Here is a 49,379-nt window from a genome sequence, read left to right as displayed (position 1 = left end):
CATTATAGGGAGCCGCGCCGCGATGACAATAGTTTTTTTGAAGAAAATCACGAAAATTTCAAATTATTCAATTAGAAACAGCTTATTCAGTGTATATATACAAGGTTATCCACAATCCAACTGTTTCACTCCCCTTTTAGCGTCATTTATATCGCCGCCAGAGCCTTTGGGAGTGCCATACTGGAGCCGATAACCTCTTCCGAGTGGACCATGGTAGCGCCAATCAGGAAAGCTGGTTACCATGGAGGTGAATACAGTGTTGCACCTTTTTTGCTTTCATTTACAAAAGGTCTTTTAAGATGAATTTATCCAAGTTTCCCGTCTATATGCAGGCCGCAATCCTTGCTCTGGTATTGGCAGTGGTTGGCTACCTGGTTGCCCAGGCCCTGCAATTCTCTTTGAAAGCGGAAGTCATTTTTGCAGCAGGTCTGGCGATTGGCGGTTTTGTGGTACCGCTGCTCCTGAAAAGAACCCCGGCTAATGCAGCCGAAGCGATCGCCAATCAGGAGACTTGCACCTTATATGTAGGCAACCTGCCATATCGCGCCAACGAGATTGCCGTGCGCGAATTGTTTGCCGAACAGGGCCAGGTAATTTCCGTACGCCTGATGAAGGACAAGGCAACCGGCAAGCGCAGAGGATTTGGTTTCGTCGAGATGCCTGCTGCCGATGCTGCCAAAGCGATTGCCGCATTGAATGACAAAGAGTATCAGCAGCGCACCCTCAAGGTACGCGAAGCGAACGACAAACGAGACAAAGAGGAGAAGGAGGGTGGTGAAGTCGAGGCTTGATCCCCCGTCAGAACCCCACCTCTTCCAATGATGACAGCCCCCATGCTTGCAAGGGGGCTGTCAGTTTTTGGGCCTCCCCATCCAGCCTGGTGCAGTAAGCCCTGGCAATCACCTCTTCTATATGTACAGGCTGCAAGGTTGCATGCCCGCCATTGCTCAGCAACCAGGCCACCCGTTTGGCAACTGCACTGCCCGAGTCGATCAGCTGACATTGCGGCATCAACTGCCCAATCTCTTCATTGAGTAGCGGGAAGTGGGTACAACCGAGTACCAGCGTATCCGGCTTCTCTTTCCCCTCCAGCCAGTCAGCCAGCACTTCACGCAGCAGCGCCATATTGACCGGCAGGCCCGCCAGCTTGTGCTCTGCTTCTATTACCAGCTCGGTGGTGCCCTTGAGCAACACCCGCTTGCCGGGGGCAAACTGGGCGATCAGTTCGTGGGTATAATCGCGGCTGACGGTGCCCGGCGTGGCCAGCAGGCCAATACAACCGTTGCGAGTCTGCGCAGCGGCGGGCTTGATGGCAGGCACCACCCCCACCACGGGAATATCAAGTGCCTCACGCAGAGCCGGCAGCGCTATGGTGCTGGCCGTGTTGCAGGCAATCACCACCAGATCGATATGATGACGGGCCACCATGGTGGTCACCAAGCGGGAGCATGCAGCAATCAGGGCGGGCTCGCTCAATTCACCATAGGGGAAGTTGGCATTGTCGAAGCAGTAGAAATAGTTGTGTACCGGCAGAACGCGACGGATCTCGCGGTAGATGGTCAGGCCACCCATACCGGAGTCAAACACGAGAATATTGGCCACTTGACCTCCCCCTTTGGTGCAAGGCGGCGATCATACTCCCGCCTGCCGCCAATAGAAAAGGCCCTGCCAATGGCAGGGCCTCGGTTTTTCAAAGATGAACCGAATAAAGCATCAGAAGCGATAATCGGCAGTCACTTTGAACTCGGTACCCGGTGAGGCATAACCATAGGCAGGGGCGTAATCACGATCGAACAAGTTATCTATACGCCCCCCCAAGGTAAATTGCTGAGTCACCTCGTAACTGGCGGCCAGGTTTAACAATGTATACGCTCCGAGCTCTACCCGTTGGTTTGTCGCCCAGTTATTGTCATAGCGCTTGCCGACATAGAGCAGCTCAGTCGTCAGTGTCGTGGCATCGAATCGGGTATCTGCGATCCAGCTACCCTTATGCTCGGCTCTGCGCAGCAACTGCAAATCCTGATTACCCTTGTCTTTGGCTCTGGTGTAGTCGTAACTCAAACGATGATGCACGGGCCCGGTATCGATACCGATTTCCGTTTCCACCCCTTTGATATCCGCCGTGGTATTTTTGGGATTGCATGTGTAGCTCATGCTGGTCAGGCAATAAATCAGATTATCGATGCGGTTGCGATACAGATTTACAGACCAGTCCCAGGCCGAATAGCGACCTGACAGACCCAGCTCCAGGTTTTTGCTCTCTTCCGGCTTGAGTGTCGGATTCTCAGACCCGGGATAATAGAGCTGGTTGAAGGTGGGCGCTTTGAAGCCAGTACCGTAGCTCAGCCGGACATTATGGTTTTCATCGATATCCAGCCCGCTGGCCGCAGACCAGGTGTTGTGACGGCCATATTGCTGGTTGTCATCGGTACGACCTGACAACTCCCACAGCAGCGCCTGCCAACGGTAGCTCCCCACGGCAAACAGACCGGTATTGTCGCGATCAGGTGCGCTGAAGGTTTTGCCATAGCTGCGGGAGTCTGATTTCATCTCCTCACGCTGCCAATCTGCGCCACCGGTCAGATTCATCCCTTCGATGCCGCTCCAACTGTTAATCCAGGAGAAGCGGGTTAAACCTGTATGAATAGGCTCACCGCTAGCCTCTCCTTTAGCCTCCTGCCAAGTCTTCAGCTTGTTCTCACCGTAACTGGCTTCAAGTCGACTGCTCAGATCCTTACCCTGGAACTTGAGACCACCATCATATTGGAAAGCCTGTACCCGACTCTGGTCCGTGCTGCCATCTGTGTCGGTGAGATTGTCATAGCCCTGAGCATTGAAGTCCGCACTCCAAGCATCATTAAAAGCGTGGTTCAAACCAATTTGGCCATTACGGCTGGCAAAACCATCCCGATCCGGCTGTTTGGTATTTGCTACGACATCAAAACCATCGGTACGCTCGTAGCCGATCAGCATGTTCATATCGGTTTTTTGACCCAATGACTGAACCGTTCTGAGCTCGCCTTGGCCATAACCATTGCTGCCAGCACCGCCCTTCAGGTGTGTCTCGCTGCCATTTTTGGCGGATGTTTTGGTGATGAGGTTGATAACGCCGCCAATGGCATCAGAACCATACACAGCCGCGCGTGGGCCACGGATATACTCGATTCGCTCGATATTGCCGAGCGGGATTTGGCTGAGATCAGGCGTACCCGCCACCATGGCTGCAATCGGACGACCATTCATCAAAACCAGCGAGTGGTTGGAGTTGGTTCCACGGATAAACAGGCTGCTGATGTGACCCCGGCCTCCCAGTGTCGCCATCTGCACACCGGGCAGGGTTTTCAGCAGATCGGGCAAACTCTGAACCTGACGAGATTCGATCTCGGCGCGATCGATCACCACAACGGGCGCCAGCACCGAGCTGACCGGTTGTTCCACGCGGTTGGCCGTAATGACCAGAGTTGGATTGATGGGGATGGTTGTTTGGGCAAATGCCGCCGTCGGCAACAGGGCAGCCGCCAGAAATTTCTTCGACATGAGAGATCCTTAAGTTCGCGTAAGTATCTACTTCGTGGCCGGTTTCTCTCGGCCCGAAATACGAACTCTGGCAGGTCTTCGGGCTCGGGGGCTGATAGCCTACGGCGACGGCTTCCCGCCTGACGGCAGTGCCCTGATGTCGCTTCGTTCCCCCTTACCGCTGCGCGCCAGCTCCGGATTCTCACCGGATTCCCTATTAAGCATGATGCGCCAAAGCGGGAGGATTATAGGCAGAGCAAGGCTGGATGTATAGCCATCCAGATTTCTATTTGTTGCCCACCAGCGCCGCCAGCCGCTGCTGGGCCCCCTCCATCACCGCCTGCACCCCGGGATGAGAGAGATGGCGCCCTGCCGACACCAGATAGTAAGAGAGGGTGACGTCGGTGAGGGTCGCAATCCGCTCCACTCCGTAGAGGCGGCCAATCTCGTCGGCCATCGCCAGCGGCGCCGGGAAGATCCCCATCCCCGCCTTGCCGAACGACTTCATCAGGGTGGAGTCATCAAACTGCCCCACCAGATGGGGATGAATGCCCTGCTGGCGATACCACTCCAGCAGCCGATCGTGGGTGGCAGACTTCTCTCCGGGGATCAGCAGCGGCAACCCCTCCAGTGAGGCGGGAAAGCCGTCCCGCGCCCGCGCCGCCAGCTCCTGGCTGGCAAACAGCGCCAGCGGGCTGCGCCCCAGCTCGTGGTTATAACCGCGCACGCCGCTGTCGGGAGGGAGCGGGCGATCGATCAGCACCATATCCAGCTTGTGGCGGGCCAGCTCGCTGAACAGCTGCTCGGCCCGCTCCTCGTGACACACCAACCGCAGCGGCGTCGCCAGCGCCATGGCGGGAGCCAGCAGCTCGAACGCCAGGGTGCGGGGAACCGAATCGGCGATCCCCACCTGCATGGTCAGCTCCTGACTGGCGTGGCGCAGGGTGTGCTCCAGCTCGGCGCCGAGCGAGAAAATAGCCCCCGCCTGCTCCTGCGCCTGCCGTCCCGCAGCAGTCAGCACCAGACGTCGCCCCACCCGGTTGAACAGTGCCACCCCGAGGGACTGCTCCAGCTCGGCGACCTGACCGCTGATGGTCTGCGGCGTGAGATGCAGCTGTTCGGCGGCCTGCGTCACGCTGCCGCAGCGCGCCACATGCCAGAAGTAGTAGAGCTGTTTGTAGTTGAGCATGCCGTTCCCTATCAGTTTTTTCCGAACAACCATCAGCGAGAATCTGATTTTATCGAAACATTGCGGGCTCTAGCATGCAACCATTATCTGAACTGCCCTGCGAGCCATCATGCTGGACGTCGTTGTTCTCTTCTTTCTGTTTGGTCTGCTGGCCGGTCTGGTGCGCTCCGAGCTCAAGCTGCCGCCCGCCCTCTACGACACTCTCTCCCTCTTTTTGCTGCTGGCCATCGGCCTCAAGGGCGGCGTCGGTCTGGCCCAGCAATCCCTGCAACCTCTGCTGCCACAACTGACGCTGGTGATCCTGCTCGGCGTGGTGCAGACCCTGCTCGGCTTTGCCGTACTGCGCCTCAAGATGAACCGGGTCGATGCCGCCGCCACCGCCGCCCACTACGGCTCGGTCAGCGTCGCCACCTTTGCGGTCGGGGTGAACTGGCTCACCGAACGGGGCATCAGCTTTGAATCCCAGCTCTCCATCTTTCTCGCGGTGATGGAGATCCCGGCAATTCTGGTGGGCATAGTGCTCGCCCGCGGCATCAGTCGCGAGACCCGCTGGCGCATGCTGGCCCACGAGACCTTCCTCGGCAAAGGGGTAACCCTGCTGCTGGGCGGCATGGCCATCGGCTATCTGGCCGGGCCGGACGGGATTGCCCCGCTCAAACCGCTGTTTGTCGACCTGTTCAAAGGGGCGCTGGCGCTGTTCCTGCTGGAGATGGGCCTCATCGTCGCCCGCCAGTGTCAGGATCTGCGCCGCCATGGTCTGTTCCTGCTCGGCTTCGCCCTGTTGATGCCGCTCGCCTCGGCTGGACTGGGATTGGCAGCTGGCCAGCTGATGGGGCTCTCCCTCGGCGGCCTGACCCTGCTGGCCACCCTGGCGGCCAGCGCCTCCTATATTGCCGTGCCGGCCACCATGCGCATCGCCGTGCCCCAGGCCAACCCGGGGTTGTCACTCAGCGCCGTGCTGGGGGTCACCTTTCCGTTCAACATCATGCTGGGGATCCCGCTCTACCACAGCTGGGCCCGCCACTTCACGGAGTAGCCACATGCAGACCGAGACCCGCACCCTGCTGACCGTCATCACGGAAGCCAATCTGGAGCCTACCCTGCTGCGCACCCTCACCCGCGAGGGGCTGCGCGGCTACACCATCACAGATGCCCGTGGCCGGGGGGATCATGGCGAGCGCAACGCCAGCTGGAGCGAGAGCGGCAACATCCGGCTGGAGGCCATCTGCAGCCGGGAGCAGGCGGAGCGGCTGCTGGCCCATCTGCAGAGTCGTTACTACCCCGATTACGCCATGATCGCCTTTCTGCAACCGGTCGAAATCGTGCGACCCGAGAAATTCTGAGCCGGCTTGCCGGCTCTTTTTGTTCACCAAAAGCAAACGTTTAACAGCAAGGATTCAGAGAAAATGAACACCCCTCCCCTGATCGGCCTGGTAATGGGCTCCGACTCCGACTGGCCAGTGCTGCAGGCTGCCGCCCGCATCCTCAAGGAGCACGGCGTGCCCTACGAGGCGCAGGTGGTCTCGGCCCATCGCACCCCGGATCTGCTGTTCGAGTATGCCGCCACTGCCCGCGAGCGCGGCCTGCGCGCCATCATCGCCGGAGCCGGTGGCGCCGCTCACCTGCCGGGTATGGTCGCCGCCAAGACCACATTGCCGGTGCTGGGGGTGCCCATCCCCTCCCGCCATCTCAAGGGAATGGACTCCCTGCTCTCCATCGTGCAGATGCCCAAAGGGGTACCGGTCGCCACCTTCGCCATCGGCGAGGCGGGGGCTGCCAACGCAGCCCTGTTTGTCGTCTCTCTGCTCTCCGTTGCACAAGACGGCGACGCCCCCCGCTACTGGCAGCAGCTCGACGACTTCCGCACCCGCGAGCGAGATCGGGTGCTGGCACTGCAACTGGAGGAGCCGACATGATCCTGCCACCCGCCACCCTCGGCATGCTGGGGGGCGGCCAGCTCGGCCGCTACTTCGTGATGGCCGCCCATCGCCTCGGCTACAAGGTAGTGGTACTGGATCCCGATCCCGCCAGCATCGCCGGTGCCGCCGCAGATCACCATATTGTCGCCCCCTATGACGACCCGACCGCCCTGCACGATCTGGCCAGCCGCTGCGAGGCCATCAGCTGCGAGTTCGAGAACGTGCCGGCCACCGCCCTCGCGCTGCTCGAAAAACAAAAGCCGGTGCGTCCGACCGCCAGCGCGGTGCGGGTCTGTCAGGATCGCCGCGAGGAGAAAGCCTTTCTGCGCGGTGCTGACATCCCGGTCGCCCCCTATCTGGCGCTACTGCCGGAAGAGCCCATCCCCACACAGGCCAGCGAAATCCTCCCCGCCATTCTCAAAACGGCCCGCGAAGGGTACGACGGCAAGGGGCAGTGGCAAGTGAACAATCTGGATGAGCTGGCGACGGCGCTGGCAGCCAGTGCTGTGCCCTGCGTGCTGGAAAAACGGCTGGCGCTGGAGGGGGAGTTTGCCCTGACCCTGGCCCGCAGCCCGAGCGGCGCCATCAGCGCCCTGCCACTGGTGCAGAACTGGCACAGCGGCGGCATTCTCGACCAGACTCGCTCCCCAGCCAATATGCCGGCGCTGGAGCGCGAGGCCAAAGGGATCGCCGAGCACATCATCGCGGCCCTCGATTACGTGGGGGTGCTGACGGTGGAGTTCTTTCTGGTGGAAGGCCGACTGCTGGTCAACGAGCTGGCGCCCCGCCCCCATAACTCGGGTCACCCCAGCCTCGACAACGCCGCATGCAGCCAGTTCGAGTTGCAGGTGCGCGCCCTGTGCGATCTGCCGCTGCCGGAGCAGATTGCCGTGCGCCCCGCCCTGTTAATCAACCTGCTGGGGGATCTCTGGCAAAACGGCACCCCCGACTGGGCTGCGCTGCTGGCGCTGCCCGGCCTGCATCTGCACCTCTATGGCAAGGGCGAACCCCGCCCCGGCCGCAAGATGGGCCATATCACAGTAACCGGTGACGGCTGGCCAATGGTGGAAGAGACCTGCCGTCAGGCCCGCCAGCAGCTGGGGCTAGCGCCACGCTGAGCGACCATCGGAAATGCAAAGACCCGGGCATGGCCCGGGTCTCTGTTGTTGCTTGCTGTGGCAGAGAGGTTTAATCAGGCCCGTTCGGTGGTCAGCGCCACGGGAGCCGGCAGACGGATGGTGAGGGAGAGCACCAGCGCCACCACCAGCAACACCAGGATCAGGTGGAAGGTCGCCATAAAGCCGCCAAACAGGGAGGCTACGATAGAGCCGATGATGCTGCCCAGACCAAAGCCCAGATAGATGACACCGTAGTTCTTGGTCAGGTTGTTGAGACCGAAGAAGTCGCTCACCAGCGAGGGGTAGACGGTGATGGTGCCACCAAAGCTGAAGGCCACACAGGCAACCGCCACGAAGAACAGATTGGCATTGAGCGGCACGAACAGCAGCAGCGCCATGCCCGCCAGGGTAATCAGCTGGGCAATGGTGATAACCCGGATGCGGGACATCTTGTCGGAGAGGATACCCAGCACCAGACGGCCACCCAGGTTGGCCATGGCGATGATGGCGACGGCATTGGCGGCGACCACGGCCGGCAGACCCACCATCTTCTCGCCGATATCCTTGGCCACGCCGATGACGTAGAGGCCGCTCATGCAGGCGGTGAGGAACATCAGCGCCAGCATCCAGTACTGCGGCTTGCGCATCGCCTCGGCCAGGGTGAAGTCACGGCTCTCGCTCTGCTGCACGGAGGCGGCCTGCTTGGGCGCATCCTTCATCAGCATGCCGCCCACCAGCACCATGGACATCGCAATCAAGCCCCACAGCTGGAAGGTGGTCTCAAGGCCGGAGCTGGAGAGCAGCAGCAGGTTGATGTATTTGAAACCGAGACTGCCGAGACCATAGGCACCGATGGAGCAGGCGGAGATCAGCCCCTTGCGCTCCGGGAACCACTTCACGCAGTTGGAGAGGGTCATCAGGTAGCCGGTACCGTCGGCAAAACCGACCAGAATGCCGGCGCAGAGGTAGAGCATCGCCAGATTGCTGGCATGGGCGGTGAGGAAGAAGCCGATGCCGAGCAGCACGCCGGCGCCCAGGGTCACGTTGCGCACCCCGAACCGCTCCTGCAGCTTGCCCGCCATGGAGGAGGCGACTGCCAGCGAGAGGCTGAGCAGGCCGAAAGCGAAAGCGACCTGACTCACCGGCTCGTCCAGCTTGTCGGAGAGCTGGGCGTTGAACAGGCTCCAGGTGTAGACAGAACCCAGTGCGAACTGGGTGATGATGGTACCGATCAGTGTCAGGTACCGGGTGCGATTCATCTCTTTGGTCATGATGCGTCTCGGTCGATGGCCTTAAGGAAATTGAGGCCACTATAGGCAAGACGCAGCTCGCGCCGATCGATTAAGGCATGAAATGCAGATCGGCGGGAATGAATGACAATCAGAGCCGCATCAGCTGACGGAACGCCTTGATGTTGCTGCGACTGACCGGCACCTCGAACGGCAGATCATGGAGCCGGATGAGATAGGTGCTGTTAAACCAGGGGACGATTTCACGGATCTTGTTGATGTTGACGCAGTAGGAGCGGTGGCAACGGAAGAACCCCTCGGCAGGCAGCCGGCTGACAAACTCGCTGATGGTCATGGTCATCACGTAGCGGTCATCGCGGGTGTAGACATAGGTGAGCTTCTCGTCGGCTTCCGCGTAATAGATCTGCTCGCAGGGGGTGACGATGATGCGCTCCCCCTTCACCAGATTGACGGTGCGATTCTGCGCTGCCCCCGGCTCGCTCCCCTGCCCCGCCTGCGACTTGCCTGCCTGCTCCAGCTTTTGCAGCAGGCTGATGAGGCGCGGCTCGTTGTAGGGTTTGAGGATGTAATCGAACGCCTCCAGCTCGAACGCCTCCACCGCAAACTCCTTGTAGGCGGTGACGAAGACGATGTGGGGCGGGTGGCTCGACTTGTGCAGGTTCTTGGCCAGCAGCAGACCGTCGATGGAGGGGATCTGGATATCCAGAAACACCACGTCCACCTCGTGATCCTGCAGGTATTTGAACGCCTCCAGCCCATCCTCAAAGCTCGCCACTATCTCGATCTGGCTGTGCTGATTCACCAGATAGATGAGCTCCTCGCGAGCCAGATACTCGTCTTCCACAATGATCGCTTTCAGCATGACAACACCTCTCGCGGCACACACTTATCCTCAACCATGATGGCTCTCAGCATGGCATCGACTCCTGATCCGGCAGATAGAAACTCACCTCGGTACCCGGCTCCAGCCGCTTGAGGTGCAGGCCGTCGCCATAGAGCAGCTTGACCCGCTGATGCACGTTCATCAGGCCGATGCTGCGGCTCTCCACCCGCCCGGCGGCCACCCCGTCGATCACCTCCTGACTGATGCCGTAACCGGTGTCCCGCACCGCCACCCGGATGCCGCCCGCCAGCTGTTTCACCTCGATGGTGACCCGGCCCGGCGCACTGCGGGGCTGGATTCCGTGCAGGATGGCGTTTTCCACCAGCGGCTGCAACAGCAGGCTCGGCACCTCGATATGCACATCATCCACATCAAACACCACCTCCAGCTTGTCGCCAAAGCGGGCCTGCTCGATGGCCACGTAATCGCGCACCTGCTGCAACTCCTCCTTGATGTCGATGAGGGTGTCACCCTTGTTGAGGTTGTAGCGCAGGTAATCTGCCAGATTGGCGATCAGCTGGCGCGCCTGCTGGGGCCGGATGCGGATCAGCGACGAGATGGCGTTGAGGGCATTGAACAGGAAGTGCGGGTTGATCTTGCTCTGCAGCGCGGTGAACTCTGCCTTGCGGGTCATCTCTTTCAACTGCTCGATGCGCGACACCTCCATCTGGGTGGAGATGAGCTGGGAGAGGCCAACCGCCATCTCCCGCAGCGAACTGGTGATGCTGTGGGTGCGGCGGTAGTAGATCTTGAGGGTGCCGCTCACCGAGCCGTTTTCCCGCAGCGGAATAATGATGACCGAGTGGAAGTCGGCCAGATGGTACTGGCGCAGATCGTTGTTGATGATGATCTGGTCGAGCAGCACCGCCTGCTGGGTCATGCCGCTGATGGCGTGGTGCTCCTCCAGCTCATAGTAATCCTTGCCCACCCCGACATAAGCCAGCACGTCACGGGTGTCGGTAATGGCCACCGCGTCGGCACTGATCTCGCTGCGAATGATGGCGCAGACCTGACTCAGGGAGTGGCGGTCGATGTTCTGGAAGAAGGGCAGCGTCTTGTTGGCGATATCCAGCGCCAGCTTGGCCTGCTTGGCGGCAATCAGCTCCTTTTCGTCATCCAGATCCTGCACCAGCTTGATGATGAGACCGATGCAGAGCGCCCCGGCAATCATCGGGTAAGCGATATGGCTGACGATCTCGACGCCCACCTCGTGCGGCTCGGTCAGCAGCCAGATCAGCAGCATGGTGAGCCCTTCACACAGCATTCCCGCCAGAATACCGTAGAGCCAGAGCCGCGACTTGCGGCAGCGCAGGTGCAGCCAGGTAGCGAGCAGGCCGGCGATGATGCTGGCGATGAGACACGGGATCGAGGTGTGGCCATCCATGTCGATGAGATAGCGGTGCAGACCGGAGATAACCCCGGCCGGAATGCCGACCCAGGGGCCAAACAGAATGCCGCCGGAGATAATGGCGATGATCCGCACGTTGACCAACGCCCCCTCCACCGGAATGCCGGTGTAGGTACTGAACACAGCAAACAGACAGAAGATGGTGGCAACCAGCACCCGCTCCGCCGGTGTGTGATCCTGTTTCTGGAACAGCCGCTGGAACGGCCGGGTGCGGGTCAGGAAGAAGAGGGTCATCAGCATCAGCGCCGCCCGTTCGAACACCGCCAGCAGCATCATCTGATTTTCAAGCATCCAGACCCCCTCTTGTCACTCGTTCAACTCGCAATCATCACCAAAAACCGGGGCCGGATAAACCAGCCCCAGCGACATCAACAATATTGGCCGGCCACCCAGCCGGAGGACCAGGCCCACTGGAAGTTGTAGCCACCTAGCCAGCCAGTCACATCCACCACTTCGCCGATGAAGTAGAGGCCGGGCACCTTGCGCGCCTCCATGGTCTTGGAGGAGAGCTCGTTGGTATCGACGCCACCCAGGGTCACTTCGGCGGTGCGATACCCCTCGGTGCCGTTGGGCAGGATCTGCCAGTCACCCAGCAGGTTGGCGATCGCTTCAAGTTCCCGCTCGTTGTACTGGCGCATCGGCTTGCTGACCAGCTGACCCAACTCCACCAGCTTGTCGACGAAGCGCTTGGGCAGCTCGCGCCCCAGCACGGTTTTCAGCTCCTGCGCCGGATGAGCCTGCGCCCATTCACGCAGGGCAGCCGGAATATCCAGCTCCGGCAGCAGGTTGATGTGGATCTTCTCGCCGGCGTGCCAGTAGGAGGAGATCTGCAGGATGACGGGGCCGGAGAGGCCGCGATGGGTGAACAGCATCGCCTCCTTGAAGCGGGTGCCATCCTCGGCGGTCACCGCCACCGGCAGGCTGATACCCGCCAGATCGGCGAAGGCCTCTTTCTCTGCCTGATGGAGAGTAAAGGGCACCAGACCGGCGCGGGTCGGAATGACCTTGAGGCCAAACTGCTCCGCCAGCTTGAAGCCGTATGGGGTCGCCCCCAGCTTGGGCATGGAGAGGCCGCCGGTGGCGATGACCAGCGAGTGACAGCCGATCTCCCCCTTGCTGGTCGTCAGCACGAAGCACTCGTCCTGCTTGCTGACGGTGAGGATCTCGGTCTGGAACTGCAGGGTCACCCCGGCCCAGTCGCACTCGGTAAGCAGCGCATCGACGATCTCCTTGGCGCTCTCGAGACAGAACAGTTGCCCCAGGGTGCGCTCGTGATAGTTGACCCCGTGGCGATCCACCAGATCGATGAAGTCCTGCTGGGTGTAGCGAGCCAGCGCCGACTTGCTGAAGTGGGGATTCTCCGACAGGTAGGCGTGAGCGCCAGCCTGATGGTTGGTGAAGTTGCAGCGACCACCGCCACTGATGAGGATCTTGCGGCCCGGTTTCTTGGCATTGTCGAGCACCAGCACCGAGCGGCCCCGATAGCCTGCCTGCGCCGCACACATCAATCCGGCCGCACCGGCCCCGATCACCACCACATCGACCTGCTTCATCATCACTCACTTATCAAAATAGAAACGGCACCTGGCCAGAACCGAGATTGCCTCTGGCGGAACACAACCATAGTGGCTGCCCAGCAGAATAAACAACGGCCCTTAAAAGGGCCGTTATTGTACTGGCTGAACACTAAGTGTCCACGACTATCAGGCGTTGCTGTCCATGATGCTGGCCGGGGCGCCCTTGGCCAGTTCGGCCAGCTCCTTGTCGATGAAGTAGAGGCCTTTGCCATCTTCACCCACCAGACCGAGACGGTCGACGATGCTCTTGAACAGCTTCTCCTCTTCATGCTGCTCGGCCACATACCACTGCAGGAAGTTGAAAGTGGAGTAGTCCTGAGTAGTAAAGGCTACGTGGGCCAGACCATTGATGCACTTGGTGATGTGGTACTCGTGCTCCAGGGTGGTACGGAACACGTCGCCCAGTGACTTGAACTCGTGGGGAGGGGCATCGATGGCGCCCAGCTTGGGCATGGCTCCGGTCTCGCTCACATAGGTGAACAGGCGCTCCATATGCTGGCGCTCCTCGACGGCGTGCTGGCGCAGGAAGGTGGCAGCCCCCTCGAAACCCTTGTCTTCACACCAGGCGCTCATCTGCAGATAGAGATTGGAGGAGTAGAACTCCAGGTTAATCTGCTCGTTCAACTTCTCGATCATGGCTTTGGCCAACATCTTGTTTCTCCTCAGTGATTTGGTATCGATTGTCGCCACACTCCGGCCATGAATCAACCCGCCAGAGAGAGGGGGATCCCGTTCCTGCCAACTCAGGGTGTCAGCTCGCCAAGGGAGGCGACATCCACCGGCGCACCATAATCGACGCCCGGCAACTCGAAGCCGTTGAGCTGCATGAAATCCTGCCGCAGCCCGGCAAAATCCCCCAGCCCGTGGAAGTTGTCCGGCGTCACCTTGGGCCAGAGCGCCGAAACGGCGGCCTGAATGGCCGGGTCAAGCTCGTGGTCATCCATCCGGATCAACCTGTTGCCATCGGCCACCACCCCATTGGGCCCGTACATCTTGGCGGCGAACAGTCGCTGCATCTGCTCGATACAACCTTCGTGTACACCGCGCTCCTTCATCACCCCCATCAGCAGGCCGAGATAAACCGGCAGCACAGGAATATAGGCGCTCGCCTTGGTCACCAGCGCCTTGCAGACCGATACCCAAGCGTGACCGCCAATCTCGGCCAGCTGCAGGTTGATGGTCTCGGCGGTAGCGTGCAGATGCTCCTTGGCATAACCGATGGTGCCATCGCGATAGAGGGGATAGGTGGATTCCGGGCCGATATAGGAGTAGGCGACGGTTTGTGCACCAGCGGCCAGACAGTCGGCCTGCTGCAACGCCTGCATCCAGAGCTGCCAATCCTCGCCACCCATCACGGTGACGGTATCGCGGATCTCCTCAGGCGTGGCGGGCGCTAACGACTGCAGCACCAGCGTATCGCGCTCCAGATCCAGCCCCCAGCCGCTGAATGGCTGGCCGGTGGTCTTGAGCACAGAACGCACTTGCGTGCCATCGGGCAGCACCCGAATGCCGCTCGCGAGCGAATAGATCACCAGATCCACCTGCCCCAGCTGCTGGCGGATGGTGTCGATGGCCTGCTGGCGCATGCCGTCGGAGAAGGCATCACCAATCAGGTTGATGGCGATACGCCCCTCCTGCTCCGCCTCCTTGCGAAACCAGATGTTGTTGTACCAACCGGCACTGCCAAGCCCCTTGTCGGAGGGGCCCCGCTCGAACGAGATGCCGATGGTGTCGGCACCGGCACCGAAGGCGAGCGCAATGCGCGACGCCAGCCCGAACCCGGAGGAGGCCCCCAGCACCAGCACCCGCTTGGGCCCGTTGAACGGACCAGCGGCCTTGATGCGTTCGATCTGCTGTTGCACGGCGGCGCGGCAGCCGATGGGGTGACAGTTGCGGGCTACACAGCCCTGGATCTGCGGATGAATGATCATGGGAAGGCCTCCAAAGAAACTGGCTACAGCATAACCAAATCGAAGGAGATTAACTTGATGCCGGATCGCTATCAGTCAGAAAAGCGGCAAGAAATGAGGCAGAAAAACAAAAGGGAGCACGTGGCTCCCCAAAGCGGTATTCAGATGCTTTTTGTTGTTTTGTGTTCATTGCGAAGCACGGGCACATCCTATGCCTCTCACCGGCTGCGGGCAATAGAGTGGGTGTGACCTAGCTCAAACTCCTGTTTAATTTACGAGCAAAAAGTGATTATTAATTGAGTCAATTGCAACCGTCAGCTGGAAATTAAACTCGTTCAAATCCCTAAACTGTGCCCAAGGCACCATTTTAGTTTCAGCAGAGATTGGTATAGTGAGTGAAGGATCGGTAAGGAGACATCCCATGAGTGGTACAACCTATTACAAGCATATTCTGGCCGCGATCGACTTGTCGGAGGATAACCGCAAGGTGATCGACAAGGCGGTGGACAGAGCCCGTTCCAACGGCGCCAAGCTGTCGGTTATCCATGTCGATGTGGACCTCAAGGATCTCTACACCGAGATGATCGATATCGACATCGACAACGTGCAGGATCAGGTAATCGCCGAAGCGAAAGAGAAGCTGGAGGCCTTCCTCGCCTCGGTGGACTACCCCATCGAGAAGAAGCTGGTCATCTGCGGCGATCTGAGCGAGCGGGTCAATCAGGCGGTCAAGGAGTACGAGATCGATCTGCTGGTATGCGGCCATCGCCAGAGCTTCTGGAGCCTGCTCACCTCGAGTGCGCGCCAGCTGATGAATACCGTGCCCTGCGATCTGCTGGTCGTTCCCTTGCAGAAGTGATCAAACAGGCGTAGTGTGATTTGCCATGAATATGACCTCATTCAATCACAACTACTGGTGGTGCTGCTCTTAAACAGGCGGCACCGCGTTTCTATTGTAAATTTCCCAAAGAAAACACCGTGACCGCCGAGAGGCGGTCAACTGTTTTTATCCCTTTGTCGCCTCCCGGCTCACCCAACTGGAGAGAGTGACATGCACAACCCCGTTATCCTGACTGGCGATCGTCCCACCGGCAAACTGCACATCGGCCACTATGTCGGTTCCCTGCGCCAGCGCGTCGAAGCCCAGCACCACTACCGTCAATTCGTGATGATCGCCGATCTGCAGGCGCTGACCGACAACGGCCACAACCCGGCCAAGGTGACCGACAACGTGCTGGAGGTAATGGCCGACTATCTGGCGGTCGGCCTCGACCCGGCCAAGACCACCTTCTGTCTGCAGAGCGCCCTGCCCGCCCTCGCCGAGCTCACCTGCTACTACCTCAATCTGGTCAGCGTCGCCCGGCTGGAGCGCAACCCCACCGTCAAGGCGGAGATCCAGCAAAAAGGGTTCGAACGCACCCTGCCGGCCGGTTTTCTGGTCTATCCGGTGAGTCAGGCCGCCGACATCACCGCCTTTCGCGCCAGCCATGTGCCGGTCGGGGAAGATCAGCTGCCGATGCTGGAGCAGACCAACGAGATCGTCCGCCGCTTCAATTCTCTGGTGGGCAAAGAGGTGCTGACCGAGTGCCAACCGATCCTGAGCGACACCGGCCGCCTGCCCGGCATCGACGGCAAGGCCAAGATGTCCAAGTCTCTCGGCAACACCATAGAGCTCGGCATGTCGGCGGAAGAGGTCAAACAGGCGGTGTTCGCCATGTATACCGACCCCAACCACCTCAAGGTGAGCGATCCGGGTCAGGTGGAGGGGAATACGGTGTTCGCCTATCTCGATGCCTTCCATCCGGACAAGGAGCTGGTCGCCGAGATGAAGGCGCACTACCGGCGCGGTGGACTGGGGGACATGCGCTGCAAACAGGTACTGAACGACTGCCTGCAGACCCTGCTCGCCCCGATGCGGGAGCGCCGGGCCGCGGCCATCGCCGACAAGAAGATGCTGCTGGAACTGCTCTATCAGGGCACCGAGCAGGCCCGCATCATCACCGATGAGGTCTTGGCTGAAGTGAAAAGCGCCATGGGGCTCGACTACTTCGCCAGCATCCGCTGAGTCGACGTACCGAGCGCATCGGCGCCGTAGAGGTCGTACACCAGCTGATGCAGCAGGCTCTTGAACCAGCTGATCGCCTCGTCATGGGCGGTCAGCGGGTGGCCCGCCATCAGATAGACGATGGGGATCTCCGGATCCAGCTGATGCATCCGCAGCGGGTAGTAGCGGCAGAAGTGGCGCCCGATCATCTCGGGCACCACCACCAGATAGCGGCCGGTCGCCATCAGCGGCGGCACCGCCATAAAGCTCGGTAACCTGACCCCCAACTCCCGCTCCACCCCGAAGCGGGCCAGCCAGAGCTCCACCATCGCCTGGCTGTGGCCCCAGCTGGAGGTGTGGATATGAGGGCGGCTCACCAGCTCGACCGGAGTCAACAGATCGGGCAGCTCGCTGCCAAGGGGCGACAGGCAGACCAGCGGATTGCTGAACCACTCCTCGCGCCAGAGACGAGGCGAGAGGTGGTTGGCACCGGCAAAACCGATCACCAGATCCAGCTCCCCCTTCTCCAACTCCCGTTCGTAGTCGCTGTCGGCCAGCTCGCACACCTCCAGCCGGCAGTGGGGCGCTGCGCGGAACAAGCGATCCACCAGCAGCGGCACCAGCCCGTGCTCTACCGAACCCGGGGTGGCGATGCGGAAAATCCGCCGCGCGCTGGCTGGTTCGAATCCCTTGGCCTGACGCAGTCCCTGCTCCAGCATCGCCAGTGCCTGCCGCACCGGCCCGGCCAGCGCCTTGGCGCGCTCGGTCGGCATCATCTCCCGTCGGCTCATCACGAACAGAGGGTCATCCAGCGCGATCCGCAACCGACCCAGCGCATGGCTGACGGTGGATTGGGAGAGATGCAGCCGCTCGGCGGCGCGGGTGACATTGCGCTCCTGCATCAGCATGTCGAATACGGCGAGCAGGTTGAGGTCGAGGCGGGAGAGAGAGCTATCCATCGATATTAGCCATAGTTGAATGCCGACAATTCATTTTTACCATAGTAACAGATTACCTAGAATGCGCAGGCTTAATACATCGGAGATTAAAATGCGTAGCTATCTGTTATTGCTGGCCATCGGCCTGCTGTGGGGTTCCCAGTTCATTTTCATGCACCAGGCCGTTGCCGAGCTGCCCCCCATTCTGGTGGCTGCGGGTCGTGCCCTGTGCGGCAGTCTGACCCTGGGTCTGCTCTGCCTGTTCATGCGCCTCAAGAGTGAAAACACCCCGTGGCGGACCTACATGCTGATCGCCTTGCTGGATGCCACCATCCCCTTCATCATGGTCGCCTGGGGCCAGCAGTATGTGGATAGCGCCATCGCTGCCGTGGTCATGGGTTGTATCCCGTTTGTGACCATTCTGGCTGCACCGCTGTTTATTTCTGGTGAAAGAATCACCAAAACCGGTCTGCTCTCCGTGATCATCGGCTTTGCCGGTGTGCTCACCCTGTTCTGGCCGAAACTCTCCCAGGGCATGAACGCCGGTCTGCTCGGTGCCATGGCCATACTGCTGGGTGCCAGCTGCTTCGCCATCGGTCTGCTGATGATCAAGCGCTTCGCCAAGGACCATCCGGTCGTGGTCGCCCGCAATATCCTGATCTCCTCGGCCACCCAGTTGCTGCTGGTCGCCCCCTTCATGGTTGACCTCGGCAGCCTGACCCTGCCGAGCAGCCAGGCCCTGAGCGCCATTACCGTGCTGGGTACCCTCTGTACCGGTCTGGTCTACTTCCTCTACATGGCGCTGATCCAGAAGGCCGGCCCGACGTTCGCCTCCTTCAGCAACTATCTGGTGCCGCTGTTCGGCGTGATGCTGGGCGCCCTGTTCCTTGGCGAGCAGATCCACCCCACCACCGGCGTGGCACTGGCCCTGATCCTCGGCTCGGTCGCCATGAACCAGTGGGCCCAGCAGCGTCGTGTACAGCGTGAGGCAACCCTATGTCAGGCATCTTGACCACCCTGTGCGGCGGTCTGGTCCTGATTGCCGGCTGGCAGTATCGCCAGCGACTGGCGGGCATGCTGGGGTTGTTGATGGTACTACTGCCCTGGTTCTTCGATAGCAAGCTGCAAGCCATGCTGAGCTATGCCCTGAGTGCCTGAATCGCTTTTCTGAGTGTGTGAAGAGAGTACATCTCTCCTGTTTTTTGGGACTGTTTTAAAAAACCTCCGATTTGTCCCCCGCTACCGGCGCTCTGCGCCGGTTTTTTTATGCTCGCTTGCCGCTACTCACATCCGGTAGCGGTAGTCGATCCGCTCGTTCTTGCGCGGGCCGGTGATTTGCCAGCTCAGCAGAAAACCGCCGTCAATCTCGGTCAGCTCGGCGCGGTAGTGATCCGCCCCGCACAGATGGGGCTCGGCGGTCAGCCAGCGGCCATCCCCTTGTGGCAGCAGCTCGAACAGTTCGACCGGCGCTTCATAACGCAAGTGAGAAAGGCGGATCCCCCGCTCGCTACGTTGCCACCAGAAACGGTTGTGCATGGTGAGCACCCGACCATGGGGAGTGGTGTAGCGCCCCTGCTCGCTGAAGAGCCAGCCACCCTGATGATCGGTCACCGCCACAACCCCTTCGCCGCGACCATTCCAGTCGGTCGCCGACCCCTCGCCATTGCTGGCGGTGAAGCCAAATGCTCCGACCTGTGGCAATCGTGCCCATAAACGCTGGATTGCCGCTTCCATCTCGGCCATCATAGCCCCCTCAAAAATTGACAACTGATGACAAATCAACCACATGAACTACTTGATAGGGGTCACCCTGCTCTGGTCATTCTCCTTCAGCCTGATCGGGGTCTACCTCGCCGGTCAGGTGGATGCCTACTTTTCGGTGCTGACCCGCATCGCCCTCGCCACCTTGGTGTTTCTGCCCTTCCTGCGCCGCCGCTGGCTGCGACCCGCTCTGGTGGCCAAACTCATGGCGCTGGGCGCCATCCAGCTCGGCATTATGTATCTCTTCTACTACCACTCCTTTCTGCTGCTGACGGTACCGGAAGTGCTGGTCTTTACCATCTTCACCCCCATCTACGTCACCCTGCTCCACGACCTGCTTGAGCGGCGCTTCAACCTCGCCTATCTGTGGGGAGCCCTGCTGGCCGTCGCCGGTGCAGCCGTGATCCGCTTTGACGGGCTGACCGAGAGCTATGCGCTGGGCTTTCTGGTGGTGCAGGGAGCCAACCTCTGCTTTGCCATGGGTCAGGTGGGCTACAAGGTACTGCTGGCGAGGGAGGCTGAGCAACCGCCACAGCTGGCGATTTTCGGCTGCTTCTATCTGGGAGCACTGGTGATCGCCCTGCCCGCCTGGTGGTTGCTGGGCAAACCCCAGTACCCGACCAGCGGGCTTCAGTGGGGCATTCTGCTCTGGCTCGGGGTGGGCGCTTCGGGGCTGGGCTACTTCCTGTGGAACAAGGGGGCGACGCTGGTCAGCAGCGGGGTGCTCGCCATCATGAACAATGCGCTCATTCCGGCCGGTCTGCTGGTCAATCTGCTGATCTGGGGCAAGGATACCGATTTGACCCGGCTGGCCATCGGCGGCGTACTGATGCTGGCATCCCTCAAGGTGTGCCAGCATCGCAAGGTCACTTCATCCTGAGGGGCAACTAGCCGACGACGGCGTTGCGCTCCCGTCTGGCCTGACCGTGGCAGGTGGCCAGACGGGCCAGCAGATGGTCAAGCTGCTCGCCGGGCTGGCTCTGTACCAGCCCGATACTGACGGTCACCGGCCGCTGTGGCAGCAGGCTGGCGTCGGCAATCTCGAGGCGCAGCCGTTCGGCAATCTCCAGCCCCTTCATCCGCTCGGTGCCAGAGAGCATCAGAATAAAGCCGTCCTCATCCCAGCGTGCGAAGGGATCTTCGCGGCGCAGCTCGTGACGCACGATGCGCGCCAGTTTGGCCAGCATGGCGTCACAGGCGGCCTCGCCAAAGAGCTGGCGGATCTTGGCCATGTGATCGACGGAAAACTGCAGCAGACTGAAGCTTCCCCCCTCGGCCAACAGCCTCTCCTCCAGCAGTTGCTCGAAGCGGCTGCGACTCTCCAGCCCGGTCAGCGGATCGGTGCCGTGCCGCTCTTCCACCAGCACGACGGCGGGATCGAGATGGCGCACCACGCCAAGCAGATGGCCCCGCTCGTCACGGCGGATCCGTTCTTCCAGCCGGATGTAGTGGCCGTGGTGGTGAAGAATGCGATATTCGAGGCGCAGACCGCTGCTGCGGCCGCTCTGGCAAGCGCTCAGGGCATCAGCCAGCCGGGCAACGTCATCGGGATGGACCCGCTCCAGCCAGCCGAGATCATCCGGCCAGCTATCGCCAAGCCCCAGCAGGCGCAGGCAGGAGGGGTCGCGGCGCAGTCCCTGTTGCGGGGACCAGGTCCAGATCCCAGCCTCCAGCAGCGCCATGGCATCGAACAGCAGACCCGGATCAAGCCGGGCGGTGACATCCACCAAAGGTGTCTTGAGCATTTCCATGGGGCACCTCGAAACCGAATCTGAAGAGCTGATTCATAAGTAACATTGGCCATGGCGGCGAGCAACAGGGTCAGCTCGCTTTTCCGTGATAACCCTCCATCAGGGTCTGCCAGTTGTCCGGTACGAAGTGGAAGCTGGTGTGCAGTTGAGACTCCTTGTTGAAGGAGCGCAACAGCCGCTCCAGATTGCCCTTCTGCCACTCACCGGGGGAGCGGATCGCCCCCTTGTCGAAGTCGATCACCCACACCTTCTCATCCTTATCGAGCAGCAGGTTGTGGCTGTTGAGATCGGCGTGGTAGACGCCGGCATCGTGCAGCTGGCGCACCGTCTGGCCAATCTTGTGCCACACCTCGCTGGCCACCGGCCCCTGCTTGAGCAGGGCGACCATGTCCTTGGCACCGCGAATACGCTCGATCAGGATGTCGGCGCGATAAAATGGGCCCTGTTTGGCCATCCGCGCACCGAACGGACGCGGCACCGGCAACCCCAGTTCGCACAACTTGGCCAGCAGGGTGTATTCCGCCATGGCGCGGCTCGATTCGACCCCTTCGAACCAGAAGCGATCCCGCACCACCTTGCCCACCATGCCGCCGCGATAGTAGTGGCGCAGCACCAGATGGCGGGACTCATCCTTGACGAACCAGGTCACGCCGCGACCGATGGAGGTTCCCACCACCTGACGGTTGTTCTGCCACCAGGTCGGTTCGAATAACTGGGAAGTGGGGTCGCGAAAGGCCCCTTCGGCGAACCAGCAAACCTGGTTGTGTTCGGTCTGTATCAGCATCATGAAGATCCCGCTCGGTGGGTCGTTGATCGCCCCTGTTTATGGGCGATGAGGCTGCGACTGTGGCATGCCCGCAACATGTGCCAGCCATGGCGGCTATTCGGGTGACAAAGCCCGGCTGACGATTGCGCGCAATTTTACAATCCACAGGGGAGTTTGCATAATGCCATCCACCCTTTTTGCCAGCCGTGCGCCACATCATGCCGCTATTTCAAACGCCTCCCTCCTCCATCTGCATTCTGCGGCTCTCCGCCATCGGCGACTGCTGCCACGCGCTGGCACTGGTACGGGTCATCCAGCGGGAGTGGCCGCAAACCCGCATCACCTGGATCACCGGAAAAATCGAGGCAACCCTGTTTGCCGATCTGCCCGGTGTCGAAGTGATCGCCTTCGACAAGAGCAAGGGGTGGCGCGGCTATCGCGACCTGTGGCAGACCCTCAGGGGACGTCAGTTTGATGCCCTGCTGCATCTGCAGGCAGCCATGCGCGCCAGCATCGCCACCCTCGGCATCAAGGCCAGGGTCAAACTCGGGTTTGATCGGGAGCGGGCCAACGACGGCCAGTGGCTGTTCACCAACCACAAGGTGCCCTCGCCCGCCTCTCCCCACGTGCTGGACGGTTTCCTCGCCTTTGCCAAAGAGCTCGGCATCAAGGATCTGACCCCGGATTGGCAGCTGCCCATCAGCGCCGAGCATCAGGCCTGGGCGAAAGAGAAGATTGGTGGCAAACCGACCCTGCTGATCTGCGCCGCAGCCAGCAAGGCCTTCAAGAACTGGACGGCAGCGGGCTATGCCGCACTGGCGGATCACGCAGCCAGCAAGGGTTTTCAAGTCTATCTCTGTGGCGGGCCAGCCAAACTGGAGCGGGATCTGGCCGCCGAGATCCGGCAACTCAGCCAAAGCAAACCGGTCGATCTGGTTGGCCAGACCAACCTCAAGCAGCTGTTGGCGCTGATTGGTGAGGCGAGTCTGGTGCTGGCCCCCGACACCGGCCCAACCCATATGGCCACCATTGTCGGCACACCGGTCATCGGTCTCTATGCCCACCACAATCCGGCCCGCACCGGCCCCTATCTCTGCCGGGATTATGTGGTCAGCGTCTATCAGACCTTGATCGAGCAGGAGACCGGCAAGCCGCTGACCAAGCTCAGCTGGCGCACCCGCCTCAAGGATCCCGATGCCATGAGCAAAATCACCAGCGAGCAGGTCATCGCCGCCTTCGATCGCCTCTGCGCCGATCGCCACCTGCCTGACTGAAAGCAGCTCGGAAATCCCGAGCTGTGAGGCAGGGATAACCTGATGGCCCCACGCCGGAGCGACAGGCAGAATAACGACCGATGTGGGTTACGCTCCCGCAACAAGCTACGAACACTTTGATCGGCCGGAATATGATTCCGGCCGTTTTTTTATTCGCCACCTTCTGTTAAAATTCGCCGCCTTTACATCCCCCTGATCCAAGAATTTATCCGCATCATGCGTTTGGCTGTCTCCCTTTCGGGCACAAGACGGCGGCCTCTGCTACAACCAAAATGCGGGTTCCGATTAAAGGTAATAACATGGCGCAACAAGGCACTCTCTATATCATCTCCTCCCCGAGCGGTGCAGGTAAATCCAGTCTGCTCAACGCCTTGCTGACCAACCACAATCAAGCTGGCAAGATGCAGCTATCGGTCTCCCACACCACACGCGCTACACGTCCAGGCGAAGAGCACGGTGTCCACTACCACTTCGTCAAGGTGGAAGAGTTCAAGGAGCTGATCGAGCGCGGTGATTTTCTGGAGTGGGCTGAAGTATTCGGCAACTACTACGGCACCTCCCGCGCCGCCATCGAAGCCTGTCTGGCGCAGGGAATCGACGTATTCCTCGACATCGACTGGCAGGGCGCCCGCCAGATCCGCGAACTGATGCCGACCAAGTCCATCTTCATCCTGCCTCCCAGCCGTGAAGAGCTGGAACGCCGCCTGATTGGCCGCGGTCAGGACAGCGCAGAAGTGATCGCCGGCCGGATGGCAAAAGCCATTGCCGAAATGGTGCACTACGACGAATATGACTACGTGATTATCAATGAAGAGTTCGAGCAGGCGCTGTTCCAGCTCAGAGCCATTATTGAGTGCCAACGGCTGGAGATGCGTCATCAACAGCAGGCACAACAAAACTTGCTGCAACAGTTACTGGCAGAATAAGCCAAAAACGAGTAAACTTTTGCGTCATTTTTAAACACCGCTTTTCTAAACACAGAAAGCCCACATAACTGGAGCCCTGCATGGCACGCGTTACTGTAGAAGATGCTGTAAAACAGGTTGGTAACCGTTTTGACCTGGTGCTGGTCGCCGCACGCCGCGCCCGTCAAATCGCGGTTCAAGGCAAAGATCCGCTGGTTGAAGAAGAGAACGACAAGCCGACCGTGATCGCCCTGCGTGAGATCGAACTGGGTCTGGTAAACAACCAGGTAATGGACACCCAGGACCGCTACGAGCAGCAAGAACAGGAAGCCGCCGAGCTGGCTGCCGTTGCTGCCATCGCCGAAGGCCGCGGTTAAGTCACTCTTTCCCCATAGTCGGCACCCGCCCGGGTGCCGACTGTTCATCCCCATTTACAACCGCTCGAAAACCTCGCAAACTCAGGTCTACACGCTCAACTCCACGAATTGCCGTTTCACCGCTGCGGGGACTGTCTTGTATTTATTTGAAAATCTTAAAGAAATAGCCAGTTCCTACCTGCCGCCCGAGCAGGTCGAGAAGCTCAGGCAAGCCTATGTGGTGGCCCGTGATGCCCACCAGGGACAGATGCGTTCCAGTGGCGAGCCCTATATCACCCACCCCGTCGCCGTAGCCCGAATTCTGGGCGATATGCGCCTCGATCATGAAACCCTGATGGCCGCCGTGCTGCACGACGTCATTGAGGATACCCCCATCACCAAGGCCGATCTGGCCGAACAGTTTGGCGATGCGGTCGCCGAGCTGGTAGCCGGGGTCTCCAAGCTCGACAAGCTGAAGTTTCGCGATCGCAAAGAGGCTCAGGCCGAGAACTTCCGCAAGATGGTGATGGCGATGACCCAGGATATCCGGGTCATTCTGATCAAGCTGGCCGACCGCACCCACAATATGCGCACCCTGGGCTCGCTACGGCCGGACAAGCGCCGCCGCATCGCCCGGGAAACCCTCGAAATCTTCGCCCCCATCGCCAACCGCCTCGGTATTCACACCATGAAGAACGAGCTGGAAGAGCTGGGCTTCGAGGCGCTCTATCCCATGCGCTCCCGCGTGTTGCGCGAATCGGTGCGCCGCGCCCGTGGCAATCGCCGCGAGATTATCGACTCCATCCAGAGCGAAATCAGCGGTCGTCTGAAAGAGGCGGGGATCGAGCATCAGGTCAGTGGCCGCGAGAAGAACCTGTTCTCCATCTACAACAAGATGGAGAAAAAAGAGCTGCAATTTCATGAGGTAATGGATATCTACGCCTTTCGGGTCAAGGTGAAGGACATAGATACCTGTTACCGGGTGCTGGGACAGATGCACAGCCTCTACAAGCCGCGCCCGGGCCGCTTCAAAGATTACATCGCCATCCCCAAGACCAACGGTTACCAGTCGCTGCACACCTCGCTGGTGGGGCCGCACGGGGTGCCGGTCGAGGTGCAAATTCGCACCGAGTTCATGGATCAGATGGCTGATAAAGGGGTTGCTGCCCACTGGGCCTACAAGCAGGATGGCGACAGCTCGGGCACTACCGCCCAGATCCGCGCCCAGCGCTGGATGCAGAGCCTGCTGGAATTGCAGCAGAGCGCTGGCAGCTCGTTTGAATTTATCGAGGGGGTCAAAACCGACCTCTTCCCCGACGAAATCTACGTCTTTACCCCCGAAGGGCGCATCATGGAGCTGCCCGCTGGCGCCACGCCGGTGGACTTTGCCTACACGGTGCACACCGATATCGGCCACGCCTGCGTCGGTTCGCGGGTCGATCGCCACCCCTACCCGCTCAGCAGCCCGCTGCACTCGGGCCAGACGGTAGAGATCATCACGGCGCCGGGCGCCCGTCCCAACGCGGCCTGGCTCAACTTCGTGGTGACCACCAAGGCGCGCTCCAAGATCCGCCAGTTCCTCAAGAACCTGCGCACCGAAGAGTCGGTGGTGCTGGGTCGCCGCCTGCTCAACCATGCGCTGGGCGCCAAGAATATCGAAGACATTCCCGAGCCGCGCATCAAACAGGTGCTGGCCGATACCAAGCACGAGAACCTGCAGGGGCTGCTGGCCGATGTGGGTCTCGGCAACGCCATGAGCGTGATGGTGGCGCGTCGCATGCTGGGGGATGAGTTGCCGCCAGAAGAACAGCCCAAAACCAGCAGCAAGAAGATGCCGATCAAGGGTGCCGACGGCATGCTGGTCACCTTCGCCAACTGCTGCCGCCCGATCCCGGGGGATGCCATCATCGCCCACATCAGCCCGGGCAAGGGTCTGGTGATCCACCAGGAAGCCTGTCGCAACATCAAAGGCTACAGCAAAGAGCCGGACAAGTACTTGCCGGTGCAGTGGGAGGTGGACAAGGAGCAGGAACAGGAGTTCCGCACCGGCATCAGCATCGAGATCATCAATCATCAGGGTGCGCTGGCCGAGTTGGCCAACGTGATTGCCGCCACCGGTGCCAACATTCACGCCATCAGTACCGAGGAGAAGGATGGCCGGGTCTATCAGGTGAGCCTGCTCATCACCACCAAGAGCCGTATCCATCTGGCCAACATCATGCGCAAGATCCGCGTCATGCCCAACGTGCTCAAGGTGAGCCGGCAAAAGAACTGATCACACAGGCGGCGCAAGCCGCCTGCTGCTTTTTAAGAGACAACCATGACCCCCGAACGCTTCAAGCGCATCACCGATATGCTGGCCCAGCGTCAGCTCGATTTGACTGTCTGTATGGAAGAGGTGCACAAACCTCACAATCTGGCTGCCATCGTGCGTACCGCCGATGCTATCGGTATCCACCGGGTACACGCCGTCTGGCCCAAAACCTGGATCCACAAGCGCAAGGGCACCGCCCGTGGCAGCCAGAACTGGGTGGATGTGAAACTGCACCCGGACATCGGTAGCGCGGTAGCCGAGCTGAAAGCCTCCGGCATGCAGATCCTGGCAACCCATCTCTCCGACAGCTCGGTCGATTTTCGCGCCATTGACTACACCAAGCCGACCGCCATTCTGGTGGGACAGGAGAAACACGGCATCGGCGAAGAGGCGCTGGCCCTGGCCGATCACCATATCGTTATCCCCATGGTGGGTATGGTGCAGTCCCTCAACGTCTCGGTGGCTGCAGCCGCCATCCTCTACGAGGCGCAGCGCCAGCGCGAGCTGGCTGGTTGCTATCAACGCGGCTGCCCGCTCACGCTGGAGGAGCAGAACAGCATCCTGTTCGAAGGGGGATATCCCATCTATGCCCAGCTCTGCAAAGAGAAAGAGATGCCCTACCCCCAGCTCGGCCCTGCCGGTGAAATTCTGGCAGACGAAGAGTGGTGGCAACGGATGCAGCTGACCCGCAAAGGCTGGGCCCAGCAGATCGAGCAGGACGACATACAGGAGGAGTGATGGAGAACCCTTTTGGCAGCTGGCTGGAATCGCAAATCATCCGGGATCACCTGACCAACCCGAACATAGAGGCCGGCGACTACAGCTACTACTCCGGCTACTACCACGGCAAGCCGTTCGAGGATCACTGTGTCCGTTATTTACTCGGGGATGGCTCGACCAGAGCAAGCTGGGACAGCGGCGAGTGGGGTACAGAAGTAGATCGCCTGATTATCGGCAAGTTCTGCTCCATCGCCTCGGGCGCCACCTTCATGCTGGCAGGCAATCAGGGCCACCGGCTGGATTGGGTCTCCACCTTTCCGTTCAACCCCGACACCTTTGGCGAAGGGGCCCGCAGTGGCTTTCTGCGCAAAGGAGATACCCGGATAGGCAACGATGTCTGGATCGGCTCGGAAGCGATGATCATGCCCGGCATCACCATAGGTGATGGCGCCGTTATCGCCACCCGCGCCGTGGTGACCAAGGATGTGGCCCCTTACACCATAGTCGGCGGCAATCCGGCCCAACAGATCCGCCGCCGTTTCAGCGATGAGCAGATCGCCATGCTGCAAGAGATGCAGTGGTGGGACTGGCCTCTGCCCACACTGCAAAGCGCCATGTCGCTGCTCTGCTCCGGTGACATCGCAATGCTTTATCAATACTGGCAAACGGAGTGTGCCTGATGAAATCCCTCTCGATCCCCCTGTTGGCCCTGACCCTGTTTTCTGCCGGAGCCCTTGCCGTGACCAATCCCTATCAGCTCACCAGCGAAGCCGATGTGCCCACCCTCTACCAGCAAACCCTGCCCGACTTCTGGCGCCAGCATGCCATAGAAGGAGAGTTCAAGGGCAAGGATGGCGTCGCCATCCGCTATGCCGCGCTGCGACAGGAGAAGGTTGATCGCGCCATCCTGATCGTCAACGGCCGGGTAGAAAGCTACCTCAAGTATCAGGAGCTGGCGTGGGATCTCTGGCGCCAGGGCTACAGCCTCTACCTTATCGACCATCGTGGTCAGGGGATGTCCGGCCGCATGCTGAGCGACCATGACAAGGGATATGTCGACCAGTTCGACGATTATGTCGTCGATATGAAGCAGTTTCACGACCAGATAATCATGGAGGACAAGCCCGCCAAGCTGTTCCTGCTGGCTCACTCCATGGGGGGGGCCATCTCGGCCCGCTATCTGGAGCGCTGGCCCGATGATATTCGCGCCGCCGTGCTCTCCTCCCCCATGCTGGGCATCAATCTGGGCGGCCTGCCCAAATGGCTGGCCAGGGGACTGGCCACCACCATAGGCACAGTCGGCGGCTGGTTTGGCGAACCACCCTATGGGCCGGGTCAGGGCCCCTATCAGGATCATGGCTTTGCCGATAACGAGCTGACTCACAGCCAATCCCGCTATCAGGCTTTCCGCCAGATTTATGAGCAGTACCCGCAGATCAAGCTGGGGGGGGCCACCGCCCACTGGATTTATCAGGGGATCACCGGTGCCGATGCCGCCATCGCCGATGCGGGCGCCATCAAGACGCCGCTGCTGCTGCTGCAGGCTGGCAACGACAGCGTGGTGGACAACGCGGCGCAGGATGCATTTTGCACCAAAGCCAACTGCGAAGGGGGCAAGCCGCTGCGAATTGAAGGGGCCTGGCACGAGCTCTTCATCGAATCCGACGACAAGCGCCAGCCCGCACTGACCGCCATGCTCGATTTCTTCGCCCGCTACTAGGCTGGCTATTTTTTGTAACCCTAAATAAATGGGGTGACCATGCTGGCTGGGGTAAACTGCCCCCGCTTTCAATTGATGCCGAGGTAAAGATGTTCAAGGTAGTTGTATCCGATCTCGATGGAACTCTGCTCAACAAGCAGCACCAGATCTCCTCCCGTACCCGGGAGACCGTCCGCCGTCTGGTTGAGCAGGGCGTGAAATTCGTGGTCGCCACCGGCCGTCACCACGTCGATGTACGCAGCTTCCGCGATGCGCTGGGTCTGGATATCTACCTCATCACCTCCAACGGCGCCGTGGTGCATGACAAACAGGGCAAACTGGTGTTCAACCAGCCGCTGCCGACTGACATCGCCGCCGAGCTGGTTGCGCTCGAACGTGACCCATCCATCCATCTCAACGTCTATCAGGGCGATGACTGGGTGGTCGAGGAGGAGCTGCCCTGGTTGCTGCAATTCCACGACGAATCCGGCTTCACCTATCGTCTGGTCGATGACCTGAAACAGGAGTCGATGGAGCAGATCAACAAGGTCTTCTACATCGGTGACCACGAGAAGCTGCTGAAGATCGAGGCACACCTCAACCAGCGCTACGGCGACCAGCTCAACGTCACCTTCTCCCTGCCGGACTGCCTCGAAGTGATGCACGCCGGTGTCCACAAGGGCAATGCCGTGCGCGCCGTACTGGAGCAACACGGGCTGGAGATGTCTCAGGCCATCGCCTTCGGTGACGGCATGAACGACTTCGAAATGCTGAGCATGGTGGGTCGCGGCATCGTCATGGGTAACGCCCACGACCGCCTGAAAATGGCACTACCGGAGCATGAGCAAACACTCACCTCCGATGAAGATGGCGTTGCCGTCTATCTGGAGCGTTGTTTCGAACTGGAACCGGTCGCCAGCTAAATAAAAACGGGAACCATCGGGTTCCCGTTTTTATTACTTCCGCCGAAAGCGCTGGTTGTCACCGCCGTGGCACTGCCAGAGGATCAGGGGAGTGCCATTGGCGCTTCCCCCCTGAGCAACATCCAGACAGAGCTTGCTGCTGCGGCTCATGAGCCGATCTCGCTCCCAGCGCCACTGCTGGTTGTCGCCACCATGGCAATCCCAGGCAATCACCTTGGCACCAGAATCGCGTCCGCCACCGGCAACATCCAGACACTTGTCGCCAACCCTTATGGCATTGCCATCAAGACGAAAACGCTGGTTATCCCCGCCGTGACAATCCCATAGCTGCAAGCGGTTGCCATTACGCACACCACCGGCAATATCGAGACATTTGCCATTGGCAGCCACGATTTGCCCACCATGCTCTTCCCGGGCGCGAGCTTCTTTCTTTTCCTGCTTGTGGCCGTAATACGCAGCAGCACCGATGGCGCCAATCACCACAGTGCCCAACAGCAGATCAGAAGAGTCGAGATTCTGGCACCCTCCCAGAGAGAGCGACAGACATGCAGCAATCAGAGGTGACGGGCGAATCATTCAATCCCCCCGACCAGAAAGCTCTGGTTGGCACCACCGTAACAGTCGGCCAGGCGCAGAGGCGTATTCGCAAAGTGACGTCGGCCAGCGACATCCAGACAACGGGAGACCTTGCTGTTAAAGAGTTTGTCCTCCTGCCACACCCACTGCGCATGGCCATCACAGGGCGCCAGCATCAGCTCATTGCTGTTCTTGGCCTGCAAGCAGGTCTGCTGCAACTTCAACTCGCCAAGATCCCACTCCAATGGTTGTGCATCTTTATCAGTGCAAACCTGTGTCACCGCCTGCTGACGGGCAATGCCGACACAAAAACCGTTGTTGGTCAGCAAAAGTGAGGGAGCAGACTCGCTCTGCGGATGGGCAACCACGATCGTGCTCAGCATCTCATCGGTCGATGGCGGTTTAAGGGTACACCCACCCAGTACCATGGCCGCCATAAGTGCGGGGTAGCGGGAGAAAATCGAAATTCTGTTATGCATAAAAACAAGCCTGAAAGAGGTCTGTGACATCCGGTCACCAAGGACTCCAGCTGGCAGGATAACTGAAGAGAGGGCAAGACTGTCCGGATAGAGTGTAAACAGACGTTACAGCAACGTGGAAAACGAGGATAGGAGCGGCAGAAAGCAAAAAACCTCGCCGAAGCGAGGTTTTTCAGAATGTGGTCGGTGATAAAGGATTCGAACCTTTGACCCTCTGGTCCCAAACCAGATGCGCTACCGGGCTGCGCTAATCACCGAGAATATTTTGTCTTACAAAAAACAAAGACGACCTTATGGTCATCCTCGTTATACAGCAAGTATGGTGCGAAGAGAGGGACTCGAACCCTCACACCCGGGGGGCACTAACACCTGAAGCTAGCGCGTCTACCAATTCCGCCACCTTCGCGTACCTGACAAGCTGTAAAATGGGGTGGCTGATGGGGCTCGAACCCACGACAACCGGAATCACAATCCGGGACTCTACCAACTGAGCTACAGCCACCACAGCTGTTTTCGTTCTACAACAACGCCCGTTTAACCGGCGCACTTTGGATGGTGCGCCCGACAGGATTCGAACCTGTGACCTCTGCCTCCGGAGGGCAGCGCTCTATCCAGCTGAGCTACGGGCGCTACGCTGTCGAACGGGGCGCAATATTAATGATGGGGGGCATACTTGTCTACACTTTTTTTGTCCCTTTGCGCCAAGCGTTGTTTTTTCAAGCAAACAGAGCGTTTTTGGCTCATTTTTCCCCCAACAACACACCCGCTGCTTCGCCTGGATGATCGCTTCCGGCGCTATTTTCCGTATTAACCATGTTGCCGCCTTGACTTGATCTCTTCCCCACCTAGAATGAATGAACGTTCATTCACGAGTTCATTCTGATGAGTCACGACAAGAAAGAGATCATCTTCAATGCAGCCCACGAGGTGCTGGGTGAACGGGGTTTTCATGGCCTGTCGATCGCCGAAGTCGCCAAGAAAGCCGGCGTCGCCGCCGGCACCATCTATCGCTACTTCAATGACAAGGATGATCTGATTCGACAGTTGCATCAGCACACGATATTGCAGTGCGTGCCGCTGGTCATAAGAGAAGTGAATTTTAATGAAGTTTCATTTCAACAATTTCGACAATTATGGCTCAATATTCATGCCATTTTTGTGAACGAACCCAACGCTCTGAAATGCAAATTACAGTATGAGAGCTCACCCCTCGGGGCCGAGCTGGCCACCAATCCTGTTCTGCTATCGGCATGGGAGCCACTGGACAGATTTTTTGAGCGAGGTGTTGAGCAAGAATTGTTTATTGATTTACCGATACGAGCACTCCAGGTATTGAGCCTGGACAGTGTGGTACACCTGGCCCTGCAGTGCGGGGTTCACAAGATCATGCTGACCGAACAGCAGTTGGAAACTGTTATTCGTGCCAGCTGGAATGCAATTTTATCTCCCAATACTTCCACCTCAGGAGCCTGTTCATGAAAAAGTGGATGGCCATTATGTTGCTGATAGCGATCGCCTTGTTTGGCAGCGTCATCGGCTTCAATTTGTTTAAACAGAAAATGATTGCCAAATACATGGCCAACCGGCCGGAGCCTGAATTCCCGGTAACGGCCATGGTAACCAAGGCGCAGGACTGGATCCCGACCATCGAGGCGATCGGCTTTATCGAGCCTAATCAGGGGGTTACCCTCTCGACCGAACTGTCAGGCACCATTGATACCATCACTTTCGAATCAGGCAAGCCGGTCAAGGCTGACCAGCTGCTGCTGAGCCTAGACTCCAGCGTGGAGAAGGCCAATCTGCGCGCCTCCCAGGCCAAGCTGCCGGCGGCAAAAGCCAAATTCGACCGTTTCCAGAACCTCTATAAGACCAGCTCCATCTCCAAAGAGCAGCTGGATGAGGCGGAAGCAGCCTATCGTTCGCTGGAAGCGGATATCGAGAGTCTGAAGGCGACCATTGCCCGTCGTGAAGTCCGCGCCCCCTTCAGCGGTGTGGTCGGTCTGCGCAATGTCTTCCTTGGTCAGTACTTGCAACCGGGTACCGATATCGTGCGTCTGGAAGACACCAGCGTGATGCGTCTGCGTTTCACTGTGCCCCAGACCGATATCTCCAAAATCAAGCTGGGCCAGATCATCAAAATCAATGTGGATGCCTATCCCCAGACCCAGTTTGATGGCCATATCACCGCCATCGAGCCTGCCGTCAACTACCAGAGCGGCCTGATCCAGGTGCAGGCAGATATCCCGAACAACGATGGCCAGCTTCGCTCCGGCATGTTTGCCCGCGCCAGCATCATCCTGCCAACCGTACAGAACCAGATCGTGGTGCCGCAGTCTGCCATCTCCTTCACTCTCTATGGTCAGAACGTCTACGTGCTCAAAGAGAGCGAAGAGACCGACAAAGAAGGCAAGAAGGTGATGGTCAAACGCGCCAAGCAGGTAGTCGTCAAGGCGGGTGAGCGCCGTGGCAATGACGTGCACGTGCTCTCCGGCATCCAGGCTGGCGACGAGATCGTACTGTCAGGCCAGGTTCGTCTGAGCAATGACACCAAGGTGCATGTGGTCGAGAACGATGCTCTGGCCGTTCCGGCACAAACCCCGATGCTGTAAGCGCGGAGATCTGCGATGCGATTTACTGACATATTCATAAAACGACCCGTGCTGGCAATCTCGCTCAGCTTCCTGATCGCCCTGCTGGGCTTTCAGGCAGTCTTCAAGATGCAGGTACGGGAATACCCCGAGGTGACCAACACGGTGATCACGGTCAGCACCAGCTATTACGGTGCCAGTGCCGACCTGATCCAGGGGTTCATCACCCAGCCGCTCGAACAGGCGGTTGCGCAAGCCGACAACATCGACTTCATGACCTCCTCAAGCCAGCTGGGCAGCTCCACCGTCACCGCCTACATGAAGCTCAACACCGACCCGAATGCCGCGCTGTCCGACATCCTGGCCAAGGTCAACTCGGTGCGCTCCCAGTTGCCCAAAGAGGCGGAAGACCCCTCGGTCACCTCCTCCACCGGTTCAACGACAGCGGTGCTCTACCTCGGTTTCACCAGCCCGGAGCTCAACTCCAGCCAGATCACCGACTATCTGGAGCGGGTTATCAAACCGCAGCTCTTTACCGTCGGCGGGGTCTCCAAGGTTGACCTCTACGGTGGTGTGAAGTTTGCGCTGCGGGTATGGCTGGATCCGGCCAAGATGGCGGCGTTCAATCTGACCGCCAGCGACGTGATGACTGTGCTCAACAGCAACAACTATCAGTCGGCCACGGGTCAGGCGACCGGTTACTTCACCCTCTTCAACGGCAATGCTGAAACACAGGTCGGTGATATCGAAGAGCTGAAGCGTCTGGTGGTAGCCAGCCGTGACAGCAAGGTGATCCGTCTCTCCGACATCGCCAAGGTCACGATGGAGAAGAGCCACGACGTCTATCGCGCCAGCGCCAACGGCCGTGAAGCCGTGGTTATGGCGGTCAACGCCGCACCGACTGCCAACCCCATCAACATCGCCCACGATGTACTGGAGCTGCTGCCGAGTCTGAAACGCAACATGCCGAGCACCATGCAGGTGAACGTGCTGTATGACTCCACCATCGCCATCAACGAATCGATCAGCGAGGTTATCAAGACCATTCTGGAAGCGGCCGCCATCGTACTGGTGGTGATTACCCTGTTCCTGGGCTCGTTCCGCGCGGTCATCATCCCGATCATCACCATCCCGCTCAGTCTTATCGGTGTGGTGATGATGATGGACATGTTCGGCTTCTCGATAAACCTGATGACCCTGCTGGCGATGGTACTGGCCATCGGTCTGGTGGTGGATGACGCCATCGTGGTGCTGGAGAACGTGGACCGTCACATCAAGGAGGGTGAAGAGCCCTTCCGGGCAGCTATTATCGGTACTCGCGAAATCGCCGTGCCGGTTATCGCCATGACGGTCACGCTGGCGGCGGTATACGCGCCGATCGCCCTGATGGGCGGTATCACCGGCTCGCTGTTCAAGGAGTTTGCCCTGACCCTGGCGGGCGCCGTGTTCGTCTCGGGTATCATCGCCCTGACTCTGTCACCGATGATGTGCTCCAAGATGCTCCGGGCCAACGAAACGCCAAGCAAGTTCGAGAGCACAGTCCACCACCTGCTGGAGCGGATGACCGATCGCTATGACCGCATGCTGCATGCCGTGATGCAAAAACGCATCGTGGTAGTAGTCTTTGCCATCATCGTCTTCGCCAGCCTGCCGCTGCTGTTCAAGTTCATCCCGAGTGAGCTGGCACCATCGGAAGATAAAGGGGTAATGGCGGTACTGGGGACAGCCCCCTCCAACGCCAACCTGGACTACATCGAAAACACCATGGCGGACGTGAACAAGATCCTGGATGAGCAGCCGGAAATCGCCTACTCCCAGGTCTTCTCCGGTGTATTCAACTCCAACCAAGCGTTCGGTATTGCCTCCATGGTGCCCTGGAGCCAGCGTGAAGCGAGCCAGAAAGAGGTGCTGGATCGCGTTGCCAAACTGGTGAAAGACATCCCGGGTATGGCCATCACCACCTTCCAGTTCCCTGAACTGCCGGGTGCTTCCAGCGGCCTGCCGATCCAGTTCGTCATCACCACCCCGAACAGCTTCGAAAGTCTGTTCCTGGTGGCTGGCGAGATGCTGAGCGCGGCCGAGAGCAATGGTCAGTTCGTCTATTCAGATCTCGATCTGAACTACGACTCTGCCACCATGAAGATCAAGATCGACAAGGACAAGGCGGGTGCCTACGGCATCACCATGCAGGACATAGGTATCACCATGGGCACCATGATGGCGGACGGTTACGTCAACCGTATCGACCTGGATGGCCGCTCTTATGAAGTGATCCCGCAGGTCGAGCGCAAATACCGCCTCAACCCGGAATCCATGAAGGGTTACTACGTCCGCGCCGCTGATGGCAAGTCTATCCCGCTTGGCAGCCTGATCAGCATCGAAGTGGTCGGTGAGCCACGCGCCCTGCCCCACTTCAACCAGCTGAACTCCGCCACCATAGGTGCCGTTCCGGCGCCCGGGGTTGCCATGGGTGACGCCATCAACTGGTTCAAGACCACTGCCGACGAGAAGCTGCCGCAAGGCTATCGCTACGACTTCATGGGTGAAGCTCGCCAGTTCGTTACCGAAGGTAATGCGCTCTACGCCACCTTCGCGCTGGCACTGGCCATCATCTTTCTGGTGCTGGCCATCCAGTTCGAATCGGTACGCGACCCGCTGGTTATCATGGTCTCGGTTCCGCTGGCCATCAGTGGTGCACTGATCGCGCTCGCATGGGGTCTGGCGACCATGAACATCTACTCCCAGGTGGGCCTCATCACCCTGGTGGGTCTGATTACCAAACACGGTATTCTGATCTGCGAGGTAGCCAAAGAGGAGCAGCTGTTGCACGGCATGAACCGGATGGAAGCCGTGATGCAGGCAGCCAAAGTGCGTCTGCGTCCAATTCTGATGACCACAGCCGCCATGATTGCCGGTCTGATCCCGCTGCTCTACGCAGCAGGCGCAGGGGCCGCCCAGCGCTTCAGTATCGGTATCGTCATCGTGGCCGGTCTGGCCATCGGCACCCTGTTCACCCTGTTCGTACTGCCGGTTATCTACACCTTCCTGGCGTCCGAGCACAAACCGCTGCCGGTCTTTGACGAGACCATTCCTCCCAAGGCAAACAGCGGAAACTAAGCGTTCATCTCAAGCAAAAGGCCCCGTAACGGGGCCTTTTTTATGCTTTGCAGGAAAGACGACATAAGTCCATGAAGCAGTTAAACTAAAAAACATCACATCCAGACCGCAAGGACGCCATGTCAGGACATTTCTTCAAGACCGCCAGGGCCGTCGGCAGTAACGGACTCTCATACCGTCTGCTCTCCTATATTCTGGTCTGCAGTACCGTACTGGCGATGATCATCACTGCACTGCAACTTGCCTGGGATTACCGCAAGGACGTTGCCGTTATCGAAGACAGCATCGGCCAGATCGAGGCCTCTTTTCTGCAACCTATCGCCGCCAGCTTGTGGAACCTGGATGAAGAGCAGGTGAAGGTACAGATCGAGGGCATCATGAACCTGCCCAACATGCAGTTCGTTATGGTCAAGGAGATGCTCGGCAACTCCGAAGTCCCGCTACTGACCCAGGGGGTGGAGCGGGAAAGCTACGACATCTCCCGCGAATTCAACCTCACCTATCAAGGCGAAGTCGTCGGCAAGCTGTTCGTAGCCGCCTCGCTGGAGCAGATCTACCAGCGCCTGATCGAGAAATCGGTGCTGATCATGGTCAGCCAGACTATCAAGACTCTGGTAGTCTCGTTTTGCATCCTGATCATCATTTACTATCTGGTGGTTCGTCACATCAACCGCATCGCCAGCTATGCCCAGAAGTTCAATCTGGACCGACTGGACATGGAGCTTGAGCTGGAAGGGCGCCCCCTGCCCCGCAAAAAGCCTGATGAGCTGGATACCTTGGTCGCCACTCTCAACCAGATGCGCACCCGACTGCGCGATGAGCTGCTGGCTCGCCATCAGGCCGTGGAGCAGTTACAACAGGAGCGCGACTTCTCTGCCACGCTGATCAATTCGGCCAACATGGTTATCTGCTGCATGGAACCAGATCTCACCATCGCCAGCATCAACCCGGCAGCCATCCTGCTAACCGGCTACCACCAACAGGAGCTGCTGCAACACAACTGGCTCGATCTCTTTGTCAGCAACGCCCAACGTCAGGAGCTGAGCAATATTCTCTCGGCAGAAGGCTCACTCGCCGACAAGGTGGTCATCATGCATGACCAGCAAGCCCATGAACTGGTGCTGCAGTGGACTTTTGTCCCCTTCTACGAAGGGCCCAACCTCAAATACCAGATCGGGTTTGGCTATGACATCACCCAATTGAAAAAGGTCGAGCGGGAGATTATCCAGCTCAACGAGCAGTTGGAAGGCAAGGTTGCCGAGCGGACACGCAGCCTGAGCGAAGCCAACACCCAGCTGGGCAAGGCTTACGACGATCTGAAGCAGGCTCAGCAGACACTGGTAGAGTCGGAAAAAATGGCCTCCCTCGGTTCACTGGTGGCCGGTGTGGCCCACGAGATCAACACCCCGATCGGTATCAGTGTGACCGCCTCCTCCTATCTGCAGGAGCGGGTTGCCGACTTCAAGTCGCACATTGAGTCAAAACAGCTGTCACGCTCCTATCTCAACGAGTTCACCGTCAACCTCGACGAGTCCATGCAGCTGCTGCAAGGCAACCTGCGCCGCGCTTCCGAACTGATTGCCAGCTTCAAGCAGGTGGCAGTCGATCAGTCATCGGAGGCTCGCTACAACTTCAGCCTCGCCGACAACCTCCATCAGGTGGTTGTCTCCCTCGGTCACAAGCTGAAAAAGGCCCAGTGCGAAGTCGATATCCAATGCGATCCCAAGCTGTCGATCTTCTCCTTCCCTGGCAGCTTTACCCAGATCTACTCAAACCTGATCCTCAACTCCATCAACCATGGTTTCGACAACTGGGACAAACCCAAGAAGATCACCATCAAGGTAGAGCAGCAGGGAGAAGAGTTGCAGATCGACTACAGCGACAACGGTCGCGGCATTCCGCCGGAGATATTGCCACGCATCTTCGATCCGTTTGTCACCTCCAAGCGGGGCCAGGGCGGTAGCGGCCTCGGTACTCACATCATCTACAACCTGGTGGTGCAGCTGCTGCGCGGCCGCATCCACTGTGCCAGCGAACCGGGCAACGGCGCCGAGTTCCATATTCGCCTGCCGATCCAACATAACTGAGCGCTGGCTCTTGTGAGCCAGCCGCTTTATCCCCATCATGCTGTGATTGCATTCTTAATGAGCGGAGAACCTCGCAATGGCACAGCATTTTGACTATATCGCCATCGGCGGCGGCAGCGGCGGTATCGCCTCTGCCAACCGGGCTGCCATGTACGGTAAGAAAGTTGCCCTGATTGAAGCCAAAGAGTTGGGTGGAACCTGCGTCAACGTAGGCTGCGTCCCGAAGAAAGCCATGTGGTATGCCGGCCAGATTGCCGATGCCCTGAAATATGGCGCCGATTACGGCTTCGACACCACTCTCAACCACTTCGACTGGGCCAAGCTGGTCGAGTCCCGCCAGGCCTACATCGGCCGTATCCACACCTCCTATCAGAATGTGCTGGGCAAGAACCAGATCACCGTCATCAAGGGATTCGCCCGCTTCGTCAATAGCAACACGATCGAGGTCAATGGTGAGCAATACACCGCAGATCACATCCTGATCGCTACCGGTGGCCGCCCGGAAATTCCGGCCATCCCGGGTGCCGAACTGGGGATCGACTCCGACGGCTTCTTCGAGCTGCAGGTACAACCCAAGCGGGTTGCCGTGGTAGGTGCTGGCTATATCGCCGTCGAGATCGCCGGGGTGATGCAGGCACTGGGCTCAGAAACCCATCTGGTGGTGCGCAAGCACGCCCCACTGCGCAATTTCGATCCCATGATCCACGAGACACTGGTCGAAATCATGGCGCAGGAAGGGCCCAAGCTGCATACCCACGCCATTCCCAAGGCCGTGCTCAAGAACGCTGACAACAGCCTGACCCTGCAGCTGGAAGATGGTCGCCACCTCACCGTAGACTGCCTGATCTGGGCCATCGGTCGCGTCCCGGCTACCGACAACCTCAATCTGGCCGCCGCCGGTATCGAACTGGACGAGAAGGGCTTTATCCCGACCGACAAGTTCCAGAATACTGCCGTTGCCAGCATCTATGCAGTAGGTGACAACACTGGTCGCATCCAGCTCACGCCGGTAGCCGTCGCAGCGGGCCGACGCCTCTCCGAGCGGCTGTTCAACAACAAGCCCAACGAGCACCTCAACTACGATCTGGTGCCGACCGTGGTCTTCAGCCACCCGCCCATCGGCACCATTGGACTGACCGAGCCGGAAGCCATCGCCGAATACGGCGAGGATCAGGTGAAGGTCTATCGCAGCCAGTTCACCGCCATGTACTCGGCGCTGACCCAGCATCGCCAACCTACCCGGATGAAACTGGTCTGCGTCGGCCCTGAAGAGAAGGTGGTCGGTCTGCATGGCATCGGCTTTGCCATGGACGAGATCCTGCAAGGCTTTGGCGTCGCCATGAAGATGGGGGCCACCAAGGCGGACTTCGACAACTGCGTCGCCATTCATCCGACCAGCGCAGAAGAATTTGTGACCATGCGATAAGCACGTTGCAGGCTGACCTGCCACTATCAGGTCATCTTCATCCACCAGCGTTCAAACCCGGCTCAGGCCGGGTTTTTTGATCCCGCCTCGCCACCAGAATCCTCGCAAAAGCGTCGTTCTTTACGCCGATTTTACGCCTGCTACATGGCGCTTTATGGCGCCTTTACGCCGGTTCTTCTTACCATTTCAGCGTCAATGACACCAACAGAGTCGATATGGTTTTACATCGGCTCTCGCAGCTAATTATCTCAATGGAGTCGATATGAATTGGCTATATCTGCTGCTGGTCCTCGCCTTGATGGTCTATCTGCTGCGCGCACTCACGCGCAGTCACGAGTGAGGAATCCGCTATGTGGCAAGAAATGATCTATCCCGTCGCATTTGTGCTGCTGGTACTGCTGCCAGCACCGCTGCTTGGCAATTATCTCTACCGGGTATTTGAAGGCCAGTGCCGCTGGCTGGCCCCCGTGGAGCGTGCCACCCTGTTATGTTGCGGCACGGACGGACGGGAACAGGACTGGAAGTCCTATACCCTCAGCCTGCTGGCCTTCAATGGCGCCGGCTTCGGCCTGCTGTTCCTGATCCTGATGGCGCAGGGTCTGCTGCCCCTCAACCCGCAGCAGTTGCCCGGCCTGAACTGGCAACTCGCCTTCAACACTGCGGTCAGCTTTATGACCAACACCAACTGGCAAGCCTATTCCGGTGAGGCCAGCCTCTCCTACTTCAGCCAGATGGTGGGCCTGACCACCCAGAACTTCGTCTCTGCCGCCACAGGCGCTGCCGTAGCGGTTGCGATGTTCCGCGGTATCGCCCGCCAGCAGACAACCCACCTTGGCAACTTCTGGCTGGATCTGGTGCGTTTTTGCCTCTACGTGCTGCTGCCGATGTCGCTGATCCTGGCGCTGCTGCTGGTATGGCAGGGGGTTCCGCAGAGCCTGTCAGCCTATCTGCCGTTCCACACTCTGGAAGGTCAGGAGCAGCTGCTGCCGCTCGGCCCGGCAGCTTCGCAAATTGCCATCAAGCAGCTCGGCTCCAACGGCGGCGGCTTCTTCGGCATCAACTCCGCCCACCCATTCGAGAACCCGACCGCCCTCTCCAACTGGCTGGAGATGGTCGCCCTGCTGACCCTGGCTGCCGCCATGGTCTTTACCCTGGGTCGCTATGTGAAGGACATGGCCCACAGCCGCGCTATCGTCATTGCCATGACCATCATGCTGGCACTGGGACTCTTCGTTTCCATCACTCAGGAGATGAAACTGGATCCGGCCCTGACTCATCTTGCCAGCGAAACGGGCAACTGGGAGGGTAAGGAGAGTCGCTTCGGCCCTGTGCTCTCCAGTATCTGGGAAGTTGCGACCACCGCTGCCTCCAACGGCTCGGTCAACTCAATGCACGACAGCTTCGCTCCTCTCTCCGGCATGGTCGCCATGATAAACATGCTGCTGGGTGAAGTGGTGTTCGGCGGTGTGGGTGCCGGCATCTACGGCATGATGCTGTTTGTGCTGCTCACCGTCTTCCTGTGCGGTCTGATGGTGGGTCGTACCCCGACCTATCTGGGCAAGCGCCTCGGTATCACCGAGATGAAGTGGGTCGTCGCCAGCATGCTGGTGATGCCGGTGGGGGTTTTGGTGATCGGCGGTGTCACTCTGCTGATGCCGGATGCCAGCACAATCATCGGCCATGATGGCCCCCACGGCCTGTCACGCCTCATTTATGCCTACGCCTCGGCTGCCGGTAACAACGGTTCCGCCTTCGCCGGCTTTGCTGCCGGTGACAACTGGCAGTGCGTTGCCATCGGTCTGGCCATGCTGCTCGGTCGCTTCGGCTACATCATCCCCATCATGGCCATTGCCGGCCAGCTTGCCCGCGCTCCGCGTCAGGAGATAAGCGAGGGGGATTTCCCGATCCGCGGCCCGCTCTTCATTACCCTGCTGATCATCACCGTATTGCTGATTGGCGGCCTCTCCTTCCTGCCGGTGCTGGCACTGGGCCCCGTGGCAGAACATCTGATGCTGGGAGCTTTCTAAATGAGCAAGTCCACTTCAATGAGTCCCGACACCATGCTGGTGAAGGGCAAAAAACAGCAATCGCAGATCCTGCAGGCCATGGTTGAAGCCATCTATCGCTTCAATCCCAAGGCACTGTTTGGCAGCCCCATCCTGTTCACCCTCTGGCTGGCCGCAGTCATGGCGACGGTGGAGTCACTGCTGGGGCAGCCGTTCTCCGGGGTCGCCCCCTCACTGGCCTGGCAGCTGACAGCCTGGCTCTGGCTCACCCTCTGGTTTGCCAACTTCGCCGAGACGCTGGCCGAAGGTCGCGGCAAGGCGCGAGCCGACAGCCTCAAGGCTGGCATGAGCCAGCTCAAGGCCCGTCGGGTGGCTAATGCAAAAGATGGTCAGGGCGAATGGGTACCCGCCACCAGCCTGATGAAGGGTGATTTGGTGCTGGTACGCAGCGGCGAGATGATCCCGGCCGACGGCGAGGTGATCGCCGGAATCGCCTCGGTCAACGAGGCTGCCATCACCGGCGAATCCGCCCCCGTCATCCGCGAATCGGGTACCGATCGCAGCGGTGTAACCGGCAATACCACCGTCGTTTCAGACGAGATCTGGGTACGCGTCAGCAACAATCCGGGCGAAAGCACGCTGGATCGCATGATTGCACTGGTGGAAGGGGCCAAGCGCCAGAAAACGCCCAACGAGATGGCGCTGGATGCCCTGCTGGTCGGGCTGACCCTCATCTTCCTGCTGGTGGTCGCCACCCTGCCCTGGTTCCTCAACTACAACGGCACTCAGGTACCGCGCCTCTACCTGATCGCGCTCTTTATCACCCTGATCCCGACCACCATCGGCGGCCTGCTCTCCGCCATCGGCATTGCCGGTATGGATCGACTGGTGAAACTGAACGTGATTGCCAAATCGGGCCGGGCCGTCGAAGCGGCCGGTGACGTGCGCACCCTGCTGCTGGACAAGACCGGCACCATCACCTTCGGCAACCGGATGGCTGACGAACTGATCCCGGCTCCCGGCGTTGACCCTGCCCTGCTGGCACAAGCGGCCATGCTGGCCTCGCTGGGTGACAACACTCCGGAGGGTAAATCTATCCTGACCTTGGCGGGCAAGAGCCACACCAAACCGAGTCAACTGGATGATGACAAGGTGATCCCCTTCAGCGCCGAGACCCGTCTGAGCGGGCTGGATCGCAATGGTCACCAATATCGCAAGGGAGCTGTCGATGCGGTACTGAACTACCTCTCCCTCGACCGCAAAGCGGTACCGGAGCTGGTGCTCAAGTCAGTCGACAACATCGCTCGTCAGGGGGGTACACCGCTGCTGGTCTGTACCCATGAACAGCTGCTGGGGGTGGTCTACCTCAAGGACATCATCAAGCCCGGCATCAAGGCCCGCTTCCAGATCCTGCGCCACATGGGGATCCGCACCGTAATGATCACCGGTGACAACCCGAAAACGGCCGCCGCCATCGCCGCTGAAGCCGGGGTGGATGACTTCATCGCCGAAGCAACGCCGGAGAAGAAGCTCGCCTATATCCGGCAGGAGCAGGCCGATGGCCGTCTGGTCGCCATGTGCGGTGACGGTGCCAACGACGCACCAGCGCTGGCACAGGCTGATGTGGGTCTGGCCATGAACGAGGGTACCCAGGCCGCCAAGGAGGCGGGCAATCTGGTGGATCTCGACTCCAACCCCACCAAGCTGCTGGACGTGGTGCTAGTCGGCAAACAGCTGCTGGTGACCCGTGGCGCCCTGACCACCTTCTCCATCGCCAACGACGTGGCCAAGTACTTTGCCATCCTGCCGGCCCTGTTCATCGCCGCCTACCCGCAACTGGGGGTACTGAACCTGATGCAGCTGGGCAGCCCGCAGAGCGCCATCCTGTCGGCCATCATCTTCAACGCCCTGATCATCGTAGCGCTGGTGCCGCTGGCCCTGCGCGGTGTCGACCTGAAGGGATCGGCCGCCAGCCTGCTGCGCCGCAACCTGCTGATCTACGGTGTCGGCGGCCTGCTGGTGCCTTTTATCGGCATCAAGCTGATCGACCTGGTCATTACCGGCCTGGGTCTGGTGTAACGGCATAACCGGGATGCGGGTCAGCCAGCATCCACACAACGAATTCGGAGCATATCCATCATGATCGCAATCAGAACCCTGCTGACCCTGACCCTGCTGCTGGGCGTGGGTTATCCGCTGGCCGTCACCGGACTGGCCCAGCTGCTCTTCCCCTGGCAGGCCAACGGCAGCCAGCTGACCGACAGCAAGCAGCAACTCATCGGTAGCGCCCTGCTGGCACAGAAATTCGAGCGGGCTGACTACTTCCACCCCCGCCCTTCAGCCAGTGATTTCAACACCATTGGCGGTAGTGCCAGCAATCTGGGGATGAGCTCACCGCTGCGGGCGGAGTTCGCCGAACAGGCCGCCAAGGCACAGCCTGAAACCAGCTCTCCTGCCATGCTGACCCGTTCCGCCTCTGGCCTCGATCCCCATCTACCACTCGATGCGGTGCTGGCGCAGGTGGATCGCGTCGCCAGAGAACGTGGACTGGATCCCGCCCAACTGACGGAGCAGGTCAAGTCGGCCACACAAGCTGGTATCCTTGGCCCGCAGGTGGTCAACATTCTCCAGCTGAACCTGCAACTGGATCATCAGAAGGGCGCCTGAGGGCGCTCCTTGCCGATCTGGCGTTGACCTCCATTTTCGACGCGGGCAGTTGGCTCGATAGGGATAAGCATGCGTGATGAGGTAAGGGCTGACGCCCTGCTGGCAAGTCTGGAGCAAGAGCACAAGGGCAAGCTGAAAGTCTTTCTCGGGGCCGCCCCCGGCGTGGGCAAGACCTACGCCATGTTGCAGGCGGTGCGGGAACAGGCCAAGGAGGGGGTCGACATCCTGATCGGCGTTGTGGAGACCCACGGCCGGCAGGAGACGCTGGCCCTGCTCGACAAACTCGCCATCCAGCCGCGCAAGATCCACATGCACCGTCAGCAGCGGCTGGAGGAGATGGACCTCGACGGCCTGCTGGCACGCAAACCGGCCATCGCGGTCGTAGACGAGCTGGCCCATAGCAACGCCCCCGGCAGCCGCCACGAGAAGCGCTGGCAGGATGTGGAGGAGCTGCTCAACGCCGGTATCGACGTCTACAGCACCCTCAACGTCCAGCATCTGGAGAGCCTCAACGATCTGGTGTGGCAGCTCACCGGGGTCAGGGTCAAAGAGACCCTGCCCGATCAGGTTCTGCTCGATGCAGACAGCATTATCCTTATCGACCTCCCCCCCAAGGAGCTGCTCGGCCGCCTGCGCGAGGGGAAGGTTTATGTACCCCATCAGGCCAAGGCCGCCCTGCAATCCTTCTTCTCCCTCAACAACCTCACCGCATTGCGGGAGCTGGCGATGCAGACCGCAGCCAGCCATGTGGAGGGCGATCTGCAACTGCAATGGCAGGCGGCGGGCAAGACCACATTGCCGCTGCGGGGCAAGCTAATGGTCTGCCTCGGCAACCAGCACGGGGCTGCGCTGGTGCGCTATGGCCACCGCTTTGCCCAGCGTCGCCAGCTGCCCTGGCTGGTGGTTCACGTGGACAGCAATGGCCACAGCTCGGCCGATGTGGAGCAGGCGCTGGCGCTCGCCTCCCAGTTGGGCGCCAAGGTGCTGACCCTCTCCAGTCCGGCGGTCGCCAATACCCTGCTGGAGACTGCCGAGCAGCAGCAGGTATCGCAGCTGCTGCTCGGCAAACCGCACAAGGCACCGTGGCGTCGCTCGCTGGTGCAGCACCTGCTCAAGCAGGCACAGGGGCTGGAGATCACCCTGGTCGATACCGAGAAGCAAAAACACAGAGTGGGGATGCGCTCCCCGACACCGAAGGATATTCACCACAGCCTGCTGGCGGTGGCCATCATGGGGATCACCTCGGCCATCGCATGGGGGCTATCCTACTGGCTGCCCCCCGCAGCGTTGCCACTCATCTTCGTGCTGGGGGTGCTGGCGACTGCCCTTACCACCAGTCTGGTGCCCGCCACGCTGGCAGCTGTGCTGGGCTTTATCGCCCACAATCTGCTGTTCACCGCCCCCTACTTCTCCCTGAGCGTCGCCAACCACAGCGACCTGCTCACCCTGTTCGTGCTGCTTATCGTCGGCATGACGGCGGGGCGCCTCGCCTCCCGCCAGCGCCAGCAGCTGATCGGCTTGCGCGAGACCCAGCAGTTGGGCAATGCCCTGCTCTCCCTCAGTCAGGGGCTGGCGACCGCCAACAGTCCGGAGGAGGTGCTCAGACAAGGAGCCCAAGCCATCTCGCTGGCACTGGGCCAGCCGACCGTGGTGATCGACAAGGATTTTCACGACCGCCTCGGCAACGAGAAGCACAGACCCGGCCAGACCGACAAGGCGGCCATCGACTGGTGTCTGGCCCAGAAGCAGAGCGCCGGAGCCCACACCGCCACCCTCAATGCCGCCGAGGCGCAGTATCACCACCTCAGCGATGATCTGGTGATCGGTATAACGCTGGCCAATCCGCTCTCCTCCTCTGCCGAACATCAGCTGCAGGCGCTGCTCACCGACATTCGCGCCGCGCTGGCGCGGATCGACCTCAACGAGCGGCTGGCCGACAGCCAGCTGCAGGCGGAAACAGACCGGATGCGTGCAGCCCTGCTCTCCTCGGTCTCCCACGACTTGAAGACGCCGCTGGCTACCATCATGGGTGCCGGCAGCACCCTGCTGGAATATGGTGACCGGATCCCGCCGGATGATCGCAACGAACTGCTCCACTCGGTACAGGACGAGGCGCGCCGCCTGCACAGCTATGTGCAGAACCTGCTGGATATGACCCGTATCGGCTCCCCCGACTTCCAGTTGAAGCGGGACTGGGTCGACCTGACCGATCTGGTGGAGAGCGCCCGCAAGCGGCTCGACTCCTCCTGGCGCCAGCACAAGCTGCTGGTACACATCGATCAGCATGTGCCCCAGCTCTATGTTCATGGCGCCCTGATCGAGCAGGTGCTGGTCAACATCCTCGACAACGCCTCCCGCTACTCGCCGGCAGGCACCCCCATCGAGTTCAAGGTGATGGTGGCCGAACCCGACCTCATCATCGATATCATCGATATCGGAGTCGGTATCGCCGAGTCGGATCGGGAGAAGATCTTCAATCTCTTCTACACCCAGCCGGTGGGCGATTGCGGCAGCCGTGGCACCGGGCTTGGCCTCGCCATTTCCCGCGCTATGATAGAGGCCCACGGCGGCAAGATTTGGGCCTTCTCCGGCCCCAATGGCAACGGCACCTGCATGCGCATCTCCCTGCCGCTCGCACTCAATTCACCGGAGGTTTGATGGCGCACATTCTGGTCATAGATGATGAAGCGGCGATCCGCCGCTTTCTGCGGATCAGCCTGATCGCCGAAGGGCATCAGGTGAGCGAGGCGGTCAGCGTCACCGAGGGGTTGGAGCAATACCGCCACCTCAACCCCGATCTGGTGATCCTCGATCTCGGCCTGCCGGATGGCGATGGTATTCAGGTATTGCAGGCCATTCGCGAACACCACCCCAACCCGGTGCTGGTGCTGTCGGCCCGTGATTCGGAGCAGGAGAAGGTGCGCTTGCTGGATGCCGGTGCCAACGACTACATGAGCAAGCCGTTTGGCATCGGCGAGATGATGGCCCGCATTCGCGTGCTCTTGCGCCAGCGGGCTGGCGTCAGCAGTGGCGAGCGGCGCCACTTCCCCCAGTGTGGCCTGACGCTCGATATCAGCAGCCACAAGGTGACCATGAAGGAAGAAGAAATCCCCCTCTCCCGCAAGGAGTTCGCCCTGCTGCAGGCGCTGGTGTGCCACCCCGGCAAGCTGGTGATGCAGACCCAGCTGCTCAACGACATCTGGGGGCCGAGTCACAAAGAGGACACCCACTACCTGCGCATCGTTATCGCCAGCCTGCGCAAGAAGCTGGGGGATAACCCCCAGCAACCGACGCTTATCGAGACCGAATCAGGTATCGGCTACCGCTTTATCGGCAACTGACGTTTCACGTGGAACGGCGCCCACAGCCAAGCAGTGCCATCAGACCGCAGCTACTGAGCAACAGGCCGAGATCCTGCAATCCAGCTGCTATTGCCAACCCCAGACTGAGCAGCAGGTAGTAACCAAGCCCGAACAGGGCACCAGCACTGCCTGCCACCTCGCGATAGGCCAACAGCGCCTGACTCAGCACGTTGGGGATCGCCAGTCCGAAGGCCACCACGATTCCCATTATGGGCAGCAGGAACCAGAGGCTGGCCTGAGTCGCCCAGACCAGCAGCCCGGCAACCAGCGCCAGAGCGCAAGCCAGTCTGATCAGAGAGGACGGCAGCCACCCCCTCTCCAGCAGATGCTTGTTGAACAGGCTGCCAACCAGGGTCGCCAGCGCCAGCAAGATCCCCGAGTAACCAAACTCGCCGGTACTCAATCCCAATCCGGCAAAGAGGAACGGCGCCAGACTGTAGTAACCAAACAGCATGGTGTTGAACAGGGCCACCAGCATGGCACTGCGCCAGAGCCCGCCATCCTTCATCATCCGGCACGCCAGCGGCCAGAGTGCGACTCGCTGGGTAGTAACCGGACGGGTTTCCGGCAGTTGCCAGCAGGCAACCAACAGCAAGAGAGCCGCCAGAATCAGCAGACCGCTGAACACCCCGAGATAGCCAAACCCGCTCGCCAGCTGACCGCCACTGAGCAACCCCAGCACCGGGCTGAGTGAGAGCGCTATGCCCATCACCGAGAAGACCCGCGCCAGATCGCTGCCCTGATAACTGTCGCGCAGCATGGTCTGGGTCACCACGGATCCCACGGCGGCACCAAAGGCCGAGATGACCCGGGCCAGCAGCAGGGTTTCAAACTGGTTGGCCAGCAGCGC

At 59.9% G+C, this 49,379-nt stretch carries 44 protein-coding genes, 4 tRNA genes and 1 riboswitch (1 of these 49 only partly in view); of the genes, 28 read left to right on the top strand and 20 right to left on the bottom strand.

Annotated features, from left to right (window positions below; genetic code table 11):
- The first annotated feature begins 299 nt into the window (after positions 1 to 299).
- The gene (locus BS300_RS18855) at positions 300 to 791 is read left to right on the top strand and encodes an RNA-binding protein (RefSeq protein WP_041210845.1); all 492 of its coding nucleotides are present in this window, start codon (positions 300 to 302) and stop codon (positions 789 to 791) included.
- A 7-nt stretch (positions 792 to 798) separates the two neighbouring features.
- Here the strand turns inward: BS300_RS18855 and murI are convergent, their stop codons facing one another.
- The 3 genes from murI to nhaR form a co-directional block, all read right to left on the bottom strand.
- Complete coding sequence (gene murI / locus BS300_RS18850) at positions 799 to 1,602, bottom strand: glutamate racemase (RefSeq protein WP_071914601.1); 804 nt, start codon at positions 1,600 to 1,602, stop codon at positions 799 to 801.
- Positions 1,603 to 1,713: 111 nt separating this feature from the next.
- Positions 1,714 to 3,537, bottom strand: coding sequence for a TonB-dependent receptor (locus tag BS300_RS18845; protein WP_071914599.1), 1,824 nt, complete (start codon positions 3,535 to 3,537; stop codon positions 1,714 to 1,716).
- Between the two features lie 51 nt (positions 3,538 to 3,588).
- A riboswitch (cobalamin riboswitch) is annotated at positions 3,589 to 3,767 on the bottom strand.
- A gap of 35 nt (positions 3,768 to 3,802) precedes the next feature.
- Positions 3,803 to 4,705 carry a transcriptional activator NhaR gene (nhaR, locus tag BS300_RS18840; protein ID WP_071914597.1) on the bottom strand — a complete coding sequence of 301 codons (903 nt, stop codon included), beginning with the start codon at positions 4,703 to 4,705 and terminating at the stop codon, positions 3,803 to 3,805.
- Between the two features lie 109 nt (positions 4,706 to 4,814).
- On the opposite strand from nhaR, the gene BS300_RS18835 reads away from it, so the two are divergent.
- From BS300_RS18835 to BS300_RS18820, 4 genes are all read left to right on the top strand, one after another.
- Entirely contained in the window at positions 4,815 to 5,741 is a 927-nt protein-coding gene (locus BS300_RS18835; RefSeq protein ID WP_041210841.1) for a sodium-dependent bicarbonate transport family permease, read from the top strand.
- Between the two features lie 4 nt (positions 5,742 to 5,745).
- A complete protein-coding gene (locus BS300_RS18830; RefSeq protein WP_005321666.1) occupies positions 5,746 to 6,048 on the top strand; it encodes a hypothetical protein in 303 nt (100 codons plus the stop codon).
- Positions 6,049 to 6,111: 63 nt separating this feature from the next.
- Positions 6,112 to 6,621, top strand: coding sequence for a 5-(carboxyamino)imidazole ribonucleotide mutase (gene purE / locus BS300_RS18825; protein ID WP_071914595.1), 510 nt, complete (start codon positions 6,112 to 6,114; stop codon positions 6,619 to 6,621).
- Positions 6,618 to 7,742, top strand: coding sequence for a 5-(carboxyamino)imidazole ribonucleotide synthase (locus BS300_RS18820; RefSeq protein ID WP_071914592.1), 1,125 nt, complete (start codon positions 6,618 to 6,620; stop codon positions 7,740 to 7,742). Before purE ends, BS300_RS18820 begins: the two co-directional genes overlap by 4 nt.
- Positions 7,743 to 7,816: 74 nt before the next feature.
- On the opposite strand, the gene BS300_RS18815 is transcribed toward BS300_RS18820, so the two are convergent.
- The 6 genes from BS300_RS18815 to fabV all read right to left on the bottom strand — a co-directional run bounded on the left by BS300_RS18815 (position 7,817) and on the right by fabV (position 14,791).
- A complete protein-coding gene (locus BS300_RS18815) occupies positions 7,817 to 9,013 on the bottom strand; it encodes an MFS transporter (protein WP_019446255.1) in 1,197 nt (398 codons plus the stop codon).
- A 109-nt stretch (positions 9,014 to 9,122) separates the two neighbouring features.
- Positions 9,123 to 9,854 (bottom strand): LytTR family DNA-binding domain-containing protein, encoded by a 732-nt coding sequence (locus tag BS300_RS18810; RefSeq protein ID WP_033115292.1) that lies wholly within the window; start codon positions 9,852 to 9,854, stop codon positions 9,123 to 9,125.
- Positions 9,855 to 9,900: 46 nt separating this feature from the next.
- Positions 9,901 to 11,574, bottom strand: coding sequence for a sensor histidine kinase (locus tag BS300_RS18805; RefSeq protein ID WP_071914590.1), 1,674 nt, complete (start codon positions 11,572 to 11,574; stop codon positions 9,901 to 9,903).
- A gap of 77 nt (positions 11,575 to 11,651) precedes the next feature.
- On the bottom strand, positions 11,652 to 12,836 hold the full coding sequence (locus BS300_RS18800; protein WP_083593536.1) for an NAD(P)/FAD-dependent oxidoreductase: 1,185 nt from the start codon (positions 12,834 to 12,836) through the stop codon (positions 11,652 to 11,654).
- A 150-nt stretch (positions 12,837 to 12,986) separates the two neighbouring features.
- A complete protein-coding gene (gene ftnA / locus BS300_RS18795) occupies positions 12,987 to 13,511 on the bottom strand; it encodes a non-heme ferritin (RefSeq protein ID WP_041210835.1) in 525 nt (174 codons plus the stop codon).
- A gap of 92 nt (positions 13,512 to 13,603) precedes the next feature.
- On the bottom strand, positions 13,604 to 14,791 hold the full coding sequence (gene fabV, locus BS300_RS18790) for an enoyl-ACP reductase FabV (RefSeq protein WP_071914586.1): 1,188 nt from the start codon (positions 14,789 to 14,791) through the stop codon (positions 13,604 to 13,606).
- Positions 14,792 to 15,191: 400 nt separating this feature from the next.
- On the opposite strand from fabV, the gene BS300_RS18780 reads away from it, so the two are divergent.
- Both BS300_RS18780 and trpS read left to right on the top strand, forming a co-directional pair.
- Positions 15,192 to 15,629 carry a universal stress protein gene (locus tag BS300_RS18780; RefSeq protein ID WP_005339229.1) on the top strand — a complete coding sequence of 146 codons (438 nt, stop codon included), beginning with the start codon at positions 15,192 to 15,194 and terminating at the stop codon, positions 15,627 to 15,629.
- Positions 15,630 to 15,821: 192 nt separating this feature from the next.
- Positions 15,822 to 16,835, top strand: coding sequence for a tryptophan--tRNA ligase (gene trpS / locus BS300_RS18775; RefSeq protein WP_019446260.1), 1,014 nt, complete (start codon positions 15,822 to 15,824; stop codon positions 16,833 to 16,835).
- Here trpS and BS300_RS18770 read toward each other — a convergent pair.
- Positions 16,814 to 17,773 (bottom strand): LysR family transcriptional regulator, encoded by a 960-nt coding sequence (locus tag BS300_RS18770; RefSeq protein WP_071914582.1) that lies wholly within the window; start codon positions 17,771 to 17,773, stop codon positions 16,814 to 16,816. The two genes, trpS and BS300_RS18770, sit on opposite strands and share 22 nt — an antisense overlap.
- A 91-nt stretch (positions 17,774 to 17,864) precedes the next feature.
- Between BS300_RS18770 and BS300_RS18765 the strand changes: the two genes are divergently transcribed.
- Entirely contained in the window at positions 17,865 to 18,764 is a 900-nt protein-coding gene (locus BS300_RS18765; protein WP_071914580.1) for an EamA family transporter, read from the top strand.
- Positions 18,749 to 18,910 (top strand): hypothetical protein, encoded by a 162-nt coding sequence (locus BS300_RS21225; RefSeq protein WP_104016764.1) that lies wholly within the window; start codon positions 18,749 to 18,751, stop codon positions 18,908 to 18,910. The genes BS300_RS18765 and BS300_RS21225 overlap by 16 nt, the downstream gene beginning before the upstream one ends.
- 126 nt (positions 18,911 to 19,036) lie before the next feature.
- Here the strand turns inward: BS300_RS21225 and BS300_RS18760 are convergent, their stop codons facing one another.
- On the bottom strand, positions 19,037 to 19,495 hold the full coding sequence (locus tag BS300_RS18760; RefSeq protein WP_071914611.1) for a DUF6314 family protein: 459 nt from the start codon (positions 19,493 to 19,495) through the stop codon (positions 19,037 to 19,039).
- Positions 19,496 to 19,538: 43 nt separating this feature from the next.
- On the opposite strand from BS300_RS18760, the gene BS300_RS18755 reads away from it, so the two are divergent.
- Positions 19,539 to 20,393 (top strand): carboxylate/amino acid/amine transporter, encoded by an 855-nt coding sequence (locus tag BS300_RS18755; protein ID WP_071914577.1) that lies wholly within the window; start codon positions 19,539 to 19,541, stop codon positions 20,391 to 20,393.
- Positions 20,394 to 20,400: 7 nt separating this feature from the next.
- On the opposite strand, the gene BS300_RS18750 is transcribed toward BS300_RS18755, so the two are convergent.
- Both BS300_RS18750 and BS300_RS18745 read right to left on the bottom strand, forming a co-directional pair.
- The gene (locus BS300_RS18750; RefSeq protein ID WP_071914575.1) at positions 20,401 to 21,264 is read right to left on the bottom strand and encodes a sensor domain-containing diguanylate cyclase; all 864 of its coding nucleotides are present in this window, start codon (positions 21,262 to 21,264) and stop codon (positions 20,401 to 20,403) included.
- A gap of 70 nt (positions 21,265 to 21,334) precedes the next feature.
- On the bottom strand, positions 21,335 to 22,048 hold the full coding sequence (locus BS300_RS18745) for a 3-deoxy-D-manno-octulosonic acid kinase (RefSeq protein WP_071914610.1): 714 nt from the start codon (positions 22,046 to 22,048) through the stop codon (positions 21,335 to 21,337).
- A 200-nt stretch (positions 22,049 to 22,248) separates the two neighbouring features.
- Here BS300_RS18745 and BS300_RS18740 point away from each other — a divergent pair, with 200 nt between their 5' ends.
- The 8 genes from BS300_RS18740 to BS300_RS18700 all read left to right on the top strand — a co-directional run bounded on the left by BS300_RS18740 (position 22,249) and on the right by BS300_RS18700 (position 30,221).
- Positions 22,249 to 23,304 carry a glycosyltransferase family 9 protein gene (locus BS300_RS18740; RefSeq protein WP_071914609.1) on the top strand — a complete coding sequence of 352 codons (1,056 nt, stop codon included), beginning with the start codon at positions 22,249 to 22,251 and terminating at the stop codon, positions 23,302 to 23,304.
- Between the two features lie 299 nt (positions 23,305 to 23,603).
- Positions 23,604 to 24,230 carry a guanylate kinase gene (gene gmk, locus BS300_RS18730; protein ID WP_033115281.1) on the top strand — a complete coding sequence of 209 codons (627 nt, stop codon included), beginning with the start codon at positions 23,604 to 23,606 and terminating at the stop codon, positions 24,228 to 24,230.
- Positions 24,231 to 24,310: 80 nt separating this feature from the next.
- Positions 24,311 to 24,586 carry a DNA-directed RNA polymerase subunit omega gene (gene rpoZ, locus BS300_RS18725; RefSeq protein ID WP_026456240.1) on the top strand — a complete coding sequence of 92 codons (276 nt, stop codon included), beginning with the start codon at positions 24,311 to 24,313 and terminating at the stop codon, positions 24,584 to 24,586.
- Positions 24,587 to 24,722: 136 nt separating this feature from the next.
- Positions 24,723 to 26,840, top strand: a complete 2,118-nt coding sequence (spoT, locus tag BS300_RS18720; protein WP_043851698.1) for a bifunctional GTP diphosphokinase/guanosine-3',5'-bis pyrophosphate 3'-pyrophosphohydrolase — start codon at positions 24,723 to 24,725, stop codon at positions 26,838 to 26,840.
- A 45-nt stretch (positions 26,841 to 26,885) separates the two neighbouring features.
- Entirely contained in the window at positions 26,886 to 27,617 is a 732-nt protein-coding gene (trmH, locus tag BS300_RS18715) for a tRNA (guanosine(18)-2'-O)-methyltransferase TrmH (protein ID WP_071914571.1), read from the top strand.
- Entirely contained in the window at positions 27,617 to 28,279 is a 663-nt protein-coding gene (locus tag BS300_RS18710; RefSeq protein ID WP_071914569.1) for a CatB-related O-acetyltransferase, read from the top strand. The genes trmH and BS300_RS18710 overlap by 1 nt, the downstream gene beginning before the upstream one ends.
- On the top strand, positions 28,279 to 29,319 hold the full coding sequence (locus BS300_RS18705; protein ID WP_071914567.1) for an alpha/beta fold hydrolase: 1,041 nt from the start codon (positions 28,279 to 28,281) through the stop codon (positions 29,317 to 29,319). Before BS300_RS18710 ends, BS300_RS18705 begins: the two co-directional genes overlap by 1 nt.
- An 89-nt stretch (positions 29,320 to 29,408) precedes the next feature.
- On the top strand, positions 29,409 to 30,221 hold the full coding sequence (locus tag BS300_RS18700; RefSeq protein WP_041210824.1) for a Cof-type HAD-IIB family hydrolase: 813 nt from the start codon (positions 29,409 to 29,411) through the stop codon (positions 30,219 to 30,221).
- 33 nt (positions 30,222 to 30,254) lie between these two features.
- On the opposite strand, the gene BS300_RS18695 is transcribed toward BS300_RS18700, so the two are convergent.
- The 6 genes from BS300_RS18695 to BS300_RS18670 form a co-directional block, all read right to left on the bottom strand.
- A complete protein-coding gene (locus BS300_RS18695) occupies positions 30,255 to 30,797 on the bottom strand; it encodes a lectin (RefSeq protein WP_239693842.1) in 543 nt (180 codons plus the stop codon).
- Positions 30,794 to 31,234 (bottom strand): RICIN domain-containing protein, encoded by a 441-nt coding sequence (locus tag BS300_RS18690; protein WP_043851694.1) that lies wholly within the window; start codon positions 31,232 to 31,234, stop codon positions 30,794 to 30,796. Before BS300_RS18690 ends, BS300_RS18695 begins: the two co-directional genes overlap by 4 nt.
- A 222-nt stretch (positions 31,235 to 31,456) precedes the next feature.
- Positions 31,457 to 31,533: transfer RNA gene (locus tag BS300_RS18685), tRNA-Pro, on the bottom strand.
- Between the two features lie 63 nt (positions 31,534 to 31,596).
- A tRNA-Leu gene (locus BS300_RS18680) sits at positions 31,597 to 31,682 on the bottom strand.
- Positions 31,683 to 31,702: 20 nt separating this feature from the next.
- Positions 31,703 to 31,778, bottom strand: a tRNA-His gene (locus BS300_RS18675).
- 51 nt (positions 31,779 to 31,829) lie between these two features.
- Positions 31,830 to 31,906 (bottom strand) — tRNA-Arg (locus BS300_RS18670).
- A 252-nt stretch (positions 31,907 to 32,158) separates the two neighbouring features.
- Here BS300_RS18670 and BS300_RS18665 point away from each other — a divergent pair.
- The 10 genes from BS300_RS18665 (at position 32,159) to BS300_RS18615 (ending at position 48,508) form a co-directional block, all read left to right on the top strand.
- Positions 32,159 to 32,755 carry a TetR/AcrR family transcriptional regulator gene (locus BS300_RS18665; RefSeq protein ID WP_071914565.1) on the top strand — a complete coding sequence of 199 codons (597 nt, stop codon included), beginning with the start codon at positions 32,159 to 32,161 and terminating at the stop codon, positions 32,753 to 32,755.
- Positions 32,752 to 33,885: an efflux RND transporter periplasmic adaptor subunit gene (locus BS300_RS18660; protein ID WP_071914563.1), complete on the top strand. Its 1,134-nt coding sequence runs from the start codon at positions 32,752 to 32,754 to the stop codon at positions 33,883 to 33,885. Before BS300_RS18665 ends, BS300_RS18660 begins: the two co-directional genes overlap by 4 nt.
- Positions 33,886 to 33,900: 15 nt before the next feature.
- The gene (locus tag BS300_RS18655; protein WP_071914561.1) at positions 33,901 to 36,981 is read left to right on the top strand and encodes a multidrug efflux RND transporter permease subunit; all 3,081 of its coding nucleotides are present in this window, start codon (positions 33,901 to 33,903) and stop codon (positions 36,979 to 36,981) included.
- A 119-nt stretch (positions 36,982 to 37,100) separates the two neighbouring features.
- The gene (locus BS300_RS18650) at positions 37,101 to 39,068 is read left to right on the top strand and encodes an ATP-binding protein (RefSeq protein ID WP_071914560.1); all 1,968 of its coding nucleotides are present in this window, start codon (positions 37,101 to 37,103) and stop codon (positions 39,066 to 39,068) included.
- Between the two features lie 76 nt (positions 39,069 to 39,144).
- Positions 39,145 to 40,494, top strand: a complete 1,350-nt coding sequence (gene gorA, locus BS300_RS18645; protein WP_071914558.1) for a glutathione-disulfide reductase — start codon at positions 39,145 to 39,147, stop codon at positions 40,492 to 40,494.
- 350 nt (positions 40,495 to 40,844) lie between these two features.
- Positions 40,845 to 42,521, top strand: coding sequence for a potassium-transporting ATPase subunit KdpA (gene kdpA / locus BS300_RS18635; RefSeq protein WP_071914556.1), 1,677 nt, complete (start codon positions 40,845 to 40,847; stop codon positions 42,519 to 42,521).
- On the top strand, positions 42,522 to 44,579 hold the full coding sequence (gene kdpB / locus BS300_RS18630; RefSeq protein WP_071914554.1) for a potassium-transporting ATPase subunit KdpB: 2,058 nt from the start codon (positions 42,522 to 42,524) through the stop codon (positions 44,577 to 44,579).
- 60 nt (positions 44,580 to 44,639) lie between these two features.
- Entirely contained in the window at positions 44,640 to 45,167 is a 528-nt protein-coding gene (locus tag BS300_RS18625) for a potassium-transporting ATPase subunit C (protein WP_071914552.1), read from the top strand.
- A 69-nt stretch (positions 45,168 to 45,236) separates the two neighbouring features.
- Positions 45,237 to 47,825, top strand: coding sequence for a sensor histidine kinase KdpD (locus BS300_RS18620; RefSeq protein ID WP_033115266.1), 2,589 nt, complete (start codon positions 45,237 to 45,239; stop codon positions 47,823 to 47,825).
- Positions 47,825 to 48,508 carry a response regulator gene (locus tag BS300_RS18615; protein ID WP_033115265.1) on the top strand — a complete coding sequence of 228 codons (684 nt, stop codon included), beginning with the start codon at positions 47,825 to 47,827 and terminating at the stop codon, positions 48,506 to 48,508. Before BS300_RS18620 ends, BS300_RS18615 begins: the two co-directional genes overlap by 1 nt.
- Positions 48,509 to 48,512: 4 nt before the next feature.
- On the opposite strand, the gene BS300_RS18610 is transcribed toward BS300_RS18615, so the two are convergent.
- Positions 48,513 to 49,379: the 3' portion of a multidrug effflux MFS transporter gene (locus BS300_RS18610; RefSeq protein ID WP_071914550.1), read on the bottom strand. The gene runs 261 nt beyond the window's last position; only the last 867 of its 1,128 coding nucleotides appear in the window; its start codon lies beyond the right edge, outside the window — the gene reads right to left on this strand; its stop codon occupies positions 48,513 to 48,515.

Source organism: Aeromonas sp. SCS5 (assembly GCF_001887375.1).
GTDB classification, from domain to species: Bacteria; Pseudomonadota; Gammaproteobacteria; order Enterobacterales; family Aeromonadaceae; genus Aeromonas; species Aeromonas jandaei.
The sequence above is the reverse complement of the archived record's forward strand: the minus strand, read 5'-3'. Positions and strand labels throughout refer to the sequence as shown.

Excerpts from the sequence above, each read along its gene's own strand:
- BS300_RS18855 (WP_041210845.1), top strand. The coding sequence starts at position 300 with ATGAATTTATCCAAGTTTCCCGTCTATATGCAGGCCGCAATCCTTGCT.
- BS300_RS18845 (WP_071914599.1), bottom strand. The coding sequence starts at position 3,537 with ATGTCGAAGAAATTTCTGGCGGCTGCCCTGTTGCCGACGGCGGCATTT.
- nhaR (WP_071914597.1), bottom strand. The coding sequence starts at position 4,705 with ATGCTCAACTACAAACAGCTCTACTACTTCTGGCATGTGGCGCGCTGC.
- BS300_RS18835 (WP_041210841.1), top strand. The coding sequence starts at position 4,815 with ATGCTGGACGTCGTTGTTCTCTTCTTTCTGTTTGGTCTGCTGGCCGGT.
- BS300_RS18830 (WP_005321666.1), top strand. The coding sequence starts at position 5,746 with ATGCAGACCGAGACCCGCACCCTGCTGACCGTCATCACGGAAGCCAAT.
- purE (WP_071914595.1), top strand. The coding sequence starts at position 6,112 with ATGAACACCCCTCCCCTGATCGGCCTGGTAATGGGCTCCGACTCCGAC.
- BS300_RS18820 (WP_071914592.1), top strand. The coding sequence starts at position 6,618 with ATGATCCTGCCACCCGCCACCCTCGGCATGCTGGGGGGCGGCCAGCTC.
- BS300_RS18815 (WP_019446255.1), bottom strand. The coding sequence starts at position 9,013 with ATGACCAAAGAGATGAATCGCACCCGGTACCTGACACTGATCGGTACC.
- BS300_RS18810 (WP_033115292.1), bottom strand. The coding sequence starts at position 9,854 with ATGCTGAAAGCGATCATTGTGGAAGACGAGTATCTGGCTCGCGAGGAG.
- BS300_RS18805 (WP_071914590.1), bottom strand. The coding sequence starts at position 11,574 with ATGCTTGAAAATCAGATGATGCTGCTGGCGGTGTTCGAACGGGCGGCG.
- BS300_RS18800 (WP_083593536.1), bottom strand. The coding sequence starts at position 12,836 with ATGAAGCAGGTCGATGTGGTGGTGATCGGGGCCGGTGCGGCCGGATTG.
- ftnA (WP_041210835.1), bottom strand. The coding sequence starts at position 13,511 with ATGTTGGCCAAAGCCATGATCGAGAAGTTGAACGAGCAGATTAACCTG.
- fabV (WP_071914586.1), bottom strand. The coding sequence starts at position 14,791 with ATGATCATTCATCCGCAGATCCAGGGCTGTGTAGCCCGCAACTGTCAC.
- BS300_RS18780 (WP_005339229.1), top strand. The coding sequence starts at position 15,192 with ATGAGTGGTACAACCTATTACAAGCATATTCTGGCCGCGATCGACTTG.
- trpS (WP_019446260.1), top strand. The coding sequence starts at position 15,822 with ATGCACAACCCCGTTATCCTGACTGGCGATCGTCCCACCGGCAAACTG.
- BS300_RS18770 (WP_071914582.1), bottom strand. The coding sequence starts at position 17,773 with ATGGATAGCTCTCTCTCCCGCCTCGACCTCAACCTGCTCGCCGTATTC.
- BS300_RS18765 (WP_071914580.1), top strand. The coding sequence starts at position 17,865 with ATGCGTAGCTATCTGTTATTGCTGGCCATCGGCCTGCTGTGGGGTTCC.
- BS300_RS21225 (WP_104016764.1), top strand. The coding sequence starts at position 18,749 with ATGTCAGGCATCTTGACCACCCTGTGCGGCGGTCTGGTCCTGATTGCC.
- BS300_RS18760 (WP_071914611.1), bottom strand. The coding sequence starts at position 19,495 with ATGGCCGAGATGGAAGCGGCAATCCAGCGTTTATGGGCACGATTGCCA.
- BS300_RS18755 (WP_071914577.1), top strand. The coding sequence starts at position 19,539 with ATGAACTACTTGATAGGGGTCACCCTGCTCTGGTCATTCTCCTTCAGC.
- BS300_RS18750 (WP_071914575.1), bottom strand. The coding sequence starts at position 21,264 with ATGGAAATGCTCAAGACACCTTTGGTGGATGTCACCGCCCGGCTTGAT.
- BS300_RS18745 (WP_071914610.1), bottom strand. The coding sequence starts at position 22,048 with ATGCTGATACAGACCGAACACAACCAGGTTTGCTGGTTCGCCGAAGGG.
- BS300_RS18740 (WP_071914609.1), top strand. The coding sequence starts at position 22,249 with ATGCCGCTATTTCAAACGCCTCCCTCCTCCATCTGCATTCTGCGGCTC.
- gmk (WP_033115281.1), top strand. The coding sequence starts at position 23,604 with ATGGCGCAACAAGGCACTCTCTATATCATCTCCTCCCCGAGCGGTGCA.
- rpoZ (WP_026456240.1), top strand. The coding sequence starts at position 24,311 with ATGGCACGCGTTACTGTAGAAGATGCTGTAAAACAGGTTGGTAACCGT.
- trmH (WP_071914571.1), top strand. The coding sequence starts at position 26,886 with ATGACCCCCGAACGCTTCAAGCGCATCACCGATATGCTGGCCCAGCGT.
- BS300_RS18710 (WP_071914569.1), top strand. The coding sequence starts at position 27,617 with ATGGAGAACCCTTTTGGCAGCTGGCTGGAATCGCAAATCATCCGGGAT.
- BS300_RS18705 (WP_071914567.1), top strand. The coding sequence starts at position 28,279 with ATGAAATCCCTCTCGATCCCCCTGTTGGCCCTGACCCTGTTTTCTGCC.
- BS300_RS18700 (WP_041210824.1), top strand. The coding sequence starts at position 29,409 with ATGTTCAAGGTAGTTGTATCCGATCTCGATGGAACTCTGCTCAACAAG.
- BS300_RS18695 (WP_239693842.1), bottom strand. The coding sequence starts at position 30,797 with ATGATTCGCCCGTCACCTCTGATTGCTGCATGTCTGTCGCTCTCTCTG.
- BS300_RS18690 (WP_043851694.1), bottom strand. The coding sequence starts at position 31,234 with ATGGCGGCCATGGTACTGGGTGGGTGTACCCTTAAACCGCCATCGACC.
- BS300_RS18665 (WP_071914565.1), top strand. The coding sequence starts at position 32,159 with ATGAGTCACGACAAGAAAGAGATCATCTTCAATGCAGCCCACGAGGTG.
- BS300_RS18660 (WP_071914563.1), top strand. The coding sequence starts at position 32,752 with ATGAAAAAGTGGATGGCCATTATGTTGCTGATAGCGATCGCCTTGTTT.
- BS300_RS18655 (WP_071914561.1), top strand. The coding sequence starts at position 33,901 with ATGCGATTTACTGACATATTCATAAAACGACCCGTGCTGGCAATCTCG.
- BS300_RS18650 (WP_071914560.1), top strand. The coding sequence starts at position 37,101 with ATGTCAGGACATTTCTTCAAGACCGCCAGGGCCGTCGGCAGTAACGGA.
- gorA (WP_071914558.1), top strand. The coding sequence starts at position 39,145 with ATGGCACAGCATTTTGACTATATCGCCATCGGCGGCGGCAGCGGCGGT.
- kdpA (WP_071914556.1), top strand. The coding sequence starts at position 40,845 with ATGTGGCAAGAAATGATCTATCCCGTCGCATTTGTGCTGCTGGTACTG.
- kdpB (WP_071914554.1), top strand. The coding sequence starts at position 42,522 with ATGAGCAAGTCCACTTCAATGAGTCCCGACACCATGCTGGTGAAGGGC.
- BS300_RS18625 (WP_071914552.1), top strand. The coding sequence starts at position 44,640 with ATGATCGCAATCAGAACCCTGCTGACCCTGACCCTGCTGCTGGGCGTG.
- BS300_RS18620 (WP_033115266.1), top strand. The coding sequence starts at position 45,237 with ATGCGTGATGAGGTAAGGGCTGACGCCCTGCTGGCAAGTCTGGAGCAA.
- BS300_RS18615 (WP_033115265.1), top strand. The coding sequence starts at position 47,825 with ATGGCGCACATTCTGGTCATAGATGATGAAGCGGCGATCCGCCGCTTT.